Here is a 57671-nt window from a genome sequence, read left to right as displayed (position 1 = left end):
TCCTGGCAGGTGGAGACCGTCGACCTCGCGCCGCTGCCCGACGGGGACGGTTCGGGCACCATGGTCCTGTTCGCCGCGATGGGCATGATGCTCGCCGGCTACGTCCCGCTGAGCGCCATGCTGCTCGGGACGCCCAACCTGCTCCGCGTGCGCCGCTTCCTGCCGATCGCGGTCGGCTGGGGCGCGCTGACCAGCTCGCTGATCTGGCTGATCCTCGGGCCGATCGTCGGCGCCGTCGACGGGCACTACCCGCTGTTCCTGGGCGTCGGCACGCTCGCGGTCACCGCGGTCGCCGCGGCGCAGCTGCTGTTCACCAAGGTCCTCGGGCCGTTCGCCGTGCTCCTCGGGATGCTCCTGCTGGTCGTCTTCGGCGTGCCGGCGTCCAACCTCGCCCTCTCGATCCACACGATGCCAGGGTTCCTCCAGTGGCTGCACGAGCTGCTCCCGCTGCCGGCCGCCGGCGAGGCCCTCCGGTCGGCGATCTACTTCGACGGCGTCGGCTTCTGGGGCCACGTGCTGACGCTCGCCGTCTGGCTGGTCGCCGGCGCTGGCCTGGCGTTCCTCAAGGAGCGCCGCTCGGGGACGATGATCGTCGGCGGCCCGCTCTACACCGAGCCGGACGCCCCGCTCCCGGCGCTGTCCGGCGGACCGGTCGCGCCGTACCGCCGCCGCCTGGTCGCCGTGGCGCTGTTCCCCCTGAGCATCCTCGTCACCGTCGTCACCGTGATGAGCCTGTCGATGCACCAACCCGACATCCACGACATGCCGGTCGCGGTCGTCGGCCCGGCCGACGCCGCCGGGCAGGTGGTCGACCAGCTCGAGCCCGGCCTCGGCGACTACCTCGACCTCGAGGTGGTCGACTCCGAGGACGAGGCCGCCGACCTCATCCGCAGCCAGGACCTCGTGGCGGCGTACGTCCTGCCGACCACGCAGGGCGGGAGCCCGACCCTGGTCACCGCCGCCGGCGCGGGCGCCAGCCAGCAGTCGACCGTGGTCCAGATGTTCTCCGCCGTGGCGGCCGAGGGCGGGAGCGAGATCGCCACCGAGGACATCGCGCCGCTGACCGACGACGACACCGCCGGCAGCAACAGCATGTACGTCGGGATGGGCTGGATCATGGCCGGGTTCCTGTTCTTCGCCGTCATGCGCGGCGGGGCGCCCGACCTCACCCGCACCCGCCAGCTGATGCCGCTCGTCGCGGGGTGGTCGCTCGGCATCTCGGTCTGGTTGTGGTTCCTCTACGACGTGCTCATCGGCGCGGTCAACGGGCACGCGCTCGAGCTCATCGGCTACGGCACGCTGACCGTCTTCGCGGTCGCCTGGGCGAGCGCGACCCTGATCCGGGTCGGCGGCCTGGGTGCGCTGGTCCCGGTGATGATCGTCGTGATGCTGGCCGGCGTGCCGGCCTCCGGCGGCGGGCTGTCGATCTACATGGTGCCGGACTTCTTCCGTCCGCTCGCCGACGTGCTGCCGCTGCCCGCCGCGGTCGACCTGGCCCGCTCGATCGTCTACCTCGACGGGACCGGCGTGGGCGGCGACCTCCTGGTGATCGCGATCTGGGGCGCTGTCGGCCTGGCGCTGAACTACCTGGTGGTCGACCGCTGGCTCGACCGGCCCGGTGCGCGCCCGCACGCGCCGATGGGTCCGCGCCACGTGCCTGAGCGTCCCAAGAAGACGGCCGAGACCGACAAGGACGCACTGGCGTCCGCCGGCGGTCGGGCGGGCTGAGCGGGTGGCCGGGCCGGACCCCGCGGCGTGACCAGCGCGGACCACGCCCCGCCGCGGGCCACCCGCCGGTTCCTCGTGGAGGCGTGGCACGAGGGCGTGCTCGCCGCCCGGGCCGGCCGTCCGCTCTCCGACTGCCCGCACCTCCCGCCGTACGCCGGAGCCGACCGCCTGCTGGCACTGTGGTGGCTGCGGGGGCATCAGGTGGTGACCCGCCGAGCAGCCGCCCTCGGGGCCGACCCGTCGGCGCGCTCCCCGGCGGCCCCCCAACCCCCCGAGCCCTCCTGAGCCTCCTGAGCGGCCCCGCGGACCGGGGACCGGCGTGACAACCTTTCGCACGGTCCCGGCGGTTCAGGTGGCTGAGGAGCGTGACGGATGGAGCGGAGCACGGTGGACGAGCCGGCGGCAGCACGGCGCAATCAGCGCGCCGTCACGTTCGAGGGGTTCGTGGCGGCGCGCGGCGACGCGTTGTGGCGCGCCGCCTGGTTGTTGACCGGCGACCACCAGCTGGCGGAGGACCTGGTCCAGACGGCGCTGGCCAGGAGCTGGCGGGCTTGGGAGCGCGTGGGTCCGGAGGCGTTCGAGGCCTACGTCCGCCGCACGATGTTCACGACGTACGCCTCGTGGTGGCGGCGGAAGTGGCGCGGCGAGCGCCCCACCGCCGACCTCCCCGAGGGACCCGCGCCAGGGTCGGACAGCAGCGCGCGGCTGGACCTGGTCACCGCGCTGGCGACGCTGCCCCGCGGTCAGCGGGCAGTGGTCGTGCTGCGCTACTTCGAGGACCTCAGCGAGCGCGAGACCGCCGAGGCGCTCGGCATCGGTGTCGGCACGGTCAAGAGCCAGGCCTCCCGAGCGCTGCGGTCCCTGCGCTCCTCGCCCCACGTCGCCCGAGAGGAGCTCGCAGGTGGATGACGAGAAGTGGCTCCGCGAGGGTCTCCACGAGGTGGTCCCCGAACCGCAGCCAGCACCCGATCGGGCCACCGGCGCGATGCGCAGGGCACGCGCGGCCGCCCGGCTCCGCACCACGGCTCTGGTGGGCGGAGCGGCGGGCGCCGCCGTGGCCGTCGCCGTCGCGACCACGTCCCTGACCGGTGGCCCTGCGGTTCACGACCCCACGGACCGGTCGGCGGTCGACGCCCCCGTCGCGGCCAAGGACTGCCCTCCGGCGCCAGCCGGAGGGCGCGACCCGGGCTTCTTCGACGAGGCCCGCGACGGCGCTCCCGACGTCGTCCCGCAGGGCGCGACCTCGGCCCGCCTGTGCCCCGGCAACGGTCACCGGCTCGAGGTGCCGCCCGAGGTCCTGACCGTCGGGGTCGACCGTCTCGTCGACGCCGTCAACGAGCTCCCGCGGCCCGAGGACGGCCTCGCGTGCACCGAGGAACTGGGCTACGGCTACCGCATCGTCTTCGGCTACCCCGACGGCAGCCGCTACCACGTCTCCGGCGCGCTGTACGGCTGCGGGCTCGTCGTCGTCGGGGCCGCCCAGCGCCAGGGCGCCGACGAGCTGCTGCGGGAGTACGCCGCCCTGCTGCGTGAGCAGCGCGCCGGCGCGGAGCCGCCCGCGCTCCCACCCGACCGGACGACCGTCGACTGCGGAGAAGGGGCCCGCGCCGCAGCCGTCGCCCGCCCGGACGAGCTCGAGCTGGCCGTGCTGTGCGTGCGGACAGCGGACGGGATGCGACGGGCGGAGGTCGCGGCGGTCGAGCTGGCAGTGCTCCGTGCCGACCTGCGCGGGGAGCTCCCCCGCGTGCCGTTCCGCAGCTGCCCAGAGGCGCCGCAGCTGTCCCTGGTCGGCCTGACCGCCCTGGGCGAGCGCGTCGCACTGCCCTCGGTCTGCGGGACCTGGCAGCTGTCCGTGCCGGACCCGTGGAGCACCTCGGGGTGGCCCCGCTCGTGGTCGCCCGGGCCCGCGGCGCGTGAGGTCCTGGACGACCTCGTCGCTCGCGCGCGGTGACGCCGAGGAAGCACGCCCGACGGGCCTCAGCGCGTAGATTCCCGGGGTGCCCGACGCTCGCCCCCGCCGTACCTTCGCCGTCATCAGCCACCCGGACGCGGGCAAGTCGACGCTGACCGAGGCGCTCGCGCTGCACGCCCGGGCGATCAACGAGGCCGGCGCCGTGCACGGCAAGGGCGACCGGCGCGCGACGGTGTCGGACTGGATGGCGATGGAGAAGGCCCGCGGCATCTCGATCACCTCGGCGGCGCTGCAGTTCGTCTACCGCGACCACGTGGTGAACCTGGTCGACACCCCCGGCCACAGCGACTTCTCCGAGGACACCTACCGGGTGCTGTCCGCGGTCGACTCGGCCGTGATGCTCGTCGACGCGGGCAAGGGGCTCGAGCCGCAGACGCTCAAGCTGTTCCGGGTCTGCGCGCTGCGCGGCATCCCGGTCATCACCGTCATCAACAAGTGGGACCGCCCCGGCCTCTCCGCGCTGGGCCTGATGGACCTCATCCAGGAGAAGATCGGCCTCCGCCCCACGCCGCTGACCTGGCCGGTCGGCGAGGCGGGCGACTTCCGCGGCGTGCTGGACCGTCGGACCGGTGAGTTCGTGAAGTACACCCGCACGGCCGGTGGCGCCACCCGCGCCCCTGAGGTCCGGCTCTCGCCCGACGAGGTAGGCGCGGACGACGCGCACGTGTGGGCCGACGCCGTCGAGGAGCACGAGCTGCTCGGCCTCGACGAGGCCGACCACGACCAGGACGCGTTCCTCGCCGGCCGCACGACACCGGTCATGTTCGCCTCCGCCCTGCAGAACTTCGGCGTCGCCCAGCTCCTCGACCTGCTGCTCGACCTGGCCCCGGCCCCCGGCCCGGCCGAGGGCGTCGACGGGTCGGTACGTCGCGTGGCGGACGACTTCAGCGCGTTCGTGTTCAAGGTGCAGTCCGGCATGAACGCCGCCCACCGCGACCGGCTGGCCTACGCGCGGGTCGTGTCCGGCACCTTCGAGCGCGGCATGGTCGTCACCCACGCCGCCACCGGCCGGCCGTTCGCGACCAAGTTCGCCCAGGCGGTCTTCGGGCGCGAGACGACGTCGGTGGAGACCGCGGAGCCGGGCGACATCATCGGCCTGGTCAACGCCACCTCGCTGCGCGTGGGCGACACCATCTACGTCGGCGAGCCGATCGAGTACCCGCCCGTCCCGACCTTCGCCCCCGAGCACTTCGTGACCGCCAGCGCCGGCGACATCGGCCGCTACAAGCAGTTCCGCCGCGGCATCGAGCAGCTGGACCAGGAGGGCGTCGTCCAGGTGCTCCGCTCCGACCTGCGCGGCGACCAGAACCCGGTCCTCGCGGCGGTCGGGCCGATGCAGTTCGAGGTCGTCGAGGACCGGATGACCAACGAGTTCAACGCTCCCATCCGGTTCAGCCGCCTCGACTACCAGCTCGCCCGCCGCACCGACGCCGCCGGCGCCGAGGCACTGGCCGGCATGCGCGGCGTGGAGATCCTGCAGCGCAGCGACGGCACCCACCTCGCGCTCTTCGTCGACCAGTGGCGCGCCAAGGTCACTGCCCGCGACCACCCCGACGTCCTGCTCGAGGCGCTCCCGGCCGGCGGCGGCTGAGCGCCCGCGAGGACTACCCGAGGAATCCCACGGCGGCGCCCGCGGTTGGGGCATCCGGACCATCCGCGACCCCGTGCAGGAGGCAGCACCCCGTGAGCCAGCTCTTCACCCCGATCACCCTCCGCGACGTCACCGTCCGCAACCGGGTGTGGGTGGCGCCGATGTGCCAGTACTCCGCGGTCGACGGCGTGCCGAACGACTGGCACCTCGTGCACCTCGGCTCGTTCGCCCGCGGCGGCGCCGGGCTGGTGATCAGCGAGGCCACGGCGGTCGTGCCCGAGGGGCGCATTTCCCCCGACGACACGGGGCTCTGGAACGACGAGCAGCAGGCCGCCTGGGCCCGGATCGTCGCGTTCGTCAAGGGCCAGGGCGCCGCCGCCGGCATCCAGCTCGCGCACGCCGGCCGCAAGGCGTCGACGCACTCCGGCTTCGACGGCCGGCGCGGCGGCGTCGCGGACACCGACGGCGGCTGGCAGCCGGTCGGGCCGTCGGCGGCGGCGTACCCGGGCCTGCGCGAGGACGTCGACGAGATCGACGCCGCCGGCATCCGCCGTGTCGTGACCGCGTTCGGCGACGCCGCGGAGCGCGCGGTCGCTGCCGGGTTCGACGTGCTGGAGATCCACGCCGCGCACGGCTACCTGCTCCACGAGTTCCTCTCGCCGCTGTCGAACCACCGCACCGACGAGTACGGCGGCGGGTTCGACGACCGCGTCCGGCTGGTCCTGGAGGTCGTCCGCGAGGTCCGCGGGCGGGTCGCCGCCGGCGTTCCGCTGCTCGTGCGGGTCTCCGCGACCGACTGGCTCGAGGGCGGCTGGACCGCCGACGAGACGGTCCGCCTCGCCGCGCTGCTCCGCGAGGAGGGCGTCGACCTCGTCGACACGTCGACCGGCGGCAACGCGCCCGCGGACCTCCCGGTCGGACCGGGCTACCAGGTGCCCTTCGCCCGGCGCATCCGCACCCAGGCCGGCATCCCCTCGGGAGCGGTCGGCCTGATCACCGAGCCGAAGCAGGCTGAGGACGTCCTGGCCGACGGCTCCGCCGACGTGGTGCTGCTGGCCCGCGAGCTGCTCCGCGACCCGCACTGGCCGCTGCGCGCCGCCGCCGAGCTCGGCGTGCAAGGCACCGAGCTGTGGCCGGCGCAGTACCGCCGCGCCGCCGGCTGACGGACCGCGGGCCCGTCCCCGCCCGCCCACAGGGATGGAGTGGGCGGGCGGTCAGGTGCCGTGTGCCGTCCCCGATGTTGGTCATGACGGCCGCCCACGGGCCTGCCTAGGTTGACCGGACCCGTCCAGAAGGCTGGCCCATGCCTCGTGCCCGCGCTCGCTCGTCCGTCCCTGCTCGTCTCCTCCGACAGCTGCTCGCACCCGGCGCCGCCCTCGCGCTCGTCCTCGCCGGGCTGGCGTCGACGACGCCGGCCGCCCACGCGGCGTACGCCGGTGAGGACGGCCGGATTGCCTTCGTCAGGGACGGCCAGGTCCACACGATGGGCCTCGCCGGCGGCAACGTCAGGAGGCTGACCTCCCGCGGCACGAACCACGAGCCGGCCTGGTCGCCGAACGGCCGGCGGATCGCGTACGTGCACGAGATCCGGGGCCGCCGGGACGCCTGGGTGATGGACGCCGACGGCACGGACCAGCGTGCCGTTACGACCACCGGCGCGGTCGCCTCCGCGGGCGTCGCCTGGTCCCCGGACGGACGGAGGCTCGCCTTCACCGGACCGGTCGCGGTCGACGCCCAGGGCAACCAGCAGGAGGCCCTGCTCATGACCCCTGCCGGCCGCACGGACGGCCCGCTGCGGGTGGTCGGCGGCTACGAGACCGGCAGCCAGTGCGGCGAGGGACCCGAGGCGCCCGTCGCCCGTTTCGCGACCGACCGCCACCTGGCGTGGTCGCCGCGGGTCGCCGGTGGTTCCCGGCTCGCCGTCCGGACGCCCGACTGCCGGCTCGACCAGGCGATCGGCGTGTACGACCCCGCGACCGGCGAGATGCGCCAGGTCATGGCCACGGGCGGGGACTGCTGCGGCTACGCCGACTGGACCGACCTCTTCTTCTCCCCCACCGGGAAGCTTGGTTACACCGAGGTCGACCGCGGACCGTACGGCGAGGACTCGGCGCCGTCGCGCATCGTCCTGAAGGGCTTCGCCTCCCGCGGCGGCGACGCCGGGGGTGCGCCCTCCCCCTCGGGGCGGTTCGTGGCGCTGACGAACGATGCGTCCGGGACCGCCTACGTCGTCCGCGCGCGGGCCGACGGGACCGATCGCAAGCGGCTGGCCCTCGGCGAGCAGGCCGACTGGGGCCGCAAGCCCTAACCGGTCGTCCCGGCCCAGCGGCTAGAGGTCCCGCCGACCGCCGTACGTCTCGTGCGTCGGCGGCTCGGCACCGCCGTCCCCGGCAGCGGTCCCACCGCTGCGGCTGATGTTCAGCACCGCCAGCGCCAGGCCGCCCCACAGCACGAGCATCGCCACCACCATCATCACGATCGCGTCGGTGCTCATCGGTCCACCTCCTCCCGGTCGGTCCCGGCCGTCTCCCCCGGCCTGAGGTCGACCGAGCGGTGCCACGGCAGCGCGGCCAGCACGAAGCCGAGCACCAGCACCAGGCCGGCGGCTCCCCAGCCGAAGACGCCGAGCATCCAGCCCGGGTAGCCGCCGTACGGCTCCTCGAGCGTGTCGAGGAAGTCGCGGACCAGCACGAAGGCCAGCGCGGCGGGCGCGACGATCGCCACCAGAGCCATCCAGACCCGGCCCAACCGGATCGACCCGTGCCGGTTGAGGTGGCCGGCGAGGCCGGGCAGCGCCCGGACGAACCAGGCCAGCACCACCATCGAGACGACCGCGACGAGCAGGATGCCGAAGCGGTTGATGAAGTAGTCGACGATGTCGAGCACCGACAGGCCGCTCGTGGTCGAGAAGAGCGCGAGGCTGATGAGAGCGGCCGGGCCGCCGACGACCGCGACGGCGGTGAGGCGCGTGAGCGCGAGCTTGTCGCGCACCGCGGAGACGACGACCTCAAGCACGCTGACGAGCGAGGTCAGGCCGGCGATGACGAGCGAGCCGAAGAACAGCACGCCGATGAGCGCACCGCCGGGGGCTTCGCTGATGATCGCGGGGAACGCCACGAACGCCAGCCCGATGCCGTCGGCGACCACCTCGTCGACCGCGACCCCGTTGGCCTGGGCCATGAACCCGAGCGCGGCGAAGACGCCGATGCCAGCCAGGAGCTCGAAGCCGGAGTTGGCGAAGCCGACCACGAAGCCGGAGCCGGTCATGTCCGTGCGCCGGCCGACGTAGGAGGCGTAGGTGATCATGATGCCGAAGCCGATCGACAGCGAGAAGAAGATCTGGCCGAAGGCCGCCGCCCACACCGACGCGTTGGCCAGGGCGCCCCAGTCGGGGGTGAAGAGCTCGTCGAGGCCCGCTGCCGCGCCGGGGAGGAACAGCGACCGGACCACCAGGACCACGAAGGCGACGACCAGCAGCGGGATGAAGACCACCGAGCTCGCGCCGATGCCCTTCTGCACGCCCAGGCCCATGATCAGCAGCACTGCCGCCCAGACGACGAGCAACGGCACCAGCACGCCGACGACGACGTCGGTGGTGATCCCGGAGCCGTCGACCTGGAGGAAGTCCTCGAAGAAGTAGCCCTCGGGGTCGTCGCCCCACGACTGGCCGACGGAGAAGAACGTGTAGCGCAGGGCGTAGGCGATGACCGCGGCGTAGTAGATGGCGATCATGAAGCAGATGCCGACCTGCCACCACCCCAGCCCCTCGGTGCGGCGGGACTGCCGTGCGAAGGACAGCGGCGCGGAGCCGCGGTGGCGGTGCCCCAGCGCGTAGTCGAGGAAGAGGAACGGCAGGCCCGCGGTGAGCAGGGCGACGAGGTAGGGGATGACGAACGCGCCGCCGCCGTTCTCGTAGGCGACGTAGGGGAAGCGCCAGATGTTGCCCAGCCCCACGGCGGAACCGATGGCGGCGAGGATGAAGACCCGGCGGGAGGAGAACGCTCCCCTTCGCTGGTCCTGCTCCGGCGGCGCTGTGGTCACGACACTCCTCCTGGTTCGACCCGGACACACGTTGGAGGGCCTGTGCCCGCAACGGGCTCCGGTCACAACCCCCGGGGCCGCTCAGCCCGTGGCGTGGCTGAGGAGCTGGTCGACCGGCGCGTGGTCGTCGGTCAGCACCTCGGCGCCGCCGACCCAGCCGTCGAGGTCGAGGCCGGCCCGGGCCTCCCACGCGAGGTCCCGCGCGGCCAGCGACCGGGTCACCGCGCCGAGGTCCAGCGGACGGTCCGAGGCGACGACGACGAGGTTGCCGCCGTCGACCCGGCTGAAGGCACCGGGCCGCGCGACGAGGCCGACATGGGCGAACACCTCGCGCAGGGTCGCCACCTGGGCGCGGGCGAAAGCGAGCGGTCCGTGGTCGATGAGGTTGGCGACGTACACCCCGTCGTCGTGGAGCACGCGCGACACCTGCTCCATGGCCTCGCGGGTCGTCAGGTGCCACGGCACGCTCACGCCACCGAACGCGTCGCCGACCACCAGGTCGCGGCTGTCGGCGGGAAGGCGCCCGAGGCCGAGCCGCCCGTCCTCGACGCGCACCTGCAGCGCTGGGCCGGTCTCGAGCCCCAGCAGGTCCCGGTCGAGGGCGAGCACGCCCGGGTCGATCTCCGAGACCAGGCTCTTCGTGCCTGGACGCACCTCGGCGAGGTAGCGGGGGAAGGTGAGCCCGCCGCCGCCCAGGTGGTACGCCGCCAGCGGCTCGCCCGCCGGGAAGGCCGCGTCGACGACGGACGCGATCGCCTGGACGTACTCGAACTCCAGGTGGGTGGCATCGTCGAGGTCGACGTAGGAGTGGCGCAGGCCGTCGAGCACCAGCACCCGCCCGGATCCGCCCGGCGGCTCGGTCTCGACCCGGGCGCAGTGGTAGCGCGTCTCGACGTCGCAGCCGCCCGACGCGAGGACCGTCGCGAGGCCGCCGATGCCGGCGCCGCCGACCAGGAGCGCCAGCGCCGGGGCGGCCGCCCGCCAGCCCCGCACCCGCACCCCGACCACGACCGCCACCAGCACGAGCAGGACGCCGAGCCCGACGAGGATGCCGCTGACCGGCAAGGCCGAGACCAGCACGAACCCGGTGAGCACGGTGCCGACGATCGACCCGGCGGTGCCGATGCCGGAGAGCCGGCCGACGACCGTCCCGGTCTCCGCCAGCGAGGTGAGCGCCAGCTTGGTGACCATCGGCGTGACCGCGGAGAGCAGCGCCCCCGGCACGCCGATCGCGAGCGCGGTGGCGGGCAGCAGCAGCGAGCCGTCACCGGTCTCGGCCGCGCCCCGGACCAGGAACGGTGTGCTGGCGACCACCACCCCCGACACCCCGAGCAGCGGCGCGAGGGCTGCCCGCGGGTCGACGACGTCCGCCGCCCGTCCCCCGGCCCACGAGCCGACCGCGATCGCCGCCAGCGCCAGGCCGATGACCAGGGTGTTGGTCTCCAGCGTCAGGCCGAGGTACGGCGCGAGCAGCCGGAGGGCGACCAGCTCGACGACGAGCACCGCCGCCGACGAGCCGAAGACGAGCGCGGCGGACTCCCGGGGTCCGGGGACCGGGCCGCGCCCGCCGCGCACCGGTCAGCCGATCCGGTCGATGACGAGCGGCCCGGGCGTGAAGTCGGTGTCACCGTCCGCGACCTCGTAGCCGCCCTCGAGCGAGGCCAGGGCCCGCTCGAAGCGGTGCTCGTCGTCGGTCAGCAGCGTGAAGAGCGGCTCGCCCTCGGTGACCCGGTCGCCGGGGCGCGCGTGCCAGACGACGCCCGCACCGGCCTGCACCGGGTCCTCCTTGCGGGCCCGGCCGGCGCCGAGGCGCCACGCGGCCAGGCCGACCGACATCGCGTCGAGGCGGGTCAGCACACCGGTCGAGGGGGCGGTGACGACGTGCTGCTCGCGCGCGGTGGGCAGCGCCGCGTCGGGGTCGCCGTCCTGGGCGCGGATCATCGCCTTCCAGACGTCCATCGCCGAGCCGTCGGCCAGCTTGTCGGCCGGGTCGACGTCGGTGACGCCCGCACCGGCGAGCATCTCGCGGGCCAGCGCGACGGTGAGCTCGACGACGTCGGCAGGACCACCGCCGGCGAGCACCTCCACGGACTCCGCGACCTCGATCGCGTTGCCGGCGGTGCGGCCGAGCGGGACCGACATGTCGGTGAGCAGCGCGGTGGTCCGCACGCCGGCGTCGGTGCCGAGCGCGACCATCGTCTCGGCGAGCTCGCGCGCGCGGTCGACGTCCTTCATGAAGGCGCCGGAGCCGACCTTGACGTCGAGGACGAGCGCGCCCGTGCCCTCGGCGATCTTCTTGCTCATGATCGACGACGCGATGAGCGGGATCGCCTCGACGGTGCCCGTGACGTCGCGCAGGGCGTAGAGCTTCTTGTCCGCGGGGGCCAGGCCCTCGCCTGCGGCACAGATGACCGCGCCGACCGACTCCAGCTGCTCCATCATCTCGGCGTTGGTCAGCGAGGCGCGCCAGCCCGGGATCGCCTCGAGCTTGTCGAGCGTGCCGCCGGTGTGCCCGAGCCCGCGGCCGGAGAGCTGCGGCACCGCCACGCCGCAGGCCGCGACCAACGGAGCGAGCGGCAGGGTGATCTTGTCGCCGACGCCGCCGGTGGAGTGCTTGTCGGCGGTCGGGCGGGAGAGGGAGGAGAATTCCATCCGCTCCCCCGACGCGATCATCGCGGCGGTCCACCGGGCGATCTCGTGCTGGTCCATGCCGTTGAGCAGGATCGCCATGGCCAGCGAGGCCATCTGCTCGTCGGCGACGTCGCCGCGGGTGTAGGCGTCGACGACCCAGTCGATCTGGGAGTCGCTCAGGGACTGCCGGTCCCGCTTGGCGGTGATCACCTCGACGGCGTCGTGGGTGCTCAAGACTGTTCTCCTCTCGCCAGGTCGTCCGGTCCGAACGCCTGGGGCAGCACCTCGGTCATGGGTCGCACGCCGAGGGGGGTCATCACCTGCAGGTCCGCGCCGCCGTTCTCCCACAGCAGCTGGCGGCAGCGGCCGCACGGCATGATCACCGTGCCCTCGCTGTCGACGCACACGAAGTGCGTCAGCAGCCCGCCGCCGGTCATGTGGAGCTGGCTCACCAGCCCGCACTCGGCGCACAACGTCACGCCGTACCCGGCGTTCTCCACGTTGCACCCCGCCACGGTGCGCCCGTCCTGGACGACCGCGGCGGCGCCGACGGGGTAGCCGGAGTACGGCGCGTACGCGCGCCGCATCGCCGCGACGGCCTGCTCGCGCAGGCCCTCCCAGTCGAACTCCTCGCTCGTGCCCTGGCTCATCGCCGTCACCCCTTCACGTACGGCTCGCCGTCGGCCGCCGGCGGGCGGACCCGGCCGACGAAGCCGGCCACGGCGATGATGGTGGCGAGGTACGGCGCCGCGCCCAGCAGCTCGCCGGGGACCGGCTGCACGAACGACAGCTGGTTCTGCAGGTTCCACATGAAGCCGAAGAACACCGCGGCGAACGTCGCGCCGACCGGGTGCCAACGGCCCATGATCACCGCGGCGAGCGCGATGAAGCCGGTGCCGGCCGAGACCTCGCGGTCGAACGCGCCGGTGGAGCCGACGGTGTAGTACGCCCCGCCGAGGCCCGCGAAGACGCCGCCGAGGAGCACCGCCTGCCAGCGGACCCGGTTGACCTGGATGCCGACGGTGTCGGCGGCCTTCGGGTGCTCGCCGACCGCGCGGACCCGCAGGCCCCACCGGGTCTGGAAGAGCAGGAAGGTGACGAGCGCGACCGAGGCGTACATCAGGTAGACCAGCAGCGTCTGGTTGAACAGGGCGTCACCGACGACCGGGATGTCGGCGAGGACCGGGATCTCGATCTTCTCCAGCACCTGCGGGTCGTTGAGCGTCTCCTTGTGGTCGCTCGGGATCTGGCCGAGCAGGAAGCTGGTCAGGCCGGTCGCGAAGGCGACGAGCACGACGCCGAGGACGACCTGGTTGACCCGGTAGCGCAGCGCGAACCAGCCGAGCATCGCAGCGATGAGGACACCGGCGAGGACGCCGCCGAGCAGGCCGAAGACCGCGCACAGGGCGACCGGGATGAAGACCAGCGAGCTGTAGGCGATGCTGGAGAACACCGAGGCGAAGAACGCGCCGGAGAGGAACTGCGCCTCGATGGCGATGTTGATGACGCCGGCCCGCTCGCACAGGCAGCCGGCCAGGGCGCCCAGCACCAGCGGCGTCGCGATCCGGATGGTGCCCGGGATCGGGTTGGCGATGAAGGCCTGGAAGCCGCCCTCGCCCTGGTCGGTGTAGGCCCACATGAGGAACCCGGCGTAGAACGCCAGCCCGACCAGGATGCCGAGCAGCGCGCCCTTCCAACCGCGCGGGAACCGGTCGAGCACCGCGAGCACGAGCGCGATGGCCGCGACGACGACCGCCCCCCACGAGATGACGGTCGCGTTGGCGTCCTTCGGGGTGAACTCGGCGGTCCGCTTCTCCCCCAGCAGGTAGGTGAACTTCGGGTCCTCGATGAGCAGCGCGAAGACCACCAGCGCCGCCAGCACCAGCCCGAAGGTGATGACCAGGCGCACCTGGCGGCGTACGTCGGCACGGTCGCGGACGGGAGCCTCGGGGCTCGGGCTGGCCGCGGCCGGCCCGGTCGTGGTCGTCGTCATCTCGTCCCTCACCAACCCGTCGCCATCACGTCGGCCTTGCGGCCCTGGCCGCGCAGCCGGAAGATCCCGCGCACCAGCGCGGGTGCCGCCACGAAGAGCACGATCAGCGCCTGCAGCACCTGCGTGAGCTCCGGCGGCACGCCGGCCGCGCCCTGCATGCTCAGGCCGCCCGCGGAGAGCGCGCCGAAGAGCAGGCCGGCGAGCACGGTGCCGAGCGGCGTGGTCCGACCGAGCAGCGCGACCGTGATCGCGTCGAAGCCGACCGTGCCCGCGACCTGGTCGGTCAGCGAGTCCTGACGGCCCAGCACGGTCATCGTGGCCGCCAGGCCGGCGAGCATGCCGGCCAGCGCCATCGCCGAGACGTAGACCCGGGCCACGCTCATGCCCGCGGTGCGGGCCGCGTCGGGGTTGGCGCCCACCGCGCGCATCTCGAAGCCGAGCGTGCTGCGCTCGAGCAGCCACCACACGAACAGCGCGGCGACGACGGCGAGCAGGACGCCGACGTGCACGCCGGCGATCGTCGGGAACGCGGCGCTGTCGTCGACCGGCGGCGAGAGCAGGTTGTCGCTGTCGGGGCGCTGGAGCGCCTCCTTGCCGAGGAAGTAGAGCATCGTGAACCGGCCGACGTAGTTGAGCATGATCGTGGTGATCACCTCGTGGGCGCCGGTCCGCGCCTTGAGGATGCCCGCGATCGCGCCCCACGCCGCCCCGGCGACCAGTGCGCCGAGCAGCGCAGCCAGCAGGTGGATGCCCGGCGGCAGGTCGTAGTGGAAGCCGATGAAACCGCCGACCAGTGCGCCGAGCAGGATCTGGCCCTGCGCGCCGATGTTGAACATGCCGGCGCGGAACGCCAGGCTCACGCCGAGGCCGGCGCAGATCAGCGGCGCGGCCCGCTCGAGGGTGCGGGTCCAGGCGGTGCCGGACCCGACCGAGCCGGAGATCAGCGCGCGGTAGCCGTCCCAGACCGCTTCTCCCGAGAACTTGAAGAAGTCCCACGGGTAGCTGAAGAAGTAGCTCAGCGACTCCACGACGCGCGGGGTCGAGAACATGATGAGGAGGGCGCCGACGAGCAGCGCCAGCACCACCGCGGCGATGCTGTCGACGACGGTGGGCAGCCAGGAGGTCAGGTCGCGGTCGCGCCCGGCCCCGTTCCTGCCGGCGTCCTTCTTGCCCGCCGGCACGGCGCCCTGGGTGGTCGTGCCCTGGCCCTGGACGCCGCTGTCCGGGGCGCCCGGACCGAGCGGGTCCTTCGGGGTCTCGCTCATGCCGCACCGCCGTTCGCGGCAGCGGGGGTGGTGGCCCCGGCCATCATCAGTCCGATCTCCTCACGAGGGATGCTGGGGTCGACGGTGCCGACGATGCGGCCGTCGTACATGACCGCGATGCGGTCGGAGAGCGCGTAGATCTCGTCGAGCTCGGTCGACACGATGATCACGGCGGTGCCACGGTCGCGCTCGGCGATGATCCGCTTGTGGATGAACTCGATCGAGCCGACGTCCACGCCGCGGGTCGGCTGCGAGGCGATGAGCACCTTCAGCGGGCGGGAGAACTCCCGCGCCACGACGACCTTCTGCTGGTTGCCGCCCGAGAGGGACGCCACCGGGGTCTCCATCGTCTCGGTGCGGATGTCGAACTCCTCGATCCGGTGGCGCGCGTTCGCCTCGATCGCGTCGCGCTTGAGCACCGGGCCGCGGGAGAACTCCTCGTTGCGGAACAGGTCGAGCACGAGGTTCTCCCGGACGCTGAACGAGCCCACGAAGCCGTCGTGCGAGCGGTCCTCGGGGACGTAGCCGATCCCCTCCTCCAGGCTCTCGCGCGGGCCGTGCCTGCTGATGTCGCGGCCCTCGATCCAGACCTGGCCGGCGTCGGGGCGCACCAGGCCGAGCAGCGACTTGATCAGCTCGGTCTGGCCGTTGCCCTGGACGCCCGCGATGCCGAGCACCTCGCCGGCGCGCGCCTCGAAGCTGACGTCCTTGACCACGAGGTGGCCGCGCGGGTCGACGACGCTGATCCCCCGCGCCTCGAGCACCGCGGCGCCGCCCGTCGCCGGCGCCTTGTCCACGGTCAGCTGCACCGAGCGACCGACCATCAGCTCGGCCAGCTCGGCCTCGCTGGCCGACGGCTGCGCCGTGCCGACGACCTTGCCGCGGCGGATGACGCTGATCCGGTCACCGATCGCCTTGACCTCGCGCAGCTTGTGGGTGATGAAGATGATCGAGGTGCCCTGCTCCTTGAGCCCGCGCATGATCGCCATCAGCTCGTCGATCTCCTGCGGCGTCAGGACCGCGGTGGGCTCGTCGAGGATCAGCACCTTCGCGTCGTTCGCGAGCGCCTTGAGGATCTCCACGCGCTGCTGGACGCCGACCGGGAGGTCCTCGACCAGCGCGTCGGGGTCGACCTTGAGGCCGTAGCGGTCCGAGAGGTCCCGGACCAGGCGCGAGGCCGCCTTGCGGTCGAGCACGCCGCGGCGGGTCTGCTCGCGGCCGAGCATGACGTTCTCGGCGACGGTGAAGACGGGGACCAGCATGAAGTGCTGGTGGACCATGCCGATGCCGGCCTCGATCGCCTCACCCGGGGTGGTGAAGGTGACCGGCTCGCCGTCGACCACGATCTCGCCCTCGGTCGGCTCGAGCAGGCCGTAGAGCATGTTCATCAGGGTGGACTTGCCGGCACCGTTCTCGCCGAGGAGGCAGTGGATCTCGCCGGGCTCGACCGTGAGGTCGATGTGGTCGTTGGCCGTGAAGGAGCCGAACCGCTTGGTCAGCCCCTTGATCTCCAGCTTCATGGTCTCCTCGATGTGCCGCGTGACGCGTCGTTGCGCCCCTGGTCACCGGGCGCGGGGCCTCACGGCGACCAGAAGACGATAAGGGGCAGGCCGGGGACGGGTCTCCCCGCCCCGGCCTGCCCCGTGGCCCACCGGGCCCCCGCCGTGCGACGGGGTCGGTGGACCGAGGTCACTCGACGGTGATCTCGCCGTCGATGATCTGCTGCTTGAGCTCGTCGATCTTGCTCGAGAGCTCGTCGTCGATGTCAGCCTCCGGGCCGTACGGCGCCAGGCCGACGCCCTCGTTCTCCAGCGTGCCCTCGTAGACCTCGTTGGAGAAGGTGTCCTGGGCGGACTCGAGGATCGCCTGCTCGACGGCGACGTCCATGGCCTTGACGACCGAGGTCAGCAGCACGTCGCAGTACTCGGCGGCCGACTCGCAGCCGTCGGTGTCGACCCAGATGGCCTTGACGTCGTTGTCCTGGGCGGCCTGCAGGCCACCGAGGCCGGCAGGACCGGCGACCGGGAAGATCACGTCGGCACCCTGGGTGATCATCTCCTCGGCGGTGGACTGGCCGAGGGTCTTGTTCTCGAAGTCGTTCGTGAACGAGCCCTCCTGGGTCTCCGGGTTCCACCCGATGACCTGGACGTCGGCGCCCTCGTCCTCGTTGTACTTCTGGACGCCCTGGTAGAAGCCGTTCATGAAGATGGTGACGGTCGGGATGTTGACGCCACCGAAGGTGCCGACGGTGCCGGTCTCGGACTTCGCCGCGGCGAGGTAGCCCGCGAGGAAGGACGGCTCGGCGGTGTTGAAGGTCAGGCCCTTGACGTTCGGCAGCGGCTTCTCGTAGGCGAAGTCGACGATCGCGAAGTCGACGTCCTTGTTCTTCTTCGCCGCGGCCTCGGTCGCGTCGCCGAGCAGGAAGCCGACGGTGGCGATGGTGTAGCAGCCCTGCTGGACCATCTCGTTGATGTTGTCGCCGAACTCCGAGGGAGCGTTGGACTCCACCTCGGCGGTCTGCACACCGTAGTCCTCGGCGGCCTTGGTCAGGCCGGCGTAGGAGGTCTGGTTGAAGGACTTGTCGTCGAAGCCGCCGGAGTCGGAGACGATGCAGGCCTTGTGGTTCGGGAACTGCTCGCTCGGCGCCTCGGAGGTCGCCTCGCTGGTCGGGGCGGACGAGCTCGGCTCACTCGCGCTGTCGTCGCTGTCGCGCTCACCGCACGCAGTCAGGGAGAGGGCCACCAGCCCGGCCACCATTGCCATACGAGCCGTCTTCTTCACGGCACCTCCTGGAGATGTTGATCTGTCGCTCGCCCCGGACGGGGCACCGGCACACCCTAAGTCCCGGTGACGGCGCCGACGACGGGATCGGTGCCGTCGTGTCCCGGTTGTTACCTGGGCCGTGCCGAGCCGTGACCCGGGCGCCTGGAGCAACGGCTAGCGGTCGGTGACGACGGCGGCGGCCGCCGCACCGGCGAGGACGCGGGCGCCGATGCCGATCGCCCGCTCGTCGACGCGCAGGTCGCCCTGGTGCAGGTCGTACGTCGGGCCGCCCGGCGTGCGCGTGCCGAGCCGCATCATCGCGCCGGGCACCTGGTCGAGGTACCACCCGAAGTCCTCGCCGCCCAGGCTCTGCGGCGCGACCACCTGGCCGCCGTCGCCGAGCACGTCGTGGACGGTGCGGGCGAGGATCCGGTTGGAGACCGGCTCGTTGACCACCGGCGGCACGCCGCGCTGGTAGTCCACGACCGCCGTCACGCCGTACGGCGCCACGATCTCGTGCACGACCTCACGCACGATCCGCTCGCAGTCGGCCCAGGCGACCGCGTCGAGGATGCGCACCGTGCCCGCGAGCGCCCCGACGTCGGGGATGACGTTGGGTGCGGCGCCCGCGCGGACCATGCCCCACACGACCGAGACGCCGGCCCGGGGATCCATCCGGCGGCTCAGCACCGCGGGGAGCTCGGTGGTCACCTTGGCGAGCGCGAAGGTCAGGTCCCCGGTCAGGTGCGGTCGGCTGGTGTGGCCGCCCCGGCCCTCCAGGCGGACCTCGACCCGGTCGGCCGCGCTGGTCAGCGGCCCGAGCCGCAGCCCGACCTGGCCCACGTCGACGCCGGGGTCGCAGTGCAGGGCGAAGATCCGGTCGACGTCGTCGAGGACGCCCAGGCTCATCAGGTGCACCGCCCCGCCGGGCATGACCTCCTCGGCGGGCTGGAACAGCAGCCGCACCCGGCCCCCGAGCAGCCCCTCCTCGTGCACCCGCGCCAGCGCCAGCGCGGCGCCGACGGCGGCCGTGGTGTGCACGTCGTGGCCGCAGGCGTGCGCGACGTCCGGCACGGTGCTGCGCCACGGGTCCTCGGTGACGTCGTGCACCGGCAGCGCGTCCATGTCGGCCCGCAGCGCGGCGACCGGGCCGCCCTCGCCGATCTCGGCGACGACGCCGGACCGTGGCATCCGCCGGACCCGCCAGCCGACCTCCTGCACCCGCTCCGCGACCAGGGTGGAGGTGCGCTCCTCGTGCCAGGACAGCTCCGGGTGGGCGTGCAGGTCACGACGCAGGTCGACGAGCTCCGCCTCGTGCTTCTCGACGACCTCGCGGATCAGCTCGTGCACGCGGGGGTCCCTGGTCATCAGGCTCCCCAGGTTAGTCCCCCGGCTCGCACGCCCCGCCCGACCACCCTGGGGCAGACACACTCCCGCCTCGTGCTGCCACGCGTGCGCCGGGGCGCACGGTGGGCATCACGAGGCGGGAGGAGGGGGCGCAGCAGTCCCGGCTCAGAGGCCGAAGCGCATGACCTTGCCGTTGGGGGCGTCGCCCGGCTCGCCGGACATGCCGGTCATCGCGTTGGTGGTCGCCCACAGCGAGCCGCCCTTGATCTCCAGCCCGGCCGGCATGGCCGCCTTGCGGAAGAGCTGCGGGGTGTCGGTGCCGGCGGCGACCTTGAGGATGCGACCGGTGAAGATCTCGCTCACGTAGAGGTCACCGTTGCGGGCCACGGCCAGGCCGGTGGTGCTGACGAAGCCGCCCGCGACCTTGGTGACGTCCCCGGTCGCCGGGTCGATGCGGAGCACCGAGCCGTTGGCGCCCAGGCTGCCGTCCTCCGGGCCGCCGGGGAGGCTGGTGACGTACAGGTCGCCGTCGGGGCCCACCTCGATGTCGGTGGGCACGCCCTCGAGGGCCATGGTCTTGCCCGCGACGCAGTCGGGCAGCTCGAGCGCCTCGGCGGCCTCGGCCGGGACGACGACCTCGACCGGCGGCAGCGCGGCCACCGGGGTCACCTCGCCGCCAGCGATCTTGAAGATCGCGTTGGCGCCGGCGTCGGCGACGTACACCGTGCTGCCCGCGACCGCGGTGGCATAGGGGTGCGTCTCGACGATGCCCTCGTACTCCTGGAGGAACGGCGGCACCTCGCAGCCCTCGTCGAGGTCCTGCAGGCCGTAGACGGTGTCACCGTCGGGGTTCAGCGCGCGCTCGGCGGCACCGATGTCGCCGATGGTGCGCGTCTTGCCCTTCCGGACCTGGCGGACGATGCCGCCCTCGTTCTCGCCCCACGACACGGCGTAGGTGATGACGTTGTCCGTGACGTCGACGGCGCCGATCTCGCGGCCCTTCATCGCCTTGGCGACGACGACCGGCTTCTTGCCCTTCTTGACCTTCATCAGCTGGCCGGCGAAGTTCTGGGACACGTACGCCGCGCCGTTCGACTTCACGGCGAGGCTGAGGGGGCTGAGCAGCTTGCTGGCGACGACCTGCTTGTCACCGGCGGCGGCCGGGGCGGAGGCGGCGGACGCGCCGGCGGTCGGCACGGCGAGCGCGAGGGTGGCGACCGAGGCAGCGGCGAGGGTGGTGCGCTTCATGGGGTTCCTCCAGGAGGGGTGGCTGGAGCCCCGATCCTGGGCGGCCCGCCGTCCCGGCCGCATGAGTCAGATGTCCCATCTTCGAGGGACCCGTCCGGGTCAGTCCTCGGGGGTGGGGGATCCCCCGGACGGAACCGAGTCGTAGGCCGCGAGGATCCGGTCGGCGGCCACCGTGGCGGGCAGGTCCCCCGCCAGCACGGCGGCCCGGATCTCCTCCCGGACGGCCCGCACCGCGGGCGAGTGCCGCAGCCGCTGGTCGAGCTCCTCGCGGACCATCGCCCAGGTGAAGTCGAGCTGCTGCTCGGCACGCTTGCGGGCCAGCCCGTCGGTGCCGAGGTGCTCGCGGTGGGCCAGCACGCGGTCCCACAGGTCGTCGACGCCGACGTCGGTCAGGCCCGAGCAGGTCACCACCGGCGGCGCCCACTCCGCCATCCCGCGCACCATCCGCAGCGCGCCGGCCAGGTCGCGCGCGGCCACCCGGGCCTCGCCCTCGCGGTCACCGTCGGCCTTGTTGACCGCGATCACGTCGGCGATCTCGAGGATGCCCTTCTTGATGCCCTGGAGCTGGTCACCGGTGCGCGCCAGCGTCAGGAACAGGAACGTGTCGACCATCCCCGCGACGGTGACCTCCGACTGCCCCACGCCGACGGTCTCCACCAGCACCACGTCGTACGACGCCGCCTCGAGCACCGCCATCGCCTGCACCGTCGCGCGAGCGACGCCGCCGAGGGTGCCCGCGCTGGGCGAGGGCCGGATGAACGCGTTCGGGTCGGAGGCGAGACGGCCCATCCGGGTCTTGTCGCCGAGCACCGACCCGCCGGTGCGCACCGACGACGGGTCGACGGCCAGCACGCCGACCCGGTGGCCGGCCGCGGTGAGCCGGCTCCCGAGCGACTCGATGAACGTGGACTTCCCGACCCCGGGCACGCCCGAGATCCCGACCCGGACGACGTCGCCGCCGCCCGACTCGTCCGAGAGCTCGGTCAGCAGCTCCCGGGCGAGCGCCCGGTGCTGCGGGCGCGAGGACTCCACCAGGGTGATCGCCTGGGAGACCGCGGCCCGCTTGCCGGACCGGATCCCCTCGACGAGCGTCGGGACGTCCGGCGGCATCAGTGACCGAGCTGCTCGCGCAACCGGGCCAGCAGGTCGAGCGCGGACTCGGCGATGACGGTGCCGGGCAGGAACACCGCGGCCGCCCCCATCTCGGTCAGCGTCGGCACGTCGTCGGGCGGGATCACGCCGCCGATCACGACCATGATGTCGGACCGGCCCTGCTCGGCGAGCGCGTCGCGCAGCGCCGGCAGGAGGGTGAGGTGGCCCGCGGCGAGCGAGCTGACCCCGACGATGTGGACGTCGGCGTCGACCGCCTGCTGCGCGACCTCCTCGGGCGTGGAGAACAGCGGCCCCACGTCGACGTCGAAGCCCATGTCGGCGAAGGCGGACACGATGACCTTCTGGCCGCGGTCGTGGCCGTCCTGGCCCATCTTCGCGACGAGGATGCGGGGCCGGCGGCCCTCGTTCTCCTCGAACTCGGCGGTGGCGTCGAGGACCTGCTGGACCAGGGTTCCGTCGCCCTCGCCGGCGGTGTCGCGGTACACGCCGCTGATCGTACGGATGACCGCCTGGTGCCGGCCGTAGACCTTCTCCAGCGCCTCGGAGATCTCCCCGACGGTCGCCTTGGCGCGGGCCGCGTCGACGGCGAGCCCGAGCAGGTTGCCGTCGAGGCCCTGCCCCGCGCCCCGCTCCGCGCTGTTCGTCAGCGCCTCGAGCGCACCGCGCACGGCGTCGTCGTCGCGCTCGGCGCGCAGCCGCTCGAGCTTGGCGACCTGCTGGCGGTAGACGTCGTCGTTGTCGACCTTGAGGACGTCGAGCCTGTCCTCGGCGGCCAGCCGGTAGGTGTTGACGCCGATGACCTTCTGCGCGCCGGAGTCGATCCGCGCCTGGGTGCGGGCCGCGGCCTCCTCGATGCGCATCTTCGGGATGCCCTGCTCGATGGCCTTGGCCATGCCGCCGGCCTGCTCGGCCTCCTGGATGTGGGCCCACGCGCGCTCGGCGATGTCGTGGGTCAGCCGCTCGACGTAGTAGGAGCCGGCCCACGGGTCGATCGTCCCGGTCGTGCCGCTCTCCTGCTGGAGCAGCAGCTGGGTGTTGCGGGCGATGCGCGCGGAGAAGTCGGTCGGCAGCGCGATCGCCTCGTCCAGCGCGTTGGTGTGCAGCGACTGCGTGTGGCCCTGGGTCGCGGCCATCGCCTCGATCGCGGTGCGCTGGACGTTGTTGAAGACGTCCTGAGCCGTCAACGACCAGCCGGAGGTCTGGCTGTGCGTGCGCAGACTGAGCGACTTGGGGTTCTGCGGGTCGAACTGGCGCACCAGGCGCGACCACAGCGCGCGGGCGGCGCGCATCTTGGCGACCTCCATGTAGAAGTTCATGCCGATCGCCCAGAAGAAGCTCAGGCGGGGCGCGAACTGGTCGATGGTCAGGCCGCTCTCGAGGCCGGCGCGGATGTACTCCACGCCGTCGGCCAGGGTGTACGCCAGCTCCAGGTCCGCGGTCGCCCCGGCCTCCTGCATGTGGTAGCCGGAGATCGAGATCGAGTTGAACCGGGGCATCCGCTGGCTGGTGAAGGCGAAGATGTCGGAGATGATCCGCATCGACGGCGCCGGCGGGTAGATGTAGGTGTTGCGGACCATGAACTCCTTGAGGATGTCGTTCTGGATCGTCCCCGCGAGCTGCTCCGGCTTCACCCCCTGCTCCTCGGCCGCCGCGATGTAGAGCGCCAGCACGGGCAGGACCGCGCCGTTCATGGTCATCGACACCGACATCTCGTCGAGCGGGATGCCGTCGAAGAGGGTCCGGGTGTCGTAGATCGAGTCGATCGCCACGCCGGCCATGCCGACGTCGCCGCGCACGCGCGGGTGGTCGGAGTCGTAGCCGCGGTGGGTCGCGAGGTCGAAGGCGACCGAGAGGCCCTTCTGCCCGGCCGCGAGGTTGCGGCGGTAGAAGGCGTTGGACTCCTCCGCGGTGGAGAAGCCGGCGTACTGCCGGATCGTCCACGGCTGGGTGGTGTACATCGTCGGGTAGGGCCCGCGCAGGAACGGGCTCAGGCCGGGGAGCGTGTCGAGCGCGTCCAGGCCCGCGATGTCGCCCTCGGTGTAGACCGGCTTGATCTCGATGCCCTCGGGCGAGGTCCACGCCTCGGCCGGGGCCGGCGTGGACGGCGCGCCCGCGCCACCGGTCAGCGGCAGGCCGGCGAAGCTCTTCGGGACGGTCACTGGAGCTGCTCCCTCGTGCGGGTCAGGAACGCGAGGGCGTCGACGCCCATCGCGCAGGAGTCGTCGACACCGTCGCGCGGCTTGCCCGCGACGATGACGTGGCGCGCGCCGGCCTCGCGCAGGGCGGGCACCAGCTGGTCGGCCCACTCGTCGTACGCCGCATCGGAGCCCGCGAGGCAGACGACCGGGCTCGCGCCCCCGGCGGTGTACGCCGCCACGACGTCGTCCACGCCGCCGGTCGGTCCCGCCACCTCGACGGCGATCCCGCCGGCGGCCAGCAGGTTGGTGGCGAAGGTGGCCCGGGCGGTGTGCGCGGCGACCGTGCCCATCGTCGCCAGGAACACCGGGCGGGCCGCCGGGGCGTCGCGCAGCTCCTCGAACGCCGCGCCGTAGCGGCGGACCGCGTCGGCGGCGGCGTCCGGGGCGCGCTCGGGAAGCTGCTCGGCGAGGTTCGGGAACTCGGTGAGTCCCGTGATCGGGCGCTTGCGGGTCGCGACCTCGCGCTCGCGGCGGGCCACCGTCTCGGCGATCGCGTCGTCGAGGGACTGCGCCGACTCCGGGCCCGCGTCGAGCCGGCCGAGCACGTCCCACCCGGCGACGGCGAGGTCGTCGGTCAGCTTCTCCACGGCGTACGCACCGCCGGCGGGGTCGGCGACCTTGGCGACGTGCGCCTCGTCGACCAGCAGGTGGGAGGTGTTGCGGGCGATCCGGCGGCCGAAGGCGTCCGGCCGACCCAGCGGGCTGTCGAACGGCAGCACCGTCACGGCGTCCGCACCGCCCACGCCGGCCGCGAACGAGGCGACGGTCGTGCGCAGCATGTTCACGTAGGGGTCGTACTTGCTCATCATCGGCCGGCTGGTCACCACGTGCTGGCGCTGCTCGGCCGGGGCCGCCTCGCTCAGCTCGAGCACGCGCGCCCACAGGCGGCGGGCGGCACGGAGCTTGGCGATCGTCGGGAACTGCTCGTCGGTCGCGGCGTACCGGAACTCGACCAGCCCGACCGCCTCGTCGAGCCCGAACCCTGCCTCGGTCAGCACGCGCAGCACGCGGGCGGCCACCCACATCGAGTAGCCGAGCTCCTGGGCGTCGGAGGCACCGAGGTCGTGGGCGACCGTGGCGTCGACGACGACGCCCAGCACGCCCCTGTCGAGCGCGAGGCGCGCGACGGCGACGAGGTCCTCGTCGGAGGCGCGGCCGTCGACACCGAGGTTGGTGCCGTCGGCCGGCGTGGTGCTCCCGAGGTGGGCGAGGAACGCCTCCGCCACCGCGACCGGGGCGGTCGGAGCGTCGAGGACGACGGGCGCCAGGTCGAGCAGCACGCCCTCGAGCAACGCCGGCAGGTCCGTCTCGGCGTCGGCGGTGACCCACAGCGACGCGACGCCGCCGTCGAGGTCGACGAGCGCCTCCTCGTTGGCCTGCTTCGCCGGCACGCCGGTCGCACCCAGGTGCGCCCGCACGTCCCACGGCCCAACGCGCGTCGGACGGCCGGTGGTGCTCAGCCCCTCCAGCAGCGCGGGCGTGCCGAGCGGCGTGACCTCGATGCCGTCGAGCGTGGTGCGGGTGAGCTTCGTCCACACCGCGTCGTCGGGGTCGTCGTCCTTGAGCCGGCGGGACTTGCGGAGCACCGCAGCGGCGGCCTGCTCCCAGTCCTGGACCGTCCACCGGTCGCCCTCACCGGCCAGGTCGAGCGTGCCCTGCTCCGGCTCCAGCTCGGTCGGCTCGTCGAGGCCGCCCTCCACCGCGCCTTGGGGTTGCGTCATGGTGCGAACGATAAGGACGCCACGTGACGGTGGCCACCGAGTGTGACGTTTTCGACCCCACCTCACCCGCCGCCCCGGTGCCGCTGCTGAAGGTCGAGGATCCCTGGGGCCAGACGTGGCGGATCAGCCGCCGGCGGGTGCCGTGGCGGCGGACCAGGAGGCGCCCCGGCGCCGATCCCCCACCGGTCGGGCAGGGAGGCGGCCCCAGCGCCGACTCCCGCTGGTTGAGCAGGGACGCAGGGCCGCAACCACAATCATCGAGTCCCGACACAGCCCCCTCGGCCGCCGCCGCGCCGGAGGCCGAGCCACGGGCCCCGGGTACGCCGCGCAGGTCGGAGCCGGAGGCGGCCGCCGGAGGCCCCGGACCGCAGGCGGACGCCGCAGGCCCCGACCCCACCCCGGCGTACCCCGGGACCGGGTGTTCACGTGTCGTGCACGCGCCCGCAGCCGCACCGCCACCTGCGGCGGCGACGGTGGGGGCATGCGGATCACGCTGGTGACCGAGACCTGCCGGCCGGCGGGCGAGCCGACGCTCAAGGCGACGACGGACCGGCTCGTCGACCTCGGGCACGACGTGCGCCTGGTGGCGCCCGCGCCCGGGATGACGGACTACCGGAGGTGCCGGGTCGACCGCGTGACGCCGCTGGAGCGTCGGAGCGCCCAGGTGCGGGCGGCGATCGACGCCCACCGACCGAACGTCGTGCACGTGACCGACCCGGGTCCGCTCGGCCGCCGAGCCCTCGCCCACGCCCGTCGGAGCGGCATCCCGACCGTCGTGGTGCAGCAGCAGGCCGTCCCCGCGGGCTCGCTCGACCGGTGGCGCCTGCGGGTCGGCGCGCGGGCCGACCGCGTCGTGGTGACCGCCCGCTGGCACGCCGACCGGCTCGCCGAGACAGGGGTCCCGGCGGAGACCTGGCTGCCCGGCGTCGACACGGCCGCCTTCACCCCCGCGCTGCGCGACCCGTGGCTGCACGACCGGTGGGCGCGGGCGCGCTCGGCCGACGGCCCGCTGGTCGTGGTCGGGTACGTCGGCGGGCTCCACAAGCGGGACGGCGTACGCCGCCTGGCGACGCTCGGGCAGGTCCCCGGCATCCGCCCGGTGCTCGTCGGCGACGGCCCGCAGCGGGACTGGCTCGCCGCCCGACTGCCCGGCGCGAAGCTCACCGGGGCGCTCGCCGCAGGGGACCTCGCCGTCGCGATGGCCAGCCTCGACGTGCTGGTCCACCCCGGGGAGGAGCAGACCTGCTGCCACGCCCTCCGCGCGGCCGCCGCGAGCGGCGTGCCCGTGGTGGCACCCCGGGCCGGCGGTGCCCGCGAGCTGGTCCGACCACTCGAGACCGGGCTGCTCTACCCGGCGGGCGACCCGCTCGGACCGGCGCGGGCCGTGGCGGTCCTCGCCGGCGACGGACAGCGCGCGCTCATGGGCCGGCGCGCTCGCGAGCTGGCCGCCGAGCGGTCCTGGGCCGACGCGGTCGACGAGCTCGTGCACCGGCACCTCGCACCGCTGGCCACCGCGTCCACCGGGCGGCGTACGCCCTCCACGGCCGGCCGGTGACCATCCCCAGGACGACGCGCGACCGCCCCGGGAAGTTCCTGACCCGCGAGTAACAAGGCATATGTCACACGCCTGTCGCGCCCCGCCGCCGGTGCCGAGAGGTAGCGTGGTCCCTCGTGGCAACCCCGACCCTCGTCAAGGGGGCGCGCGCGACGCGCTCCACCGTGGCGCTCAAGATCGTCATGGCCGTCAGCGGCCTCGTCTTCATCGGCTACGTGCTCGCGCACATGTACGGCAACCTCAAGGCGTTCGCCGGCCACGACGCGTACAACGACTACGCCCACCACCTGCGCGAGTTCGGCGAGCCGATGCTCCCCTACGAGGGCTTCCTCTGGGTGATGCGCCTCGTGCTCGTCATCGCGCTGGTGGCGCACGTCGGTGCCGCCGTCGCGCTGTGGCGTCGTGCCGCGAAGGCCCGCACGGTGAAGTACCAGGTCAAGAAGAACCAGAGCTCCTCGCTCTCCTCGCGCACGATGCGCTGGGGCGGGCTGGCGCTGCTGCTGTTCATCGTCTGGCACCTGCTGCACTTCACCGTCGGCAAGGTCAACCCGAGCGGTGGAGCCACCAACGACCCCTACAACCTGATGGTCGAGTCCTTCGACCTGTGGTGGATGACCGTCATCTACCTGCTGGCGATGCTCGCGCTCGGCTTCCACCTGCACCACGGGACGTTCAGCGCGATCCAGACGCTCGGCTTCACCAACACCGCCTCCTCCCGCGCCCGCGCCAAGCAGGCCGGTTGGGTGCTCGCGGTCGTGGTCGCCGGCGGCTTCTCGCTGGTCCCCCTGTCCGTCCTCGTCGGCATCATCGAGAAGTAAGGAAGGCGCACCATGGCCTCCGCCCAGGGCACCTCGCCCCTCAACCAGCCCGCCCAGCAGGTCTCCGACGACGCGCGCGGCTACTACACGCCCGGCGAGCCGATCGTCGACCCGGTCGCCCCGACCGGCCCGATCGACCAGCGCTGGACCCAGCGCATCTTCGACAACCGCCTGGTCAACCCGGCCAACCGCCGCAAGCTCGACATCATCATCGTCGGCACCGGCCTGGCCGGCGGCGCCGCAGCCGCCACGCTCGGCGAGGCCGGCTACAACGTGAAGTCCTTCTGCTACCAGGACTCCCCGCGCCGCGCGCACTCGATCGCGGCCCAGGGCGGCATCAACGCGGCGAAGAACTACAAGGAGGACGGCGACTCGACGTTCCGCCTCTTCTACGACACCGTCAAGGGCGGCGACTACCGCTCGCGCGAGTCGAACGTCTACCGCCTGGCCGAGGTCAGCGCGAACATCATCGACCAGTGCGTCGCGCAGGGCGTCCCCTTCGCCCGTGAGTACGGCGGTCTGCTCGACAACCGTTCCTTCGGCGGCGTGCAGGTCTCCCGCACGTTCTACGCCCGCGGCCAGACGGGCCAGCAGCTGCTGCTCGGCGCCTACCAGGCCATGGAGCGCCAGGTCGCGGCCGGCACGGTCACGCAGTACACCCGCCACGAGATGCTCGAGGTCATCGTCGCCGACGGCAAGGCCCGCGGCATCGTCGCCCGCGACCTGGTGACCGGTGAGATCGAGACCCACCTGGCCGACGTCGTCGTGCTCGCCAACGGTGGCTACGGCAACGTCTTCTTCCTCTCCACCAACGCGATGGGCTCCAACGTCACCGCCGCGTGGCGCGCGCACCGCAAGGGCGCCTACATGGCCAACCCCTGCTACACGCAGATCCACCCGACCTGCATCCCGGTCTCCGGCGCGCACCAGTCGAAGCTGACCCTGATGTCGGAGTCGCTGCGCAACGACGGCCGGATCTGGGTGCCCAAGAAGGCCGAGGACTGCGACAAGGACCCGCGCGACATCCCCGAGGAGGACCGCGACTACTACCTGGAGCGGATCTACCCGGCGTTCGGCAACCTGGTCCCCCGCGACATCGCCTCCCGCCAGGCGAAGAACATGTGCGACGAGGGCCGCGGCGTCGGCCCGGCCGTCACCGAGGTCGGCCCCGACGGCACCGAGCAGCAGGTCCGCCGCGGCGTGTACCTCGACTTCGCCGACGCGATCTCCCGCATGGGCCGCAAGGCCGTCGAGACGAAGTACGGCAACCTGTTCGACATGTACGCCCGGATCACGGGCGAGGACCCCTACGAGACGCCGATGCGCATCTACCCGGCGGTCCACTACGTGATGGGCGGCCTCTGGGTCGACTACCACCTGCAGTCGACGATCCCCGGCCTCTTCGTCACCGGCGAGGCCAACTTCTCCGACCACGGCGCCAACCGCCTCGGCGCCTCGGCGTTGATGCAGGGCCTGGCCGACGGCTACTTCGTCCTCCCGAACACCATCCGCGAGTACCTCGCCGACGGCCCGTTCGAGAAGATCGACGAGTCCCACCCGGCCGTGGTCGAGGCCCGCACCGACGTCGAGCAGCGGATCCAGAAGTTCCTGTCGATCAACGGCACCCGCAGCGCCGACTCCTTCCACAAGCAGCTCGGCAACATCATGTGGGAGTACTGCGGCATGGAGCGCTCCGAGGAGGGCCTGCGCAAGGCGATCGACATGATCCGGGACCTCAAGAAGGAGTTCTGGACCGACCTGCGGGTCCTGGGCACCAACGAGAGCATCAACCAGAGCCTCGAGCGGGCCGGCCGCGTCGCCGACTTCATCGAGCTCGGCGAGCTGATGTGCATCGACGCCCTCAACCGTCGCGAGTCCTGCGGCGGCCACTTCCGCGCCGAGTCCCAGACCGAGGACGGCGAGGCCCTGCGCCACGACGACGAGTTCGCCTACGTCGCCGCGTGGGAGTGGACCGGCGAGGACGGCCTGCCCGTCCTGCACAAGGAAGACCTGATCTACACGGCCATCGAGATGAAGCAGCGGAGCTACAAGTGAGACTCACCCTCAACATCTGGCGTCAGCGGGACGCGGCGTCGGCCGGGTCGATGCAGAAGTACGAGCTCGACGGCGTCTCCGAGGACATGAGCTTCCTCGAGATGCTCGACGTGCTCAACGAGCAGCTCAACGAGCAGGGCGAGGAGCCGGTCGCCTTCGACTCCGACTGTCGCGAGGGCATCTGCGGCAACTGCGGCCTGATGATCAACGGCCAGGCGCACGGCCCGGAGGTCACCACGACCTGCCAGCTGCACATGCGCTCGTTCAAGGACGGCGACGACATCACGATCGAGCCGTGGCGCTCCGACGTGTTCCCGGTGCTGCGCGACCTCATCGTCGACCGCAGCGCGTTCGACCGGATCATCCAGGCCGGCGGCTACATCTCGGCCAACACCGGCTCCGCCCCCGACGCCCACGCGGCGCCGGTGGAGAAGAAGAAGGCCGACCGCGCCTTCGACGTCGCCACCTGCATCGCCTGCGGCGCCTGCGTCGCGGCCTGCCCCAACGGCTCGGCCTCGCTGTTCATGGGTGCCAAGATCACCCACCTCGGCGAGCTTCCCCAGGGCCAGCCGGAGCGCTACGACCGCGTCGTCAACATGGTCGGCCAGCACGACGCCGAGGGCTTCGGTGGCTGCACCAACATCGGCGAGTGCACCGCCGCCTGCCCCAAGGAGATCCCGCTCGACGTGATCTCCCAGCTCAACAAGGACCTGCGCACCGCGCTCAAGCAGGGTCGCTGATCCTGGCCCGCGGCTGACCGCACGTCGTACGACGGCCCCTCCCCCGCCCGGGGAGGGGCCGTCGTCGCGTCCGGGCCGCCCGGATCCGGGGTGTTGGGGCGGCGGGGGTGTTGGGGTCACCGGTTCACCGGTGACCCCATCGCACACCACGGCAGATCTCCCCCGGTATGCGAGGGGGTGCCGTGGGAAGCGGCTGAGGGCGGAGGTCCCTCAGCTCGCCCGGCGACGACCGTTCAGCGCGGCACGAATCCGAGCGACGAGCCGCTCCGGGTGCTCGAGGTCGGCCCAGGTGACGCGGATGCACCGCCAGCCGGTCAGCTCGGTCACCAGCTCCTCGCGGCGCTTCTCGCGCAGGACGACGTCCGCGGCGGACTCCCCCGCGGGGACGAGGTCGGTGTACTTGACCCTGCCGTCGACCTCGAGGAACACGCCGAGCTCCGGCCACGCGAAGTCCACCCGCGCGACGATGCGGCCCGTCGTGTCCCGGACCTCGTGCTGCGGCACCGGCATCACCAGGCCGCGGTCCCAGCACAGGAACAACAGTCGGCTCTCCGCCACGCTCTCGCAGCGGGCGTCCGCGAGCCTCAGCACCAGCTCGGTGCGCAGGCTCCCCGGCCACCGCCGCATCGAGGTGGCCGACGGGGACACGACGCCCAAGCGATCGCGCTCGATCGTCACCGTCGACCCGTAGCGCGCCCACAGCTCGGGCAGCGTGACGTGCCCGGCGTGGAGAAGGTGGTTGACCACGACCAGGGACGGCTCGACCGGCGCGATCGTGGTGATCTCGAGCGCGGTCCTCGCCGCCGAGGTCACGTCGACCCCGTCGACCGGGGCGAAGTCCACCGGCAGCAGGAGGCCCGCGTGCTGATGCACGCCGGCCTCCTTCCGACCTGCCCGGGCGTCCTTCCGCGTGCCGTGCACGACGTCCAGGTCGAGTCCCCAGAGGGGCGCGCCGTACGCCGGAAGCGCCGAGACGTGCGACAGGACTAGCTCGCTGGCGGCCCGCCGCTGGACGGCGTGACAGCGCGCGGCGTACTTCTCGGCGCTGGTCAAGGTGCGCCACAGCTGCCCGTCGGCGTAGGAGCCGTAACGCACCCGCACCAAGTCGCCGGCTCGGACGGCCCGGGAGATGGCCCGGTCGTCCCACCCGCGCGCCAGCAGCTCCCGGCGCAGGGTGAGCGGCGGGTAGGACCGCCAGTCGCGAAGCATCATGCAGGCGTCGTGCCCGCGGCCCCAACTGGCGACACCACCGCTCCGCTGGCCTGTGGACAACCTGCTTCGCAGGGCGGTCCTGCCCCCACATCTCAGGGGAGTGCTGCACATATAGGGGCAGATCTGCCCCGATATGTGCAGGGGTCACCGGTTAACCGGTGACTCCTGCGCCTGCCCCCGCAACGCACGGACGCCGAGCCGGCCCAGCACGACGGCGATGGCGAGGTTGACCACGATGAGCACGGTGTGGGCGACCCAGTAGCCCGTGGGGCGGTCCTCGCCCTCGGCGTGGGCGTTCCACAGGTTGCGGGTGAACATCGCGTAGGTCAGGACGTTCCACGCCGCGACCCCCACCAGCAGCCAGCCGTGACGTCGTTCGAACCTCATCCGGTCCTCTTCCTCCTCAGCAGCGCGACCGCGCCCAGGGCGGCCGCTCCTCCGACCGCGAACGGGGCGAGCGCGGTCCTCACGCCGGAGTGCTGCGCGTGCAGCTCCGCCGGTGTGGGCGTCCGCGGTCCCTGCACCGGGTCGGCCGGCTCCAGCACGCGCTGGGCGACCGCCGCGGGCGAGGTGTACGCGAACGCAGCCGAGTACAGCACGACCCGCGAGAAGTAGTTGATCCAGACCAGCAGGATCAGCGCGATGCCGAACGCCTGGAACGCCGGCTGCTCCTTGGTAGAGGCCAGCAGCACGCCGGAGAGCTGCTTGAGCGCCTCGAAGCCGAGCGCGCCGAGCAGGGCGGCCTGCAGCAGGGAGGAGCGCGGCAGGCGGGGCTGGGCGAGCAGGGCGTAGAGCGCGTAGAACAGCACGGTGTTGGCCGCGAGACCGAGCGCGATGGTGAGCAGCCTGACCAGCCAGCCCAGCTCCTGGTCGAGCCCGAGCCAGTCGAGGATGTCCTCGGAGAAGCTCCCCACGAACCCCGCGACCGCGACCGCCACCAGCAGCACGGTGCCGATGACGACGAGCGTGAGCGCGTCGCGGAGCTTGCCGACGACGAAGTTCGGGTGCTCACGGCGCGGCATGGCGAAGACGGTCTGCAGGGCGGCCCGCATCGCCGAGAGCCAGCCGAGGCCGGAGTAGAGGACACCGGCGAGACCGAGGAGCGCCGCCCACCCACGGAAGGTGCGGATCTGCTCGAGCGACACCTGTCCCTCGTCCGGACCGACGATGCCGGGGAGCACCGAGTCGATCGCGTCGCGCAGGTTGCGGTTCGCGTCGGGGTAGACCTCCGAGACCAGACCGACGGTGAAGAACGACAGCGCGAGGATCGGGAAGAAGGACAGGAAGGCGAAGTACGTCACCGCGCCGGCCTGCTGCGAGGCCTGGACCGACCCGTAGTGCTCCTGCATCCGCACCAGGTGGTCCACGAACGGCCGGCGTCGGCGTACGTCCTGGACGCCCTCGGACACCCGTTCCTGGATCGCTGGCATGCGGAGCAGGTACCCACCACCTCGCCGAGCCCCGGCCGGTCCCCCGGCCGGTCCCGGCGCTCAGCCCCCGAGCGTGAAGTCCCGGCTGGGCTGCCAGCCGAGCGTCTCGTCGTGCACGTAGAGGTGGAACTCCCCGACGAGGAACTCGCACTCGAAGTCGGCGAGGTCGTCGAAGGCCCGGTCCAGCTGGTCGTCGCCCAGGTGGTGGGCGATGGTGACGTGCGGGTGGTAGGGGTACTCCAGGTCGACCGCGAGCGGCCCGCGGCGCACGGCGGCGGCCAGCTGCTCGCACGAGGAGATCCCCTCGACCAGGGAGACGAACACCACCGGCGAGACCGGCCGGAACGTCCCGGTCCCCCGCAGGTGCACGAGGAACGTCTGCTGCGCGGCCGCCACCGCGGCCAGGTGCTCCTCGACGGCCGCCAGGTCGCTCTCGGCCAGCTCGGTCGGCGGGACCAGCGTGATGTGCGTGGGGATCATCGTCGCGGTCGTGTCCCCGAGGGCGGTCCGGTAGTCCTGGAGCTCGCTCGCCCAGGGCTCAGGGATCGCGACGGCAACCCCGATCGTCGGCATTCCCCGACCCTACTGGGCCGCCGCCACGAAGCCGACGCGCTGGTAGACGTCCTTGATCGTCGCCTCGGCCACCGCCCCGGCGGTCTCGGCGCCGCGCCGCAGCACGGACATCAGGTGGGCCTGGTCGTCGAGCAGCTCGAGGGTCCGCTCGCGGAACGGCGTCACGAACGCGACCACGACCTCGGCGAGGTCCTTCTTCAGGTCGCCGTAGCCCTTCCCGGCGTACTGCTCCTCCAGGTCGCCGACCGTGGTGCCGGTCAGCGCGGAGTAGATCGTCAGCAGGTTGCTGACGCCCGGCTTCGCCTCGGCGTCGAAGCGGATCTCCGCCTCGGAGTCGGTGACCGCGGAGCGGATCTTCTTCGCGCTCTGCTTCGGGTCGTCGAGCATGTCGACGATGCCCGCCGGCGAGGAGGCCGACTTCGACATCTTGCGCGTCGGGTCCTGGAGGTCGGCGATCTTCGCGGTGGCCTTGAGGATGTAGGGCTCGGGCAGCCGGAAGGTCTTCTTGTAGCGGCTGTTGAACCGCTGCGCGAGGTCGCGGGTCAGCTCGAGGTGCTGGCGCTGGTCCTCGCCGACCGGCACGTAGTGCGGGCGGTAGAGCAGGATGTCGGCGGCCTGGAGGATCGGGTAGGTGAACAGGCCGACGCTGGCCGCGCCTTCGCCGCCCTTGGCCGACTTGTCCTTGAACTGGGTCATCCGGCGCGCCTCGCCGAAGCCGGTCAGGCACTGCAGCACCCACCCCAGCTGGGCGTGGGCCGGGACCTGCGACTGCACGAAGATCGCGGACCGCTCGGGGTCGATCCCCATCGCCAGCAGCTGCGCGGCCGCGCGCAGGCAGCGCTCGCGCAGCACCTTCGGGTCCTGCTCGACGGTGATCGCGTGCTGGTCGGCGATGAAGAAGAACGGCTGGTGGTCGCGCTGGAGGTCCACCCACTGCCGCAGCGCGCCCAGGTAGTTGCCGAAGTGGAACGAGTCGGCCGTCGGCTGGATCCCCGACAGCACCCGCGGGCGGGCACCGCCGGACGCCGCGACGGGCGCGGCGGTCTCGGGCGAGGTGGTGGTGGACATGGGTCCATCCTCCCCGACCGGCGTGCCGGGCCGAACGCCGGACCCCGAGGCGCCGGTCACCTCCGCACGGCGCTCAGCAACCGGTCGCGCGGCTCAGGCCCGGCGGGCGTCCGCGGCGCGGCCGTTGCGGTGGACCACCGCGGACCACAGCAGGATCGCGACGCCGAGCACCGACAGGCCGGCGCCGACGAGGGCGGGCGCGCGGTAGCCGAGGCCGGCGGCGATGACGAGGCCGCCGAGCCAGGCGCCGAGCGCGTTGGCGAGGTTCAGGGCGGCGTGGTTCATCGCCGCGCCGAGGGTGACCGCGTTGCCGGCGACGTCCATCAACCGGATCTGCAGGTTGGTGACGAGCACCGACCCGACCGCGGTGATGAGGAAGACGACCGGGAGCAGCCACCAGCCGAAGGGCGCGACCGCCCAGAAGAGCAGCATCACGAACGTCGACCCGATGCCGGACCAGATGAGCGAGCGGAAGACCGACCAGGCCGCGAGCTCGCCGCCCAGCCAGGTGCCGGCGACCATGCCGAGCCCGAAGGCGAGCAGGAAGAACGGCACCGTGCCGCTGCCGAGCCCGCCGACGTCGGTGACGGTGGTCGCGATGTAGGAGTAGACGGCGAACATGCCGCCGAAGCCGATCGCACCGGCCGCCATCGTCATCCACACCTGGCGGTTGGTGAAGAAGTCGCGCGCCTCCGCGCGGCCGGTCGCCTCCTTGTCGCCCGGCACCGACGGCACGAACGCGAGGATCAGCAGCATGGTGAGCCCGGCGATGGCCGCGGTGATGACGTACGCCGCCCGCCAGCCCAGGTGCTGGCCGACCCAGGTCGCGGCCGGCACGCCGACGACGTTCGCCACGCTCAGGCCGAGCATCACGCTGGCCACCGCGCGACCGCGCTTCTCCGGCGTCGTGAGATTGGACGCGACCAGGCTGGCCACGCCGAAGTAAGCCCCGTGCGGGAGGCCGTCGAGGAAGCGGGCCAGCGTCAGCAACCCGTAGCCGGTCGCGGCCGCGCTGAGCAGGTTGAACGCGGCGTACGCCCCCATCAGCCCGACGAGCAGGCCGCGGCGCGGGAGCCGGGCGGCGAAGAACGAGAGGATCGGCACGCCGACCACGACGCCCAACGCGTACGCCGAGATCACGTGGCCGGCGGTGGGCTCGGAGACGCCGATCCCCTCGGCGATCTGGGGCAGCAGCCCCATCGTCACGAACTCGGTGGTGCCGATCGCGAAGCCGCCCACGGCCAGCGCGAGCACGGCCAGCACGAAGCGGCGACCCCCGGCCGGGGTGGCGACGTCGCCGGCAGGCGCGGTCGCGGGCGCGGTGGAGGTCATGGGGCCTTCCGGTCGGGGGGACGTGCTCATCCTCCAACCGGCGCCGGGCGCCGGCCTATTCCGCCGCCGGCCCCCGAGGCTCAGCAGACGGTCGTGATCTCGCCGACAGCGTCGTCGAGCCGGCGCTCGGCGTCAGCGACCGCCTCGTCGTCGACGCGCGTCCCGTCGGCGGCGCGCCGCGCCTGCCCCAGCAACACGTCGACGGCGTCCCGCGCCCGCCCGACCTGCCGGCGGGTCTCGCCGCCCAGACCGGCCTCCGCCGCTCGGAGCGCCTCCCGGATCCCCTCGAGCTCGCGCCGGGCCGCCTGCGGGTCCGCGCCGAGGTCGGCCACCGCGTCCCGGGCGCGCCGCTCGGCCTCGTCCGCGGCTCGCTGCGCCACCGCGCAGCCCGCGTCCTCAGCGGCCCCGCGGACGGCGTCCTCCGCCTCCGAGCAGGCGCCGAGCAGGGCGGTGGCGACCAGCAGGGCCGACGTCGCGAGGAGGGTGCGCACGATCGGCCAACGAGCGGGACGGCCACCGGGTTCCGCACGCACCGCGGCCCGTCACCCAACGAGGGTGACGGGCCGCGGTCGGGGCTGGACGCCTCAGAGCGAGGCGAGCGCCTCGTTGAGCGTCGTCGACGGACGCATGACGGCCGAGGCCTTCTCGTCGTCGGGCCGGTAGTAGCCACCGATGTCGGCCGGAGAGCCCTGGACGCCGTTCAGCTCGGCGACGATGGTCTCCTCCTCGGCGGCCAGCCGCTCGGCGAGCGGCTTGAAGGCGGCGGCGAGGTCGGCGTCCTCGGTCTGGTTCACCAGCTCCTGGGCCCAGTAGAGCGCCAGGTAGAAGTGCGAGCCACGGTTGTCGATGCCGCCGACGCGACGGGTCGGGGACTTGTCCTGCTCCAGGAACGTCCCGGTCGCGCGGTCCAGGGCGGCGGCGAGCACCTTCGCGCCCGGCTTGCCGGCCTGCTCGGCGTAGAGCTCCAGCGACGGCACGAGGGCGAAGAACTCACCCAGGCTGTCCCAACGCAGGTAGTTCTCCTTGACCAGCTGCTGCACGTGCTTGGGGGCCGAGCCGCCCGCGCCGGTCTCGAAGAGGCCGCCGCCGTTCATCAGCGGGACGACCGACAGCATCTTCGCCGAGGTGCCGAGCTCGAGGATCGGGAAGAGGTCGGTGTTGTAGTCGCGCAGCACGTTGCCGGTCACCGAGATGGTGTCCTCGCCGCGGCGGATCCGCTCCAGCGAGTACGCCGTCGCCTCGGCGGGCGCCATGATCTCGATGGTCAGGCCGTCGGTGTCGTGCTCGGCGAGGTACTCCTTCACCTTCGCGATGAGGTTCGCGTCGTGGGCGCGGGTCTCGTCGAGCCAGAACACCGCCGGGGTGCTGCTCGCGCGGGCCCGGGTGACGGCGAGCTTGACCCAGTCGCGGATCGGCTCGTCCTTGGTCTGGCAGGCGCGCCAGATGTCGCCCGGCTGCACGTCGTGCTCCATGAGGACGTCGCCGCCCGAGTTGACCACGCGGACGGTGCCGGCCGCGGGGATCTCGAAGGTCTTGTCGTGCGAGCCGTACTCCTCGGCCGCCTTGGCCATCAGGCCGACGTTCGGCACCGAGCCCATGGTGGCCGGGTCGAAGGCGCCGTTGGCGCGGCAGTCGTCGATGACGGTCTGGTAGACGCCGGCGTAGGAGGAGTCCGGGATCACCGCGAGGGTGTCGGCCTCCTCGCCGTCGGGGCCCCACATGTGGCCCGAAGTGCGGATCATCGCCGGCATCGAGGCGTCGATGATGACGTCGCTCGGCACGTGCAGGTTGGTGATGCCCTTGTCGGAGTCGACCATCGCGAGCGCCGGCCCATCGGCCAGGCCCTGCTGGACGGCGGCCCTGATGGCCTCGCCCTCCGGCAGCGAGTCGACCGCGTTGAGCAGCGCCCCGAGGCCGTCGTTCGGCGAGATGCCCGCGGCGCGCAGCTGCTCGCCGTACTGCTCGAACAGCGTCGGCAGGAACGCCTGCACCACGTGGCCGAAGATGATCGGGTCGCTGACCTTCATCATCGTGGCCTTGAGGTGGGCGGAGAACAGCACGCCCTCGGCCTTGGCGCGGGCGACCTGCTCGGTGAGGAAGCGGCGCAGCGCGGCGACGTCCATGTAGGTGCCGTCGACGACCTCGCCGGCGAGCACCTTGATGCCGTCCTTGAGGACGGTGGTCGAGCCGTCGGCGGCGACGAGCTCGATGCGGAGGCTGTCGTCGGACTCGATGACGACCGACTTCTCGTTGGAGCGGAAGTCCCGGTCACCCATCGTCGCGACGTTGGTCTTGGAGTCGCTGCTCCAGGCGCCCATGCGGTGCGGGTGGGCCTTGGCGTAGTTCTTGACCGAGGCCGGCGCGCGGCGGTCGGAGTTGCCCTCGCGCAGGACGGGGTTGACCGCGGAGCCCTTGACCTTGTCGTACTTGGCCCGGGCCTCCTTCTCGGCATCGGTCTGCGGGTTCTCGGGGTAGTCCGGGATGTCGTGGCCCTGCTCCTGCAGCTCCTTGATCGCGGCCTTCAGCTGCGGGATGGAGGCGGAGATGTTGGGCAGCTTGATGATGTTGGCCTCGGGCGTGGTGGCCAGCTCACCGAGCTCGGCGAGCGCGTCGTCGACGAGGCCGAACTGGGCCAGGATGCGGCCCGAGAGCGAGATGTCGCGGGTCTCGACGTCCACGCCGGCCTTCGCGGCGTACGCCGAGACGATCGGCAGGAACGAGTACGTCGCGAGCAGCGGCGCCTCGTCCGTGTGCGTGTAGATGATCTTGGCCATGGAACGGCAGCTCCTGTAGCTGGACGGCTGGGGGCGGATCGCGGACGATCGAGGTCGTGCATGTTTCTTGACGTCAAGATACCTGACGGCCGCGCCGACGCCCAGCCTCGCACCCGGACGGTCGAGGTGCCATGCCTGGACCACGTGCCGCTCGGGTGCTCGTCGGGGTTTGGCGGGTGTGCGCGACGGGGACCAGCGAGACATGAGCACCCCGCACACCGCCCTGCCCGGAACCGGGCAGCGGATCGCCGCCGAAGCCATCGGCACCTTCCTCGTCGTCCTCGTCGCCGCCGGCACCCTCGTCCTCTCCGACGACGTCGTGGCCGCAGCCCTCGCCTACGGCCTCGCGCACGCGGCCGCCGTCGCCGCCCTCGGCCGGGTGTCGGCGCACCTCAACCCCGCCGCCACCGTCGGGTCGGCCGTCGCCGGCCGCACCACCTGGCGCGACGCCGGGATGCTCATCGGCACCCAGGTCGTCGCCGGTGTGCTCGCGGGGCTCGTCCTCTTCGCGTTGCTGCACGGCTACGAGGGCTTCGAGGCCGAGGGCAACATGGGCCAGAACTCCTTCGGCGACCTCGGCAACGGGTACGCCGCGTGGGCGGCCCTGCTGCTCGAGGTGCTCGTGACGTTCCTCTTCGTGCTCGTGGTGCTCGCGGTCTTCGACGAGCGTCGCGAGGACCGCGACCTCGCCCCGCTGTGGACCGGTCTCGCGCTCGTCGCCCTCGCCCTGCTGGCCATCCGCTTCACCGGCGCCTCGCTCAACCCGGCCCGCTCGATCGGCCCCGCGCTCTTCGCCGGCGGCGACGCGATCCTCCAGCAGTGGGTGTTCATCCTCGGCCCGTTGCTCGGCGGCCTGCTCGCCGGCCTCGCCGCACCGTTCGTGCTCGGCCGCTCCGGCGCCCCCGTCCCCGGCTCGGGCCTGCGCCTGCCGGCCCGGAGGTCCGGTTCCGGTTCCGGTTCCGGCACGGGCTCGGGCGACGCCGCTGCGACCACCACCCAGCAGTGGGACCAGGAGCGGCCGATCATCCAGGACGGCTGGCAGTGGGATCCGGTCGCGCAGGAGTGGAAGCCCGCCGACCCGCAGTGGACCACCCCGCAGGACGACCCCACCGAGCAGACCCCCTGGCCCGACACCGGCGGCGACCAAGGGACCCAGATCCGCTGACCCGCTGGTCGAGCAGCGAGCTCACTCGGCTCGGTCGACCGTCCGCCGCTCGACCACGCCGGGGTCGAGCGGCGACGTCGTCTCCAGCTGGACGGAGTCGTCGTCGAAGTCCGTGACCGCGGTGACGTCCTCGACGACGCCGGGGACGTACGCCGTGCGCCAGGAGTCGCCGTACCGCGGCTCTGCCGGCATCGCCAGCCCCGCCTGCGCACCGTTCGCGCCGGCCTGCCACTCCCCCGCGGTGCCGAACCACCACACGTTGCCGCGCCGGTCCTGCGCGTAGTAGTCGTCCCCGACGACCGTGACCTCGACGCCGGCCACCTCCGCGGTGCCGCCCACGGCTGCCTCCGCCCCGAGGTCGCCGAGGAACCACGGGTTGTCGATCTCCGCCACGAAGTCGTCGGCGTCCGGGGAGGGCGTCGGCACGACCAGCTCGTCGACGCCCGTGGGCGGGCTGGTGGGCGAGGCGGTGCCGCACCCACCGAGCAGGAGCGAGACGGCCAGCGACGCGGCGCCCATCGCCGCAGCGGTCGCCCCCGTCGTACGCACGGGGGCCAGCCTAGGCGCGCACGGCCCGCCACCCGGCCGCGGTCCGATCACCCCAGGTGGTCCACCTCACGTCCGCTGCTAGCGTCGGCAGCGTCCGCCGACCTCGACAAGGAGTCCTCGTGAGCTCTACCCCCCTCAAGGTGGCCGTGACCGGCGCCGCCGGCCAGATCGGCTACAGCCTGCTGTTCCGCCTCGCGAGCGGTGCGCTCGCGGCCGACCGCCCGATCGAGCTGCGGCTGCTGGAGATCACCCCGGCGCTCAAGGCGCTCGAGGGCGTCGTCATGGAGCTCGACGACTGCGCCTTCCCCGGCCTGGCCGGCGTCGAGATCGGCGACGACGCGGAGAAGATCTTCGACGGCGTCAACCTGGCCCTGCTCGTCGGCGCCCGCCCGCGCGGGCCGGGCATGGAGCGCGGCGACCTGCTCGAGGCCAACGGCGCCATCTTCACCACGCAGGGCAAGGCGCTGAACAAGGTCGCCGCCGACGACGTGCGCATCGGCGTCACCGGCAACCCGGCCAACACCAACGCGCTGATCGCGATGAGCAACGCCCCCGACATCCCGCAGGAGCGGTTCTCCGCGCTCACCCGCCTCGACCACAACCGGGCGATCTCGCAGCTGGCGGCCAAGACCGGCGCGCCGGTCACCGACATCACGAAGATGACGATCTGGGGCAACCACTCGGCGACGCAGTACCCCGACCTCTTCCACGCCGAGGTCGGCGGCCGCAACGCCGCCGAGGTCGTCGGCGACCAGGCCTGGATCGAGAACGACTTCATCCCGACCGTCGCCAAGCGGGGCGCGGCGATCATCGACGCGCGCGGCTCGTCCTCCGCCGCCTCCGCGGCCTCGGCCACCATCGACGCGGCCCGCGACTGGCTCTTCGGCTCGACCGAGGGCGACTGGGTCTCGATGGCCGTGCGCTCCGACGGCTCCTACGGCGTGCCCGAGGGGCTCATCTCCTCCTTCCCTGTCACCACCCGCGACGGGAACTGGGAGATCGTCCAGGGTCTGGAGATCGACGACTTCTCTCGCGGCCGGATCGACGCCTCCACCGCCGAGCTGGCCGAGGAGCGCGACGCCGTCACCCAGCTCGGCCTGATCTGACGCAGACGACGACGCCGACGCCGACGCAGACCCGGGGCCGCTACAACCGTTCGATGGCACGGTTGTAGCGGCCCCGGGCGTCCGGAGCGCGCGGCTTCCGCGCAGTTGCGCGGAAGCTGTTCCCCCGAGCCGGGCCGAGCGACGCGACCCGACGGGGATCGGTCCTACAGGGGCTGGTCGGGGATGGTGGCCGACAGGAAGAACAGGGCCGACCCGACGAGGACCAGGACGAGCACGTCGACGAGCCGGTGGCGTACGGCGAGCATGCCGGCGTCGCGCTGGCGCAGCACCAGCCGCACCAGGGCCGCCGCGAGGATCGCCCCGGCCACCACGCGGATCCCCAGCCGCCACTCCCCCGCGGCGACGACGCCGATCCCGACGGTCGTCGCGGCGAGGACGAGCAGGTAGAACGCCCCGCCGAGGGTCGAGGGGTACCGCCGCTCCTCGAGCAGCTCGATCTCCTCGGCCAGCTCGGCCGCGACCTCGTCCTCGGACGGGACGTGGTCGGGCGGGACCCGGTCGGGCTGGTCGTCGGGCTGGGGCTCGGGGCGAGGTGCGGCGGGGTCGCTCACGTCGCTCAGGCCGGGACCTTCGATGCGGCGAGCGCGCGCTCGGCCATCGTCACGACGTTCACCAGCAGCATCGCGCGGGTCATCGGGCCGACGCCGCCGGGGTTCGGCGAGACCCAGCCGGCGGTCTCCCAGACGTCGTCGGCGACGTCGCCGGCGATCTTGCCGTCGACCCGCGAGACGCCCACGTCGAGCACGGCCGCGCCGGGCTTGACCATGTCGCCGGTGATGATGCCCGGTACGCCGGCGGCCGCGACGACCACGTCGGCGTTGCGCGTGTGCGCAGCGAGGTCGCGGGTGCCCGTGTGGCACAGCGTCGCGGTGGCGTTCTCCGAGCGGCGGGTGAGCAGCAGGCCCATCGGGCGGCCGACCGTGAGCCCGCGGCCGACGACGACCACCTCGGCACCGCGCAGCTCGATGCCGTGGCGACGCAGCAGCTCGATGCAGCCCAGCGGCGTGCACGGCAGCGAGCCGTCCTCCCCGAGCACGAGCCGGCCGAGGTTGACCGGGTGCAGGCCGTCGACGTCCTTGTCGGGGTCGACGCGCGAGAGCAGCGCGAACTCGTCGAGCCCGGTCGGCTGCTGCACGAGGAACCCGGTGCACGCCGGGTCGGCGTTCAGCTCGTCGATCGCGGCCTCGACCTCGGCCTGGGTCGACGTCGCGGGCAGGTCGACGCGGATCGACTCGATGCCGATCTCGGCGCAGTCCTTGTGCTTGGCGCCGACGTACCAGTGCGAGCCCGGGTCGTCGCCCACCAGCACCGTCCCGAGGCCGGGCACCACTCCCTGCTCACGCAGCGCGGCCACCCGCTCGGTCAGCTCGGCCTTGATCGCCTTGAGGGTGGCGCTGCCGTCCAGCTTCTGTGCAGTCATCTCGGGGATCCTCTCAGGGACGGACGGTCAGTGCGCGAAGTGCCGGGTGCCGGTGAAGTACATCGTCACGCCGGCCGCCTTCGCCGCCTCGATCGTCAGCTCGTCGCGGACCGAGCCGCCGGGCTGGACGATCGCGGTGACGCCGGCGTCGATGAGGATCTGCGGGCCGTCCTCGAACGGGAAGAACGCGTCGGACGCGGCGACCGAGCCGGGGGCCCGCTCCCCCGCCCGCGAGACGGCGAGCCTGCAGGAGTCGACGCGGTTGACCTGCCCCATGCCGACGCCGACCGAGGCACGGCCCTTGGCGAGCAGGATCGCGTTGGACTTCGCCGAGCGGCACGCGCGCCACGCGAAGGCGAGGTCGGCGAGCACCTCGTCCGACGCGGCCTCGCCGGTCGCGAGCGTCCAGGTCGAGGGGTCGTCGCCCTCGGCGTCGACGTGGTCCACGTGCTGCATCAGCAGTCCGCCGCTGATCGGCCGGGTCTCGACGGCCGCCCCGGCGTCGACCGGGCAGACGAGGATGCGGATGTTCTTCTTGCCCTGGAGCACCTCGACGGCGCCCTCGTCGTACGCCGGCGCCACGATCACCTCGGTGAACACCTCGGCCACCTGCTGCGCCATCTCCACCGACACCGGCCGGTTGACGGCGATGACCCCGCCGAAGGCCGAGGTCGGGTCGCACGCGTGCGCCTTGCGGTGCGCCTCGGCGACGTCCGCGCCGACCGCGATGCCGCACGGGTTGGCGTGCTTGATGATCGCCACGGCCGGCTCGTCGAAGTCGTTGGCCGCGCGCCGGGCGGCGTCGGTGTCGACGTAGTTGTTGTACGACATCTCCTTGCCGTGCAGCTGCTCGGCGGCCGCGAGCCCGCCGGTGCCGTGGCCCGAGGTGTAGAGCGCGGCCGGCTGGTGCGGGTTCTCGCCGTACCGCAGCGTCGCCTTCTTCTCCCAGGTCGCGCCGGCCCACGCCGGGAAGCCGGTGCCCTCGGAGGAGTCGGTCAGGACGTTGCCCATCCAGGACGCGACGGCGACGTCGTACGCCGCGGTGTGGGCGAACGCCTCGGCCGCGAGCGCCCGGCGCTGGTCGAGCGAGAACCCGCCCGCGCCGACGGCGGCCAGCACGTCGGCGTACCGCGCGGGGCTGGTGACGACGGCGACCGAGGGGTGGTTCTTGGCCGCGGCGCGCACCATCGAGGGGCCGCCGATGTCGATCTGCTCGACGCACTCGTCGGGCGTCGCACCGGAGGCGACGGTCTCGGTGAACGGGTAGAGGTTGCACACGACCAGGTCGAACGGCTCGACCTCGAGGTCGGCGAGCTGCTGCACGTGGGCGTCGAGGCGGCGGTCGGCGAGGATGCCGGCGTGCACGCGCGGGTGCAGCGTCTTGACCCGGCCGTCGAGGCACTCGGGGAAGCCGGTCAGCTCCTCGACCCGGGTGACGGGGAGGCCGAGCTCCTCGATGCGCCGCGCGGAGCCACCGGTCGAGACGAGCACGACGCCCGCCTCGTGGAGGCCGCGGACGAGGTCGTCGAGACCGGTCTTGTCGTAGACGGAGACGAGGGCCCGCTTGACCGGTACCTGGTCGGCGGCGTGGGCGGAGACGTGGTCGGCCATGTGTTCACTCCTGCTCGCGAGGAGGGAGCACCCAGGCGGACGATGCTCCCGACGTCACTCCCCGGTGGTCACCCACCTGCGCCAGTCGTGTGCGGCCCAGCATAGAGGTGCTCAGCCGCCGAGGCGCACCCGCCGACCGTCGACGACGAACCCCTCGCGCGCCATGCGGCCGACCGTGTCGACCAGCATCACCCGCTCGGCGGCCTTGATCCGCTCGTGCAGCGAGTCGACGTCGTCGTCGTCCTCCACCGGCACCGCCACCTGCGCGACGATCGCGCCGGTGTCGACGCCCGCGTCGACGACGAAGAGCGTCGCGCCGGTGACCTTCACGCCGTACGCCAGCGCGTCGGCCGGCCCCTGCATGCCGGGGAACGACGGCGACAGCGCCGGGTGGGTGTTGACCGTGCGGCCGCCGAACCGGGCGAGGAAGTCCTCCCCGACCAGCTTCATGAAGCCCGCCAGCACCACCAGGTCCGGCTCGAAGGCCGCCACCCGGTCCGCGAGCGCGCGGTCCCAGCGGTCGCGGCTGGTGAACTGGCCGACCTTCGTCACGAACGTCGGCACGCCGGCCCGGTCCGCCCGCGCCAGCCCCTCGATCCCGTCCCGGTCGGCGCCCACGGCGACCACCGAGGCGCCGTACGCCGGGTCCGCGCACGCGTCGAGCAGGGCCTGCAGGTTGGTCCCGGAGCCGGAGACCAGGACGACGAGGCGGGCGGGGCTGCGGTCGGGCACGGCCCGGAGCCTAGACGGTCGCGGCGGCGGGTCCCGGGCCGCGGCGGCTCATGTAACGCACAGTTACCCACTGTGTCGGCACGCTGCAGCGTGCCGACACAGCAGCGAACGGTCCGTTACAAGCGCCGGCGCGGCTCAGTCGGCGACGGCCGCCGAGCGCCGCTGCCACCAGGTGGTGGCGAGGGCTCCCACGAGCCCGCCGACGCCGAAGGCGGTGATGGCGTGGAGGGCGACGTCGAGCTCGAACGGCCCGACGTCGCGCATCCGGCCGGGGCCGACCGCGCCGCCGGCGAGACCGGCGAGCAGGCCGAAGGCGATGCCGGCCAGCACGCCGGCGGCGAGCCCGCGGGCGACGGCCTCGCCCCACCCGTCGGCCGGGACGAGCCGGTGGTGACGGGCCACGGCGACGGCGGCGACGAGGGCCGGCAGCACCGCGAGGTACGCCGTCCAGGCCGGCGGCGGGCCCGCGTCGGGGAGTGCGGCGAGGAGCGGGAACATCGGCAGCGGACCGAGCACCACCGCCGTCGGGGAGACGAGGGTGCCGGCGCCGACCGAGAACCCGGGGCCGAGCAGGTAGGAGCCGGCGAAGGCGACGGCGTTGGGCACGACGAGCAGCGAGACCAGGACGAGCAGCGTGGCCGCACCCGCGTCGGTGTGCAGCTGGGAGAGGACGTTCGCGGCGGTGCCCAGGTCGAGCACGAGCGCGACGAGGAACGCGGCGGCGGCGACCGCCAGCCAGCCGAGCAGCACCAGCCGGCAGGCCGGCAGCGCCAGCCGCAGGACGGGCGGGACGACCGCGGCCCAGATCGCCGCGCGGCCGGAGCCGACCGCGACCGCCGGGGCGCCGAGTCCGAGGCAGAGCAGCAACGACCAGCCCACGACCCGGCCGGTGGCGACACCGGAGCCGGTGTCGGTGGCGAGCACGCAGGTCACGACCGCCACGACGACGTACCCCGCAGCGAGCAGCCCGGCGGCGACCGGCACCGTCCAGTCGCGCTCGCCGTCGGCGATCCGGTCGGCGTCCGGGCCGTGGCCGGAGACCGAGTCCCCGACGCGCAGGCCGAGCCGCCAGACGGTCCAGGCGCTGACCAGGGTGAGGCCGAGCGGCACCGCCGTCACCGGGACGCCCTCGACGCGGATGCCCGACCCGTGGCCCAGGAGCCAGGCCCACGCGCCGACGCGGAGGCCGTCGCCGGTGGAGCCGTGGGCGCCGGCGTCGGTGAGGAACCAACCGACCACCCCCAGCGCCAGGCACACCAGCAGCGGACCGAGCGCGGCCGCCGCACCACCGAGCGTCGCGACCAGCACGAGCGGTCGACGGTGGGCCAGGTCGTGGCCGACCGAGGTCGACGAACGGGCCGTCGACGGGGGCAGCAGGGAGGTCATGGCTCCCCGATCATCACCCGGCCGACCGGTGTGGCGGTGCTGCCACGCCGCGCGGGTACGGTGGTCGGCGCCATGCCGCCGTCCGCCGACCCCGCCGATCCCGTGGGTCCCGTCGACCCGGTGGGTCCCCGGGGGCCCACCGATCCCGCGGACGCGTTCGACGAGCTCTACAAGAGCACCCGCGACCGGCTGCTGCTGCAGACCTGGGCGCTGACCGGCGACCTGGCGGCGGCGCGGAGCGCGGTCAAGCACGCGTACGTCGTCGCCTGGCACCACTGGCGCAAGGTCTCGCGCCGTGAGGACCCGGAGGCGTGGCTGCGGCCGCACGCGTGGGCCTACGCCCAGCGCCGCCACACCGCCCGGCTCGGCCAGCGCGACAAGGACCTCGACCCCGACGTCCAGGCCACCCTCGACGCCCTCGCCGCGCTGCCGGCCGGGCAGCGCCGGGTGCTGCTGCTCGCCCTGCTCACGCAGGTGCCGTCGGACGAGCTGGCCCGCGAGGTCGGCCTGACCCGCGAGCAGGCCGAGCGCGAGCTGCGCACCGCCGGCGCGGCCTTCACCGAGCTGCGCGCCGTGCCGAGCGGCGAGATCGCCGCGCTGCTCGAGCCGCTGTCCGCGGCGGTCGCCGAGGTGCGGTGGCCGCGTCCCACGATCCTGCGCCGGTCCGGAGCCGGCCGGCGCCGCGCCCACACGGCCGCCGGCGTGCTGGCCACCGTCGCCGCGCTCGTGGTCAGCGGCGTCGTGGTCAGCGACGACGGCGTTCGCACCTCGCTCGACCGGGCGGCGACCGGTCAGCGCGGCGAGGCGCCGGGCGGGCGCGGCGTCGAGCCGCAGCCGCCGCTGGTCGCCGACGCGCTGCTGAGCGCCGAGCAGGTGCAGTCGCGCGCCAAGGGCACCGGCTGGACCGAGCGACGCACCGACGGCAACACCGAGGGCGACGGGACGGTGCTCCCCTGCCAGGCCGACCGGTACGCCGATCCCCGCGGCACCGCCGCCCTCCTCCGCACCTTCGCCGCCGCCGACCCCGGCGACGGGCCGCGCCGCAACGCCTGGCAGCTCGCCGAGGCGTCGCGCAACGAGCGCGCCGCACGGCGTACCTTCCGCCGCAGCCTCCAGTGGTACGCCGCCTGCTCGGAGCCCCGCGTGCAGCTGCTGTCCACCCGCACCGTCGGCGCGGTCGGCGACCAGGCGATGCTGCTCGCGCTGCGGTCCTGGTCGCGGCCGGTCCGCACGACCGTCGTCGGCATCGCCCGCACCGGCCTGCTGACGACGACGACCGTGCTGCGGGTCGGCAACGACGCGCGACCCGACGTCGCCGGCGTGACCGACCTGCTCGCCGACGCCGTGCGCGGCCTGTGCTCGCTGCCCGACGGCGGGTCGTGCGTCGGGAAGCCGGAGCCGCAGCTCGCCCTGCCCGTGCCCGTCGGCGAGGTGCCGAGCCTGCTCTCCGAGATCGACCTGCCGCCGGTCGAGCGCGTCGCCGCGCCCTGGACGGGCAGCCCGACCGTGCGCGCGGACACCAACCCCGCCGCCACTCCCTGCGACCGCACCACCTTCACCGGCGGCGGGATCAGCAACAACGTCACCCGCACGTTCGTCGTGCTCGACGCGGGCCTGCCCACCGAGTTCGGGCTGAGCGAGACCGCGGGCTCGCTGGGCCGGCGGAAGGCCACCGCCTTCGTCGACGGCGTCCGCCGCCGGATCGCCCGCTGCGCCGAGGACGACCTCACGACCGAGGTGCGGCGGCTGACGACCACCGACAGCCGGCGGGAGGCGCTCACGGTCTGGGTGGTCACCACCGAGCTGTCCGACGAGACGACCGTCCGATACCACATGGCCGTCCTGCGGGCCGGCACGGCGGTCGGCCAGGTCGGCTTCGTGCCCGGCGGACGGCGCACGATCACCGACGAGGCGTTCGTCGGCGTCGCGCGCCGCGCGCTCGAGCGGCTGCACGAGCACCCCGCCCCGAAGACTGCGCCCTAGACCGGCTCCCCCGGCTCCCGAACTTCTCGGCCCACCCGTGCAACCGTGAGGCCCACCGGGGCGTATCCCTCCTGACCGGTCACCGAGAGCCGGCCGGAGCAGCACAGCGAGACGGGAACGAGTCGATGGACGAACGCGAGTTCGACGACTTCTACACCGCGTCGTTCCAGAAGATCACCGGACAGGTCTACGCGATGATCGGCGATCGGGACGAGGCGCAGGAGTGCGTCCAGGAAGCCTTCGTGCGGGCGTGGGCGCACCGCCGCAAGCTCGAGCGGGCCGAGCACCCCGAGGCATGGGTGCGCACGACGGCGTACCGCCTCGCGGTCAGCCGCTGGCGACGCACGACGCGGGGCCGGCGCCCCGCCGACCGCGCGCTCGGCGCCCGCACCGAGACCGCCGCGCCCAGCGAGGCGCACGTCGCGCTCGTCGCCGCGCTCAAGCAGCTGCCCGAGGCGCAGCGGCAGGCGCTCGTGCTCCACCACATCGCGGACCTCCCGGTCCACGTGGTGGCGCAGGAGACCGGCGTGCCCGAGGGCACCGTCAAGGCCCGGCTCAGCCGCGGCCGCGCCGCGCTCGCCGCCCTGCTCTCCGACGACACCGGCTACGAGAAGGGTGCGAGCCGTGCGTGACCCGATCGAGGACCTCCAGCACTTCCGCTCCGAAGGGACCACCGTGAACCCGCTGCCCGCCTCCGAGGTACGCCGTCGCGGCGACCGGATGCGGCGTCGCAACACCGCGCTCGCGACCGTCGGCGGTGTCGCCGCCGCGCTCGCCGCCGTCGCCGTCCCGCTCAGCGTCGTCTCCGGCGCAGGGGACGACGCCCGCGACATCAGCCCCGCACCGCCCGCCCCGTCGGTCTCCTGGCTGCAGGAGGTGCCGGGGGACTTCCCGCTCGACGACGGATACTCGTTCGGCGCGGTCGTCGAGGAGGTGTCGCCGAGCATCCCGGCCGCCTGCGGCACGCCCTTCTGGACGACCGACGGCACGACCGACGTCGAGGGCGTGATCGTCTCCGGCGGCGAGGCGTTCGACGCACGGATCCTGATGGTCTACCCCGACGACGCCGCCGCGGAGCGGGCCCTCGCCGGCATCCGCGACGCCGTGGCGGCCTGCCCCGAGCAGACCACCACCGACGAGGGCCCGGACAACACCCTCGTCTACGACGTCGTCGACCAGGACCTGCCCGCTGAGGAGTCCTTCGTCTTCACCGAGCAGGTGCGCACGGCCGAGGACACCCTCGAGAACGCCACGATCACGATGGCCGCCCGCACCGGCAACGCGGTGCTGCTCGACCAGTCCTACGGGGCGCCGGCCGGCAAGCAGGTCGTGGAGGCCAACCTGCGCAACCAGCTGCAGCGCGCCGCGACGCCGCTGTCCGCGATGTGCGTCTTCTCCGCGACGCCGTGCGGCGCGACCGACGACGCCGAGGCCGGACCGATCGTCCCGGACGGCTTCCCACTCCTCAAGGGCTGGCCGACGGACTCCGAGGGCGGGGAGTTCGGCCTCGCCGGTCCGACCCGAACGGGGCTCGACGTCATGGAGCCGGAGGCGTGCGGTGCGGTCGCCGAGGTGCCGGAGCACACCGACCTGGTGCGCGCGGCCTACAACAACCCCGAGGACTACCGCCAGCGCCAGCTGGTCACCTTCGCCACCGAGGACGAGGCCGACGCCTACGTCGACGACGTGCTGGCGATCTTCGACGACTGCATCGACCTGGTCGTCGAGGACGGCTCGCGACGGCTCACCCAGGTCGTCACCGAGATGTCCGACACCGGCGACCGCGCCGGTGGGGCGGTCACCCGCTACGAGCGCGACGGCGAGCCGATCCCGGGGATGAGCACCCTGTTCGTGGTGCGGGTCGGCAGCGCGGTGCTGCTGGCCGAGAACCAGAGCGAGGGCAGCGGCGGCCTCGACCCGGCCGCGGCCACCCAGGAGGCGTTCACCGCGATCGTCTCCGAGTCCCGCGGCGTCGTGGCCGCGATGGGTGACCTCCGCGCCGACTGAGCCGCCCGCACGCACCCGGCGTACGAACGCAGCGACGCAGAACGGCCCCCGGCGAGATCGCCGGGGGCCGTTCAGGGTGCTACGAGCAGGTGCTCAGAGGGACTGGAGGATCTCCCGCATGAGGGCCGCGGTCTCGGACGGCGTCTTGCCGACCTTGACGCCGACGGCCTCGAGGGCCTCCTTCTTCGCCTGCGCGGTGCCGGAGGATCCCGACACGATCGCACCGGCGTGGCCCATCGTCTTGCCCTCGGGGGCGGTGAAGCCCGCGACGTAGCCGACGACCGGCTTGGTCACGTTGTCCTTGATGTACGCCGCCGCGCGCTCCTCGGCGTCGCCGCCGATCTCGCCGATCATCACGATCGCCTTGGTCTCCGGGTCGTTCTCGAAGGCCTCGAGGGCGTCGATGTGCGTGGTGCCGATGATCGGGTCACCACCGATGCCGATGGCGGTCGAGAAGCCGAAGTCCCGCAGCTCGTACATCATCTGGTAGGTCAGCGTGCCCGACTTCGACACCAGGCCGACCGGGCCCTTGCCCGCGATGGTGTGCGGGGTGATCCCGGCCAGGGACTCCTCCGGCGAGATGATGCCGGGGCAGTTCGGGCCGATCATCCGGGTCTTCTTGCCCTGGAGGTAGGCGAAGACCTCGGCGCTGTCCTGGACCGGGACGCCCTCGGTGATGACCACCAGGAGCGGGATCTCGGCGTCGATGGCCTCGATGCAGGCGTCCTTGGTGAAGGCAGGCGGCACGAAGGCGACCGACACGTCGGCGCCGGTGGCCTCCATGGCCTCCTTGACGGTCCCGAAGACCGGCAGCTCCTTGCCGTTGAGCTCCACGGTGGTGCCGGCCTTGCGGGCGTTGACACCACCGACGATGTTCGAGTCGGCCTGGAGCATCAGGTTGGTGTGCTTGGAGCCCATCCCGCCCGTGATGCCCTGGACGATGATCTTGGAGTCCTTGTTGAGGTAGATCGTCATGTTCCTAAGGTCTCCTTGTCTCAGGCGTTCGCCAGCTCGGCGGCCTTGTCGGCCGCACCGTCCATCGTGTCCACCTGCGTCACCAACGGGTGGTTGAGCTCGTCGAGGATCCGGCGGCCCTCCTCCACGTTGTTGCCGTCCAGGCGCACGACGAGCGGCTTGGTGGCGTTGTCGCCGAGGATCTCGAGCGCACCCTTGATGCCGTTGGCGACCTCGTCGCAGGCGGTGATGCCGCCGAAGACGTTGACGAAGACGCTCTTGACCTGCGGGTCGTTGAGGATCACGTCGAGGCCGTTGGCCATCACGGTGGCGTTGGCGCCGCCGCCGATGTCGAGGAAGTTCGCCGGCTTCACGCCGCCGTGCGCCTCACCGGCGTACGCGACGACGTCGAGGGTCGACATGACCAGGCCCGCGCCGTTGCCGATGATGCCCACGGCACCGTCGAGCTTGACGTAGTTGAGGCCGAGGTCCTTGGCCTTCGCCTCGAGCGGGTCGGCCTCCTCGCGGATCTCGAACTGCGCGTGGTCGGGGTGACGGAACTCCGAGGCGTTGTCGTCGAGCGACACCTTGCCGTCGAGGGCCTCCAGCTTGTCGCCCTCGAGGCGAGCGAGCGGGTTGACCTCGACGAGGGTGGCGTCCTCCTCGACGTAGACCTTCCACAGCGCCTGGACCATCTCGATGGCCTGGTCGCGCAGCTCGGCGGGGAACTTGGCCTCGTCGACGATCGCGGCGGCCTTCTCCGGCGTGACGCCCTCGAGCGCGTCGACCGGGATCTGGCGGACGGCCTCGGGGTTGGTCTTGGCGACCTCCTCGATCTCGACGCCACCCTCGACCGAGGCGATGCACAGGTGCGAGCGGTTCGAGCGGTCGAGCAGGAAGGAGAAGTAGTACTCCTCCACCGGCGGCGTGGCGGGGGTGACCAGCACACGGTTGACCGTCAGGCCCTTGATCTCCATGCCCAGGATGTTCGACGCGTGCTCGAAGGCCTCGTCGGCGGTCTTGGCCAGCTTCACGCCACCGGCCTTGCCGCGGCCGCCGGCCTTGACCTGCGCCTTGATGACGGTGACGCCACCGATCTCCTCGGCGGCGGCCTTGGCGTCCTCGGCGGTCTCCACGACCTTCCCGAGGGTGGTCGCCACACCGTGCTTGGCGAAGAGCTCCTTCGCCTGGTACTCCATCAGGTCCACGAAATTCCACCAGTCCTATTCAGGGTGCGGGCCGCGTCCGGCGCGGGGCGCGCGGCGGCCCGGGGGTGTCCTCGCGGCACACTAGACCTGTCGCCGGGTCGGCGACGAGGGCAGAGGGCGCCTACGTGACGCAACGCACTAGCCGTCGGCCGGCGCCACGTCCGGGCCCCGGTGCCCCGTCCGGGCCCCGCTCAGCCATGCCTCCCGCAGGGGTACGCCGTGTCGTCGGCCACGCCGGCCGTCAGCCGGTCGGCGCCTCGTCCGCCACCCGCCGGACCACGTCGGCGGCCCGGTCGTCCCTCCCGACGGCCACCAGGACGATCGTGTCGTCGGCGTGGTCCGGGTCGCCGGCGAGGTCCGCGGCGAGCGACCCCGCGTCGTACGACGCCGGCGCCAGGAGGACGACGACGGCCACGTCCTCCTGGACGGCGGCGGCGGTCACCAGCCCTTCGTCGACGTCCTGACCTGCATGGACGACCTCGTGGCCGGCGTCGCGCAGCGCTCGCGCCAACCGTGTCAGGGCCTGGTCGCCCTGCGTCGGCTCGGCCCCCGGTCCGGCTGCGGACGCGTCGGCGTCGGGCAGGGCGGCGAGCAGGAGCCGGGGCACGGGAGCGCAGCCTAGGGCTTCGTCCGACCGGCCGGAGCCGTCCTCCACCCGACCGCGCACGTCGTCCACAAGGTTGTCCAGCCCGATTTCGATGACCGTGACCGGTCCGTTACAGTCGCCTCTCGCCCCTCCCCCTTCCTCGGGGGAACGGGCCGGAAGCGCACGCCTGCAGCCGACAGCAACGGAGTCACCATTCATGGGTAACCACCGAGCGGACCGTCGCGGCCCTCGCCGCCGTCCCTCGGAGACCCCGCGGGTGACCGAAGGCCGTCGTGTGGCCGGACGGGAACCCATTACCCGGGCCTCCCTGGAGGCAAACCCCGCCGTCACGACCGCGGCCGCCGTCGGCCCCGACGCGACCACCGTCTTCCGCGACCACGACGTCACCGTCGAGATGCCCCTGGTGCGCACCGACGCCCGCACCACGACGACCACGGTCGGCAAGCGCAAGGCCGTCAAGCAGACGGGCTCCCGCGCTCCGCTGCTCAAGGGCCTGCCCTCCGCGCCGGTCCTCATCGGCGCGGCGGCCCTCGCGGTCTCGGTCGGTGGCGTGGTCACCAGCGGCACCCCCGACCTGGTCGCCGAGCGGACGAAGGTCCAGCAGCCCACCGCGCTCAGCGGTGCCAGCGGCGTCTCCAGCGTGGACGCCCTGGACCGCTCCAGCGGCGTCAGCCGTGACTCCCGGCGCGACGCCCTCGCCGACACCGCCGATGCGGAGCTCGTGGCCGAGGCCGCGAAGCAGATGCGCCAGCGCAACACCGCGCTCGCACAGTTCGCGAAGGACGCCGAGAAGCACGCGGCGAAGATCGCCGAGAACCAGTGGGTCATGCCCCTCGCCGGCTACCGGCTCACCGCCCGCTTCGGTGACTACGGGCTCTGGGCGAGCTACCACACCGGTCTCGACTTCGCCGCGCCCACCGGCACCCCGCTGCTCGCGATGGCCAACGCCGTCGTCACGAGCGTCGGGTACGACGGCGCCTACGGCACCAAGACCGTCCTCACCCTCGAGGACGGCACCGAGCTCTGGTACTGCCACCAGACCTCCACGACCGTCTCCCCCGGCGACGTCGTCCGCGCCGGCGAGGTCATCGGCACCGTCGGCTCCACCGGCAACGTCACCGGGCCGCACCTGCACCTCGAGGTCCGTCCCGGCGCCGGTGACCCTGTCGACCCGTACGCCGCGCTGCAGGTCCACGGGCTCAACCCGTAGCGAGGACGCGCCCGTCCCTGCTGTCGGCGGGCACGTCACCGGGTCTCGACACGCCGGTCGCGACCTCGTTCCTCGGTCGCGCAGCTCGCTCGACCACCATCAAGCTGTCGGCCGTCGCTGCGCTCCGGCCTACAGCTTCTCCACCGGCGCGTACCGCAGCAGCAGCCGCTTGACGCCCTCGCTGCCGAAGTCGATCGAGGCGACCGCCTTCTCGGCCACGCCCTCGAGCGCGACGACGGTGCCCATGCCGAACGAGTCGTGCAGGACCCGGTCGCCGGGCTCCAGCGAAGGCACCTCGCGCGCCGGCTTGGACTTCGCGGCGGCGTCGGCGCGCAGGGCGGCCGAGGAGAAGTTCCGTCGGCCGGCGGCGGTCGGGGTGGCCAGGCGGGTGTTGCCGCCCCCGCCGGACAGGTCCGGCCGGCTCCAGGAGGTCTGCGCGGCCTCGGTCCGCTTCCAGTCCACGAGGTCGACCGGCAGCTCGTCGAGGAACCGCGAGCCGGGATTGTGCGACGGCGCCCCCCAGGCCGACCGGACGACCGCGCGGGAGATGTAGAGCCGTTCGCGGGCGCGGGTGAGGCCGACGTACGCCAGACGGCGTTCCTCCTCCAGCTCGGGCTGGTCACCGAGCGCTCGCGCGTGCGGGAAGACGCCGTCCTCGAGGCCGGTGAGGAAGACGACCGGGAACTCCAGGCCCTTGGCGGTGTGGAGCGTCATCAGCGTGACCACGCCGTCGTCGTCCTGCGGGATCGAGTCGGTGTCGGCGACGAGCGCGACCCGCTCGAGGAAGTCGCGCAGGCCGGGCGCGACCGTGCCGGCGTCGACGTCGGCGGGGTCGGCCGAGGGGCCGGCGACGGGGTCGTCGGAGAACTCGCGGGCGACGGCGACGAGCTCGGCGAGGTTCTCGATGCGGGTGGCGTCCTGCGGGTCGTCGGAGTCCTCGAGCTCGGCGAGGTAGCCCGAGCGAGCCAGCACGGTCTCCAGCACGACGTCGGCGCGCTCGCCGGCCTCGACCATCGACTGAAGCTCCTCGACCATCGCGACGAAGCCGCGGATGTTGGTCGCCGAGCGGGTGGCGAGGCCGGGGGCGTCGTCGGCGCGGCGCAGCGCCTCCCAGAAGGTGAGCCGGTCGCGGTCGGCCAGCGCGCTCACGCACTCGACCGCGCGGTCGCCGATGCCGCGCTTGGGGGTGTTGAGGATCCGGCGCAGCGAGACCTGGTCGTCGGGATTGGCGAGCATGCGCAGGTAGGCCAGGGCGTCGCGGACCTCGCGCCGCTCGTAGAAGCGCACCCCGCCGACCACCTTGTACGGCTGGCCGGTGCGGATGAACACCTCCTCGAACACGCGCGACTGGGCGTTGGTGCGGTAGAAGACGGCCACGTCCGCGGGGCGGACGCCGTGCTCGTCGACCAGTTCGTCGATGGTCTGGGAGACGAACCGGGCCTCGTCGTGCTCGTCGTCGGCGACGTACCCGACGATCCGGTCGCCGTCGCCCGCGTCGGACCACAGCCGCTTGGGCTTGCGGCCCTTGTTGTTGCCGATGACGGCGTTCGCGGCGTTGAGGATGGTCTGGGTGGAGCGGTAGTTCTGCTCCAGCAGGATCGAGGTGGCGTTCGGGAAGTCCTGCTCGAAGTCGAGGATGTTGCGGATGTTGGCGCCCCGGAAGGCGTAGATCGACTGGTCCGCGTCACCGACGACCATCAGCTCGGCCGGCTCCACGCGCTGGGCGTCGTCGTCCGCGCCGGTCTCCTCCATCGGGTCGGCGCAGAGCTGGTGGATGAGGGCGTACTGCGCGTGGTTGGTGTCCTGGTACTCGTCGACGAGCACGTGGCGGAACCGCCGGCGGTAGGTCTCGCGCACCTCCGGGTAGGCCTGAAAGAGGTTGACCGTCGCCATGATCAGGTCGTCGAAGTCGAGCGCGTTGGCCTCGCGCAGGCGCCGCTGGTAGAGCTCGTAGACCGCGGCGTAGGTCTCCTCGAGCTTGTTCTTGGCGTCCTTCTTGACCTCGTCGACGTCGCGCAGCTCGTTCTTGTGGTTGCTCACCCAGTGCAGCAGCGCGCCGGGCTGGTAGCGCTTCGGGTCGAGGTCGAGGTCCTTGCAGACCAGCTGCATCAGCCGCTTCTGGTCGGCCGCGTCGTAGATCGAGAAGCTCGACTTGAAGCCGAGCTTGTCGACCTCCTTGCGCAGGATCCGCACGCAGGCCGAGTGGAACGTGCTCACCCACATGATCCGCGCGCGCTTGCCGACCAGGTCCTCGACGCGCTCCTTCATCTCGGCCGCGGCCTTGTTGGTGAAGGTGATCGCCAAGATCGAGCCCGGGTGCGCCTGCCGCTCCTGGATCAGCCAGGCGATCCGCCGGGTCAGCACGCGGGTCTTCCCCGACCCCGCCCCCGCCACCACCAGCAGCGGCGCGCCCGCGTGGACCACCGCGGCCCGCTGCGGCTCGTTGAGCCCCTCGAGCAGCTCCTCCCGGCTCGGCCCGCGCCGCGGCGTACGGGGTCGATCGGCGGAGCCGTCAGGGCCGTCGGGGCTGCCGCCGGGGCCGCC

General features: G+C 72.9%; 49 protein-coding genes (1 of these 49 running past the window's edge). 17 read left to right on the top strand and 32 right to left on the bottom strand.

Annotation, left to right across the window (positions count from 1 at the left end; genetic code table 11):
• From G6553_RS09125 to G6553_RS09095, 7 genes are all read left to right on the top strand, one after another.
• Positions 1 to 1728 carry the 3' portion of an ABC transporter permease gene (locus G6553_RS09125; protein ID WP_166191281.1) on the top strand. The gene continues 453 nt to the left of window position 1, outside the view, so the window shows 1728 of its 2181 coding nt (coding positions 454-2181); its start codon lies beyond the left edge, outside the window; its stop codon occupies positions 1726 to 1728.
• A gap of 27 nt (positions 1729 to 1755) precedes the next feature.
• Positions 1756 to 2013: an Rmf/CrpP family protein gene (locus G6553_RS09120; RefSeq protein ID WP_166191279.1), complete on the top strand. Its 258-nt coding sequence runs from the start codon at positions 1756 to 1758 to the stop codon at positions 2011 to 2013.
• Positions 2014 to 2100: 87 nt separating this feature from the next.
• Positions 2101 to 2637, top strand: a complete 537-nt coding sequence (locus tag G6553_RS09115; RefSeq protein WP_166191277.1) for a SigE family RNA polymerase sigma factor — start codon at positions 2101 to 2103, stop codon at positions 2635 to 2637.
• Positions 2630 to 3679 carry a hypothetical protein gene (locus G6553_RS09110; protein WP_166191275.1) on the top strand — a complete coding sequence of 350 codons (1050 nt, stop codon included), beginning with the start codon at positions 2630 to 2632 and terminating at the stop codon, positions 3677 to 3679. Before G6553_RS09115 ends, G6553_RS09110 begins: the two co-directional genes overlap by 8 nt.
• 46 nt (positions 3680 to 3725) lie before the next feature.
• A complete protein-coding gene (locus G6553_RS09105; RefSeq protein ID WP_166191273.1) occupies positions 3726 to 5291 on the top strand; it encodes a peptide chain release factor 3 in 1566 nt (521 codons plus the stop codon).
• 92 nt (positions 5292 to 5383) lie between these two features.
• Positions 5384 to 6454, top strand: a complete 1071-nt coding sequence (locus tag G6553_RS09100; RefSeq protein WP_166191271.1) for an NADH:flavin oxidoreductase/NADH oxidase — start codon at positions 5384 to 5386, stop codon at positions 6452 to 6454.
• A 140-nt stretch (positions 6455 to 6594) separates the two neighbouring features.
• Positions 6595 to 7599, top strand: coding sequence for a PD40 domain-containing protein (locus G6553_RS09095; RefSeq protein WP_166191269.1), 1005 nt, complete (start codon positions 6595 to 6597; stop codon positions 7597 to 7599).
• Between the two features lie 21 nt (positions 7600 to 7620).
• Here G6553_RS09095 and G6553_RS09090 read toward each other — a convergent pair whose 3' ends face one another.
• The 14 genes from G6553_RS09090 to G6553_RS09025 form a co-directional block, all read right to left on the bottom strand.
• Positions 7621 to 7785, bottom strand: a complete 165-nt coding sequence (locus tag G6553_RS09090) for a methionine/alanine import family NSS transporter small subunit (RefSeq protein WP_166191267.1) — start codon at positions 7783 to 7785, stop codon at positions 7621 to 7623.
• Positions 7782 to 9332 (bottom strand): sodium-dependent transporter, encoded by a 1551-nt coding sequence (locus tag G6553_RS09085; RefSeq protein ID WP_166191265.1) that lies wholly within the window; start codon positions 9330 to 9332, stop codon positions 7782 to 7784. The genes G6553_RS09090 and G6553_RS09085 overlap by 4 nt, the downstream gene beginning before the upstream one ends.
• A gap of 81 nt (positions 9333 to 9413) precedes the next feature.
• The gene (locus G6553_RS09080) at positions 9414 to 10907 is read right to left on the bottom strand and encodes a fused MFS/spermidine synthase (protein WP_166191263.1); all 1494 of its coding nucleotides are present in this window, start codon (positions 10905 to 10907) and stop codon (positions 9414 to 9416) included.
• Positions 10908 to 10910: 3 nt separating this feature from the next.
• The gene (locus G6553_RS09075) at positions 10911 to 12197 is read right to left on the bottom strand and encodes a thymidine phosphorylase (protein WP_166191261.1); all 1287 of its coding nucleotides are present in this window, start codon (positions 12195 to 12197) and stop codon (positions 10911 to 10913) included.
• Positions 12194 to 12613, bottom strand: coding sequence for a cytidine deaminase (locus G6553_RS09070; protein ID WP_166191259.1), 420 nt, complete (start codon positions 12611 to 12613; stop codon positions 12194 to 12196). Before G6553_RS09070 ends, G6553_RS09075 begins: the two co-directional genes overlap by 4 nt.
• A gap of 5 nt (positions 12614 to 12618) precedes the next feature.
• Positions 12619 to 13956, bottom strand: a complete 1338-nt coding sequence (locus tag G6553_RS09065; RefSeq protein ID WP_166191257.1) for an ABC transporter permease — start codon at positions 13954 to 13956, stop codon at positions 12619 to 12621.
• Between the two features lie 8 nt (positions 13957 to 13964).
• Positions 13965 to 15221, bottom strand: a complete 1257-nt coding sequence (locus G6553_RS09060) for an ABC transporter permease (RefSeq protein WP_166191255.1) — start codon at positions 15219 to 15221, stop codon at positions 13965 to 13967.
• Complete coding sequence (locus G6553_RS09055) at positions 15218 to 16741, bottom strand: ABC transporter ATP-binding protein (RefSeq protein WP_166191253.1); 1524 nt, start codon at positions 16739 to 16741, stop codon at positions 15218 to 15220. The genes G6553_RS09060 and G6553_RS09055 overlap by 4 nt, the downstream gene beginning before the upstream one ends.
• A gap of 169 nt (positions 16742 to 16910) precedes the next feature.
• Positions 16911 to 18002 carry a BMP family ABC transporter substrate-binding protein gene (locus G6553_RS09050; protein ID WP_347565600.1) on the bottom strand — a complete coding sequence of 364 codons (1092 nt, stop codon included), beginning with the start codon at positions 18000 to 18002 and terminating at the stop codon, positions 16911 to 16913.
• A gap of 156 nt (positions 18003 to 18158) precedes the next feature.
• Positions 18159 to 19352 (bottom strand): amidohydrolase, encoded by a 1194-nt coding sequence (locus G6553_RS09045; RefSeq protein ID WP_166191251.1) that lies wholly within the window; start codon positions 19350 to 19352, stop codon positions 18159 to 18161.
• A 144-nt stretch (positions 19353 to 19496) separates the two neighbouring features.
• Entirely contained in the window at positions 19497 to 20579 is a 1083-nt protein-coding gene (locus tag G6553_RS09040) for a ScyD/ScyE family protein (protein ID WP_166191249.1), read from the bottom strand.
• Between the two features lie 99 nt (positions 20580 to 20678).
• The gene (meaB, locus tag G6553_RS09035) at positions 20679 to 21689 is read right to left on the bottom strand and encodes a methylmalonyl Co-A mutase-associated GTPase MeaB (RefSeq protein ID WP_166191247.1); all 1011 of its coding nucleotides are present in this window, start codon (positions 21687 to 21689) and stop codon (positions 20679 to 20681) included.
• Positions 21689 to 23824, bottom strand: a complete 2136-nt coding sequence (gene scpA / locus G6553_RS09030) for a methylmalonyl-CoA mutase (protein WP_207619556.1) — start codon at positions 23822 to 23824, stop codon at positions 21689 to 21691. The genes meaB and scpA overlap by 1 nt, the downstream gene beginning before the upstream one ends.
• A gap of 23 nt (positions 23825 to 23847) precedes the next feature.
• Positions 23848 to 25611 (bottom strand): methylmalonyl-CoA mutase family protein, encoded by a 1764-nt coding sequence (locus G6553_RS09025; RefSeq protein WP_166191243.1) that lies wholly within the window; start codon positions 25609 to 25611, stop codon positions 23848 to 23850.
• A gap of 481 nt (positions 25612 to 26092) precedes the next feature.
• Here G6553_RS09025 and G6553_RS09020 point away from each other — a divergent pair, with 481 nt between their 5' ends.
• From G6553_RS09020 to G6553_RS09005, 4 genes are all read left to right on the top strand, one after another.
• On the top strand, positions 26093 to 27166 hold the full coding sequence (locus G6553_RS09020) for a glycosyltransferase (RefSeq protein ID WP_166191241.1): 1074 nt from the start codon (positions 26093 to 26095) through the stop codon (positions 27164 to 27166).
• A gap of 116 nt (positions 27167 to 27282) precedes the next feature.
• Positions 27283 to 27984, top strand: coding sequence for a succinate dehydrogenase cytochrome b subunit (locus G6553_RS09015; RefSeq protein ID WP_166191239.1), 702 nt, complete (start codon positions 27283 to 27285; stop codon positions 27982 to 27984).
• Positions 27985 to 27996: 12 nt separating this feature from the next.
• Positions 27997 to 30039, top strand: coding sequence for a fumarate reductase/succinate dehydrogenase flavoprotein subunit (locus G6553_RS09010; protein WP_166191237.1), 2043 nt, complete (start codon positions 27997 to 27999; stop codon positions 30037 to 30039).
• On the top strand, positions 30036 to 30779 hold the full coding sequence (locus tag G6553_RS09005; protein ID WP_166191235.1) for a succinate dehydrogenase/fumarate reductase iron-sulfur subunit: 744 nt from the start codon (positions 30036 to 30038) through the stop codon (positions 30777 to 30779). The genes G6553_RS09010 and G6553_RS09005 overlap by 4 nt, the downstream gene beginning before the upstream one ends.
• A 210-nt stretch (positions 30780 to 30989) precedes the next feature.
• On the opposite strand, the gene G6553_RS09000 is transcribed toward G6553_RS09005, so the two are convergent.
• The 8 genes from G6553_RS09000 to G6553_RS08965 all read right to left on the bottom strand — a co-directional run bounded on the left by G6553_RS09000 (position 30990) and on the right by G6553_RS08965 (position 39168).
• The gene (locus tag G6553_RS09000) at positions 30990 to 31991 is read right to left on the bottom strand and encodes a type IV toxin-antitoxin system AbiEi family antitoxin domain-containing protein (protein WP_166191233.1); all 1002 of its coding nucleotides are present in this window, start codon (positions 31989 to 31991) and stop codon (positions 30990 to 30992) included.
• Between the two features lie 144 nt (positions 31992 to 32135).
• Positions 32136 to 32378, bottom strand: a complete 243-nt coding sequence (locus tag G6553_RS08995; RefSeq protein ID WP_166191231.1) for a hypothetical protein — start codon at positions 32376 to 32378, stop codon at positions 32136 to 32138.
• A complete protein-coding gene (locus G6553_RS08990; protein WP_166191229.1) occupies positions 32375 to 33421 on the bottom strand; it encodes a YihY/virulence factor BrkB family protein in 1047 nt (348 codons plus the stop codon). Before G6553_RS08990 ends, G6553_RS08995 begins: the two co-directional genes overlap by 4 nt.
• A gap of 60 nt (positions 33422 to 33481) precedes the next feature.
• The gene (locus G6553_RS08985; protein WP_166191227.1) at positions 33482 to 33994 is read right to left on the bottom strand and encodes a 2'-5' RNA ligase family protein; all 513 of its coding nucleotides are present in this window, start codon (positions 33992 to 33994) and stop codon (positions 33482 to 33484) included.
• A 9-nt stretch (positions 33995 to 34003) separates the two neighbouring features.
• Positions 34004 to 35062, bottom strand: coding sequence for a tryptophan--tRNA ligase (gene trpS, locus G6553_RS08980; protein WP_166191226.1), 1059 nt, complete (start codon positions 35060 to 35062; stop codon positions 34004 to 34006).
• 93 nt (positions 35063 to 35155) lie between these two features.
• A complete protein-coding gene (locus tag G6553_RS08975; RefSeq protein ID WP_166191224.1) occupies positions 35156 to 36394 on the bottom strand; it encodes an MFS transporter in 1239 nt (412 codons plus the stop codon).
• 80 nt (positions 36395 to 36474) lie between these two features.
• A complete protein-coding gene (locus G6553_RS08970) occupies positions 36475 to 36885 on the bottom strand; it encodes a hypothetical protein (protein ID WP_166191222.1) in 411 nt (136 codons plus the stop codon).
• A 93-nt stretch (positions 36886 to 36978) separates the two neighbouring features.
• On the bottom strand, positions 36979 to 39168 hold the full coding sequence (locus tag G6553_RS08965; RefSeq protein ID WP_166191220.1) for an NADP-dependent isocitrate dehydrogenase: 2190 nt from the start codon (positions 39166 to 39168) through the stop codon (positions 36979 to 36981).
• 202 nt (positions 39169 to 39370) lie between these two features.
• Between G6553_RS08965 and G6553_RS08960 the strand changes: the two genes are divergently transcribed.
• Complete coding sequence (locus G6553_RS08960) at positions 39371 to 40333, top strand: aquaporin (protein WP_166191218.1); 963 nt, start codon at positions 39371 to 39373, stop codon at positions 40331 to 40333.
• A gap of 21 nt (positions 40334 to 40354) precedes the next feature.
• Here the strand turns inward: G6553_RS08960 and G6553_RS08955 are convergent, their stop codons facing one another.
• Positions 40355 to 40882 (bottom strand): hypothetical protein, encoded by a 528-nt coding sequence (locus G6553_RS08955; protein ID WP_166191216.1) that lies wholly within the window; start codon positions 40880 to 40882, stop codon positions 40355 to 40357.
• 119 nt (positions 40883 to 41001) lie between these two features.
• Here G6553_RS08955 and G6553_RS08950 point away from each other — a divergent pair, with 119 nt between their 5' ends.
• Positions 41002 to 41988 carry a malate dehydrogenase gene (locus G6553_RS08950; RefSeq protein WP_166191214.1) on the top strand — a complete coding sequence of 329 codons (987 nt, stop codon included), beginning with the start codon at positions 41002 to 41004 and terminating at the stop codon, positions 41986 to 41988.
• Positions 41989 to 42152: 164 nt separating this feature from the next.
• Here G6553_RS08950 and G6553_RS22115 read toward each other — a convergent pair whose 3' ends face one another.
• The 5 genes from G6553_RS22115 to G6553_RS08925 form a co-directional block, all read right to left on the bottom strand.
• On the bottom strand, positions 42153 to 42560 hold the full coding sequence (locus tag G6553_RS22115; RefSeq protein WP_166191212.1) for a DUF3017 domain-containing protein: 408 nt from the start codon (positions 42558 to 42560) through the stop codon (positions 42153 to 42155).
• A gap of 5 nt (positions 42561 to 42565) precedes the next feature.
• Positions 42566 to 43429, bottom strand: a complete 864-nt coding sequence (locus G6553_RS08940) for a bifunctional methylenetetrahydrofolate dehydrogenase/methenyltetrahydrofolate cyclohydrolase (RefSeq protein ID WP_166191210.1) — start codon at positions 43427 to 43429, stop codon at positions 42566 to 42568.
• Between the two features lie 27 nt (positions 43430 to 43456).
• Positions 43457 to 45040, bottom strand: coding sequence for a bifunctional phosphoribosylaminoimidazolecarboxamide formyltransferase/IMP cyclohydrolase (gene purH / locus G6553_RS08935; protein ID WP_166191208.1), 1584 nt, complete (start codon positions 45038 to 45040; stop codon positions 43457 to 43459).
• 111 nt (positions 45041 to 45151) lie between these two features.
• The gene (gene purN / locus G6553_RS08930; protein ID WP_166191206.1) at positions 45152 to 45772 is read right to left on the bottom strand and encodes a phosphoribosylglycinamide formyltransferase; all 621 of its coding nucleotides are present in this window, start codon (positions 45770 to 45772) and stop codon (positions 45152 to 45154) included.
• Positions 45773 to 45907: 135 nt separating this feature from the next.
• On the bottom strand, positions 45908 to 47158 hold the full coding sequence (locus tag G6553_RS08925) for a DUF6350 family protein (RefSeq protein ID WP_166191204.1): 1251 nt from the start codon (positions 47156 to 47158) through the stop codon (positions 45908 to 45910).
• 72 nt (positions 47159 to 47230) lie between these two features.
• Here G6553_RS08925 and G6553_RS08920 point away from each other — a divergent pair, with 72 nt between their 5' ends.
• From G6553_RS08920 to G6553_RS08910, 3 genes are all read left to right on the top strand, one after another.
• Entirely contained in the window at positions 47231 to 49141 is a 1911-nt protein-coding gene (locus G6553_RS08920; protein ID WP_166191202.1) for a sigma-70 family RNA polymerase sigma factor, read from the top strand.
• 125 nt (positions 49142 to 49266) lie between these two features.
• Positions 49267 to 49773, top strand: a complete 507-nt coding sequence (locus G6553_RS08915; RefSeq protein WP_166191200.1) for a SigE family RNA polymerase sigma factor — start codon at positions 49267 to 49269, stop codon at positions 49771 to 49773.
• Complete coding sequence (locus G6553_RS08910) at positions 49766 to 51148, top strand: hypothetical protein (protein WP_166191198.1); 1383 nt, start codon at positions 49766 to 49768, stop codon at positions 51146 to 51148. The genes G6553_RS08915 and G6553_RS08910 overlap by 8 nt, the downstream gene beginning before the upstream one ends.
• Before the next feature lie 93 nt (positions 51149 to 51241).
• Here the strand turns inward: G6553_RS08910 and sucD are convergent, their stop codons facing one another.
• The 3 genes from sucD to G6553_RS08895 form a co-directional block, all read right to left on the bottom strand.
• Positions 51242 to 52123 (bottom strand): succinate--CoA ligase subunit alpha, encoded by an 882-nt coding sequence (sucD, locus tag G6553_RS08905; protein WP_166191196.1) that lies wholly within the window; start codon positions 52121 to 52123, stop codon positions 51242 to 51244.
• Positions 52124 to 52143: 20 nt separating this feature from the next.
• Complete coding sequence (gene sucC, locus G6553_RS08900) at positions 52144 to 53310, bottom strand: ADP-forming succinate--CoA ligase subunit beta (protein ID WP_166191194.1); 1167 nt, start codon at positions 53308 to 53310, stop codon at positions 52144 to 52146.
• Between the two features lie 241 nt (positions 53311 to 53551).
• The gene (locus tag G6553_RS08895) at positions 53552 to 53917 is read right to left on the bottom strand and encodes a hypothetical protein (RefSeq protein ID WP_166191192.1); all 366 of its coding nucleotides are present in this window, start codon (positions 53915 to 53917) and stop codon (positions 53552 to 53554) included.
• A 274-nt stretch (positions 53918 to 54191) separates the two neighbouring features.
• Here G6553_RS08895 and G6553_RS22110 point away from each other — a divergent pair, with 274 nt between their 5' ends.
• Positions 54192 to 55127 carry a M23 family metallopeptidase gene (locus G6553_RS22110; RefSeq protein WP_166191190.1) on the top strand — a complete coding sequence of 312 codons (936 nt, stop codon included), beginning with the start codon at positions 54192 to 54194 and terminating at the stop codon, positions 55125 to 55127.
• Positions 55128 to 55256: 129 nt separating this feature from the next.
• Here G6553_RS22110 and pcrA read toward each other — a convergent pair whose 3' ends face one another.
• A complete protein-coding gene (gene pcrA / locus G6553_RS08885) occupies positions 55257 to 57587 on the bottom strand; it encodes a DNA helicase PcrA (RefSeq protein ID WP_166191306.1) in 2331 nt (776 codons plus the stop codon).
• Positions 57588 to 57671: the final 84 nt, after the last annotated feature.

Origin of the sequence: Nocardioides sp. IC4_145, assembly GCF_011250565.1 — a bacterium.
Taxonomy (GTDB): Bacteria; Actinomycetota; Actinomycetes; order Propionibacteriales; family Nocardioidaceae; genus Nocardioides.
This window is presented reverse-complemented; position numbering and strand designations above follow the sequence as displayed.

What these genes read in the sequence shown, in the direction of transcription:
- G6553_RS09115 (WP_166191277.1), top strand. Translation starts at nt 2,101, where the DNA reads ATGGAGCGGAGCACGGTGGACGAGCCGGCGGCAGCACGGCGCAATCAG.
- G6553_RS09095 (WP_166191269.1), top strand. Translation starts at nt 6,595, where the DNA reads ATGCCTCGTGCCCGCGCTCGCTCGTCCGTCCCTGCTCGTCTCCTCCGA.
- G6553_RS09090 (WP_166191267.1), bottom strand. Translation starts at nt 7,785, where the DNA reads ATGAGCACCGACGCGATCGTGATGATGGTGGTGGCGATGCTCGTGCTG.
- G6553_RS09070 (WP_166191259.1), bottom strand. Translation starts at nt 12,613, where the DNA reads ATGAGCCAGGGCACGAGCGAGGAGTTCGACTGGGAGGGCCTGCGCGAG.
- G6553_RS09065 (WP_166191257.1), bottom strand. Translation starts at nt 13,956, where the DNA reads ATGACGACGACCACGACCGGGCCGGCCGCGGCCAGCCCGAGCCCCGAG.
- G6553_RS09060 (WP_166191255.1), bottom strand. Translation starts at nt 15,221, where the DNA reads ATGAGCGAGACCCCGAAGGACCCGCTCGGTCCGGGCGCCCCGGACAGC.
- G6553_RS09055 (WP_166191253.1), bottom strand. Translation starts at nt 16,741, where the DNA reads ATGAAGCTGGAGATCAAGGGGCTGACCAAGCGGTTCGGCTCCTTCACG.
- G6553_RS09045 (WP_166191251.1), bottom strand. Translation starts at nt 19,352, where the DNA reads ATGACCAGGGACCCCCGCGTGCACGAGCTGATCCGCGAGGTCGTCGAG.
- G6553_RS09040 (WP_166191249.1), bottom strand. Translation starts at nt 20,579, where the DNA reads ATGAAGCGCACCACCCTCGCCGCTGCCTCGGTCGCCACCCTCGCGCTC.
- meaB (WP_166191247.1), bottom strand. Translation starts at nt 21,689, where the DNA reads ATGCCGCCGGACGTCCCGACGCTCGTCGAGGGGATCCGGTCCGGCAAG.
- G6553_RS09025 (WP_166191243.1), bottom strand. Translation starts at nt 25,611, where the DNA reads ATGACGCAACCCCAAGGCGCGGTGGAGGGCGGCCTCGACGAGCCGACC.
- G6553_RS09020 (WP_166191241.1), top strand. Translation starts at nt 26,093, where the DNA reads ATGCGGATCACGCTGGTGACCGAGACCTGCCGGCCGGCGGGCGAGCCG.
- G6553_RS09010 (WP_166191237.1), top strand. Translation starts at nt 27,997, where the DNA reads ATGGCCTCCGCCCAGGGCACCTCGCCCCTCAACCAGCCCGCCCAGCAG.
- G6553_RS09000 (WP_166191233.1), bottom strand. Translation starts at nt 31,991, where the DNA reads ATGATGCTTCGCGACTGGCGGTCCTACCCGCCGCTCACCCTGCGCCGG.
- G6553_RS08995 (WP_166191231.1), bottom strand. Translation starts at nt 32,378, where the DNA reads ATGAGGTTCGAACGACGTCACGGCTGGCTGCTGGTGGGGGTCGCGGCG.
- G6553_RS08990 (WP_166191229.1), bottom strand. Translation starts at nt 33,421, where the DNA reads ATGCCAGCGATCCAGGAACGGGTGTCCGAGGGCGTCCAGGACGTACGC.
- G6553_RS08985 (WP_166191227.1), bottom strand. Translation starts at nt 33,994, where the DNA reads ATGCCGACGATCGGGGTTGCCGTCGCGATCCCTGAGCCCTGGGCGAGC.
- trpS (WP_166191226.1), bottom strand. Translation starts at nt 35,062, where the DNA reads ATGTCCACCACCACCTCGCCCGAGACCGCCGCGCCCGTCGCGGCGTCC.
- G6553_RS08975 (WP_166191224.1), bottom strand. Translation starts at nt 36,394, where the DNA reads ATGACCTCCACCGCGCCCGCGACCGCGCCTGCCGGCGACGTCGCCACC.
- G6553_RS08965 (WP_166191220.1), bottom strand. Translation starts at nt 39,168, where the DNA reads ATGGCCAAGATCATCTACACGCACACGGACGAGGCGCCGCTGCTCGCG.
- G6553_RS08960 (WP_166191218.1), top strand. Translation starts at nt 39,371, where the DNA reads ATGAGCACCCCGCACACCGCCCTGCCCGGAACCGGGCAGCGGATCGCC.
- G6553_RS08940 (WP_166191210.1), bottom strand. Translation starts at nt 43,429, where the DNA reads ATGACTGCACAGAAGCTGGACGGCAGCGCCACCCTCAAGGCGATCAAG.
- purH (WP_166191208.1), bottom strand. Translation starts at nt 45,040, where the DNA reads ATGGCCGACCACGTCTCCGCCCACGCCGCCGACCAGGTACCGGTCAAG.
- G6553_RS08925 (WP_166191204.1), bottom strand. Translation starts at nt 47,158, where the DNA reads ATGACCTCCCTGCTGCCCCCGTCGACGGCCCGTTCGTCGACCTCGGTC.
- G6553_RS08920 (WP_166191202.1), top strand. Translation starts at nt 47,231, where the DNA reads ATGCCGCCGTCCGCCGACCCCGCCGATCCCGTGGGTCCCGTCGACCCG.
- G6553_RS08915 (WP_166191200.1), top strand. Translation starts at nt 49,267, where the DNA reads ATGGACGAACGCGAGTTCGACGACTTCTACACCGCGTCGTTCCAGAAG.
- sucD (WP_166191196.1), bottom strand. Translation starts at nt 52,123, where the DNA reads ATGACGATCTACCTCAACAAGGACTCCAAGATCATCGTCCAGGGCATC.